Source organism: Streptomyces sp. NPDC001985 (assembly GCF_040296845.1).
Taxonomy (GTDB): domain Bacteria; phylum Actinomycetota; class Actinomycetes; order Streptomycetales; family Streptomycetaceae; genus Streptomyces.
In genome coordinates, this window is record NZ_JBEOYB010000010.1 from 1 (window position 1) to 57,671 (window position 57,671).

47 protein-coding genes and 1 pseudogene (1 of these 48 running past the window's edge) are annotated in these 57,671 nt (G+C 72.8%); 14 read left to right on the plus strand and 34 right to left on the minus strand.

The annotated features are described in order from the left end of the window. Window positions 1-460: 460 nt before the first annotated feature. The 10 genes and pseudogenes from ABT122_RS06410 to rimP all read right to left on the minus strand — a co-directional run bounded on the left by ABT122_RS06410 (window position 461) and on the right by rimP (window position 10,817). Complete coding sequence (locus ABT122_RS06410) at window positions 461-1,405, minus strand: bifunctional riboflavin kinase/FAD synthetase (protein ID WP_351546256.1); 945 nt, start codon at window positions 1,403-1,405, stop codon at window positions 461-463. 36 nt (window positions 1,406-1,441) lie between these two features. Next, window positions 1,442-2,182 carry a hypothetical protein gene (locus ABT122_RS06415; RefSeq protein ID WP_351546551.1) on the minus strand — a complete coding sequence of 247 codons (741 nt, stop codon included), beginning with the start codon at window positions 2,180-2,182 and terminating at the stop codon, window positions 1,442-1,444. A gap of 711 nt (window positions 2,183-2,893) precedes the next feature. Beyond that, window positions 2,894-3,290 (minus strand): annotated as a pseudogene (locus tag ABT122_RS06420) (serine protease); the annotation flags it as partial. A 464-nt stretch (window positions 3,291-3,754) separates the two neighbouring features. Beyond that, the gene (gene truB / locus ABT122_RS06425) at window positions 3,755-4,654 is read right to left on the minus strand and encodes a tRNA pseudouridine(55) synthase TruB (RefSeq protein ID WP_351546259.1); all 900 of its coding nucleotides are present in this window, start codon (window positions 4,652-4,654) and stop codon (window positions 3,755-3,757) included. After that, a complete protein-coding gene (gene rbfA / locus ABT122_RS06430) occupies window positions 4,651-5,094 on the minus strand; it encodes a 30S ribosome-binding factor RbfA (RefSeq protein WP_351546262.1) in 444 nt (147 codons plus the stop codon). Before rbfA ends, truB begins: the two co-directional genes overlap by 4 nt. Window positions 5,095-5,128: 34 nt before the next feature. Further along, entirely contained in the window at window positions 5,129-5,422 is a 294-nt protein-coding gene (locus tag ABT122_RS06435; protein WP_351546265.1) for a DUF503 domain-containing protein, read from the minus strand. Window positions 5,423-5,576: 154 nt separating this feature from the next. Beyond that, entirely contained in the window at window positions 5,577-8,696 is a 3,120-nt protein-coding gene (gene infB / locus ABT122_RS06440; RefSeq protein WP_351546268.1) for a translation initiation factor IF-2, read from the minus strand. A gap of 148 nt (window positions 8,697-8,844) precedes the next feature. Next, a complete protein-coding gene (locus ABT122_RS06445) occupies window positions 8,845-9,132 on the minus strand; it encodes a YlxR family protein (protein ID WP_351546270.1) in 288 nt (95 codons plus the stop codon). Between the two features lie 177 nt (window positions 9,133-9,309). Continuing rightward, entirely contained in the window at window positions 9,310-10,317 is a 1,008-nt protein-coding gene (nusA, locus tag ABT122_RS06450) for a transcription termination factor NusA (RefSeq protein WP_351546272.1), read from the minus strand. Between the two features lie 2 nt (window positions 10,318-10,319). Beyond that, window positions 10,320-10,817, minus strand: coding sequence for a ribosome maturation factor RimP (gene rimP, locus ABT122_RS06455; protein WP_351546275.1), 498 nt, complete (start codon window positions 10,815-10,817; stop codon window positions 10,320-10,322). Between the two features lie 188 nt (window positions 10,818-11,005). Between rimP and ABT122_RS06460 the strand changes: the two genes are divergently transcribed. Genes ABT122_RS06460 through ABT122_RS06470 form a run of 3 tightly spaced genes read left to right on the plus strand, consistent with a single transcriptional unit; the run spans window position 11,006 to window position 12,817 of the window. Continuing rightward, window positions 11,006-11,470: a hypothetical protein gene (locus ABT122_RS06460; RefSeq protein WP_351546278.1), complete on the plus strand. Its 465-nt coding sequence runs from the start codon at window positions 11,006-11,008 to the stop codon at window positions 11,468-11,470. Continuing rightward, entirely contained in the window at window positions 11,467-11,913 is a 447-nt protein-coding gene (locus tag ABT122_RS06465; RefSeq protein ID WP_351546280.1) for a ferritin-like domain-containing protein, read from the plus strand. Before ABT122_RS06460 ends, ABT122_RS06465 begins: the two co-directional genes overlap by 4 nt. Before the next feature lie 34 nt (window positions 11,914-11,947). Beyond that, on the plus strand, window positions 11,948-12,817 hold the full coding sequence (locus ABT122_RS06470; RefSeq protein WP_351546282.1) for an aminoglycoside phosphotransferase family protein: 870 nt from the start codon (window positions 11,948-11,950) through the stop codon (window positions 12,815-12,817). Window positions 12,818-13,470: 653 nt separating this feature from the next. On the opposite strand, the gene ABT122_RS06475 is transcribed toward ABT122_RS06470, so the two are convergent. From ABT122_RS06475 to ABT122_RS06520, 10 genes are all read right to left on the minus strand, one after another. Beyond that, complete coding sequence (locus ABT122_RS06475) at window positions 13,471-15,168, minus strand: proline--tRNA ligase (RefSeq protein WP_351546284.1); 1,698 nt, start codon at window positions 15,166-15,168, stop codon at window positions 13,471-13,473. Between the two features lie 68 nt (window positions 15,169-15,236). Then, the gene (locus tag ABT122_RS06480) at window positions 15,237-15,785 is read right to left on the minus strand and encodes a GNAT family N-acetyltransferase (RefSeq protein WP_351546287.1); all 549 of its coding nucleotides are present in this window, start codon (window positions 15,783-15,785) and stop codon (window positions 15,237-15,239) included. 20 nt (window positions 15,786-15,805) lie between these two features. Then, complete coding sequence (locus ABT122_RS06485) at window positions 15,806-16,651, minus strand: GNAT family N-acetyltransferase (protein ID WP_351546290.1); 846 nt, start codon at window positions 16,649-16,651, stop codon at window positions 15,806-15,808. A gap of 120 nt (window positions 16,652-16,771) precedes the next feature. Next, entirely contained in the window at window positions 16,772-17,926 is a 1,155-nt protein-coding gene (gene ispG, locus ABT122_RS06490; protein ID WP_351546293.1) for a flavodoxin-dependent (E)-4-hydroxy-3-methylbut-2-enyl-diphosphate synthase, read from the minus strand. Window positions 17,927-18,104: 178 nt separating this feature from the next. Continuing rightward, entirely contained in the window at window positions 18,105-19,406 is a 1,302-nt protein-coding gene (locus ABT122_RS06495) for a M50 family metallopeptidase (protein WP_351546295.1), read from the minus strand. After that, window positions 19,403-20,653, minus strand: coding sequence for a 1-deoxy-D-xylulose-5-phosphate reductoisomerase (gene dxr / locus ABT122_RS06500; RefSeq protein WP_351546296.1), 1,251 nt, complete (start codon window positions 20,651-20,653; stop codon window positions 19,403-19,405). The genes ABT122_RS06495 and dxr overlap by 4 nt, the downstream gene beginning before the upstream one ends. 280 nt (window positions 20,654-20,933) lie before the next feature. Beyond that, window positions 20,934-22,880 (minus strand): acyl-CoA dehydrogenase family protein, encoded by a 1,947-nt coding sequence (locus ABT122_RS06505; RefSeq protein WP_351546299.1) that lies wholly within the window; start codon window positions 22,878-22,880, stop codon window positions 20,934-20,936. A 320-nt stretch (window positions 22,881-23,200) separates the two neighbouring features. Continuing rightward, a complete protein-coding gene (locus tag ABT122_RS06510; RefSeq protein WP_351546301.1) occupies window positions 23,201-24,646 on the minus strand; it encodes an aldehyde dehydrogenase family protein in 1,446 nt (481 codons plus the stop codon). A 318-nt stretch (window positions 24,647-24,964) separates the two neighbouring features. Next, entirely contained in the window at window positions 24,965-26,536 is a 1,572-nt protein-coding gene (locus tag ABT122_RS06515) for a PucR family transcriptional regulator (protein ID WP_351546304.1), read from the minus strand. 181 nt (window positions 26,537-26,717) lie between these two features. After that, the gene (locus tag ABT122_RS06520) at window positions 26,718-28,922 is read right to left on the minus strand and encodes an ATP-binding protein (protein WP_351546306.1); all 2,205 of its coding nucleotides are present in this window, start codon (window positions 28,920-28,922) and stop codon (window positions 26,718-26,720) included. Between the two features lie 435 nt (window positions 28,923-29,357). Between ABT122_RS06520 and gabT the strand changes: the two genes are divergently transcribed. Beyond that, on the plus strand, window positions 29,358-30,692 hold the full coding sequence (gene gabT / locus ABT122_RS06525) for a 4-aminobutyrate--2-oxoglutarate transaminase (protein WP_351546309.1): 1,335 nt from the start codon (window positions 29,358-29,360) through the stop codon (window positions 30,690-30,692). A 196-nt stretch (window positions 30,693-30,888) separates the two neighbouring features. After that, the gene (locus ABT122_RS06530; protein ID WP_351546312.1) at window positions 30,889-31,752 is read left to right on the plus strand and encodes a phosphatase PAP2 family protein; all 864 of its coding nucleotides are present in this window, start codon (window positions 30,889-30,891) and stop codon (window positions 31,750-31,752) included. Here ABT122_RS06530 and ABT122_RS06535 read toward each other — a convergent pair. From ABT122_RS06535 to ABT122_RS06570, 8 genes are all read right to left on the minus strand, one after another. Continuing rightward, entirely contained in the window at window positions 31,737-33,488 is a 1,752-nt protein-coding gene (locus ABT122_RS06535) for a chitinase (RefSeq protein WP_351546532.1), read from the minus strand. The genes ABT122_RS06530 and ABT122_RS06535 overlap by 16 nt on opposite strands. 295 nt (window positions 33,489-33,783) lie before the next feature. Then, window positions 33,784-34,245, minus strand: a complete 462-nt coding sequence (locus ABT122_RS06540) for a hypothetical protein (RefSeq protein ID WP_351546314.1) — start codon at window positions 34,243-34,245, stop codon at window positions 33,784-33,786. Between the two features lie 204 nt (window positions 34,246-34,449). Then, on the minus strand, window positions 34,450-35,862 hold the full coding sequence (locus tag ABT122_RS06545) for an NAD(P)/FAD-dependent oxidoreductase (protein ID WP_351546317.1): 1,413 nt from the start codon (window positions 35,860-35,862) through the stop codon (window positions 34,450-34,452). A gap of 63 nt (window positions 35,863-35,925) precedes the next feature. Further along, window positions 35,926-36,723, minus strand: coding sequence for an ABC transporter permease (locus tag ABT122_RS06550; RefSeq protein WP_502976108.1), 798 nt, complete (start codon window positions 36,721-36,723; stop codon window positions 35,926-35,928). A gap of 8 nt (window positions 36,724-36,731) precedes the next feature. Further along, complete coding sequence (locus ABT122_RS06555) at window positions 36,732-37,676, minus strand: ABC transporter permease (RefSeq protein WP_351546323.1); 945 nt, start codon at window positions 37,674-37,676, stop codon at window positions 36,732-36,734. Continuing rightward, on the minus strand, window positions 37,673-38,848 hold the full coding sequence (locus ABT122_RS06560; protein WP_351546326.1) for an ABC transporter ATP-binding protein: 1,176 nt from the start codon (window positions 38,846-38,848) through the stop codon (window positions 37,673-37,675). The genes ABT122_RS06555 and ABT122_RS06560 overlap by 4 nt, the downstream gene beginning before the upstream one ends. 41 nt (window positions 38,849-38,889) lie before the next feature. Then, on the minus strand, window positions 38,890-40,137 hold the full coding sequence (locus ABT122_RS06565) for an ABC transporter substrate-binding protein (protein WP_351546329.1): 1,248 nt from the start codon (window positions 40,135-40,137) through the stop codon (window positions 38,890-38,892). A gap of 130 nt (window positions 40,138-40,267) precedes the next feature. Then, window positions 40,268-41,773, minus strand: coding sequence for a gamma-aminobutyraldehyde dehydrogenase (locus ABT122_RS06570; protein WP_351546332.1), 1,506 nt, complete (start codon window positions 41,771-41,773; stop codon window positions 40,268-40,270). Window positions 41,774-42,087: 314 nt separating this feature from the next. Between ABT122_RS06570 and ybiA the strand changes: the two genes are divergently transcribed. Continuing rightward, window positions 42,088-42,660 (plus strand): riboflavin biosynthesis intermediates N-glycosidase, encoded by a 573-nt coding sequence (ybiA, locus tag ABT122_RS06575; protein WP_351546335.1) that lies wholly within the window; start codon window positions 42,088-42,090, stop codon window positions 42,658-42,660. A gap of 139 nt (window positions 42,661-42,799) precedes the next feature. On the opposite strand, the gene ABT122_RS06580 is transcribed toward ybiA, so the two are convergent. After that, window positions 42,800-43,519: a DUF4190 domain-containing protein gene (locus ABT122_RS06580; protein ID WP_351546338.1), complete on the minus strand. Its 720-nt coding sequence runs from the start codon at window positions 43,517-43,519 to the stop codon at window positions 42,800-42,802. 109 nt (window positions 43,520-43,628) lie between these two features. Here ABT122_RS06580 and ABT122_RS06585 point away from each other — a divergent pair, with 109 nt between their 5' ends. The 3 genes from ABT122_RS06585 (at window position 43,629) to ABT122_RS06595 (ending at window position 46,376) form a co-directional block, all read left to right on the plus strand. After that, on the plus strand, window positions 43,629-44,657 hold the full coding sequence (locus ABT122_RS06585) for an adenosine deaminase (RefSeq protein ID WP_351546341.1): 1,029 nt from the start codon (window positions 43,629-43,631) through the stop codon (window positions 44,655-44,657). 176 nt (window positions 44,658-44,833) lie between these two features. Then, window positions 44,834-45,538, plus strand: a complete 705-nt coding sequence (locus ABT122_RS06590) for a glycerophosphodiester phosphodiesterase (protein ID WP_351546344.1) — start codon at window positions 44,834-44,836, stop codon at window positions 45,536-45,538. 52 nt (window positions 45,539-45,590) lie between these two features. Next, complete coding sequence (locus tag ABT122_RS06595) at window positions 45,591-46,376, plus strand: SAM-dependent methyltransferase (RefSeq protein WP_351546347.1); 786 nt, start codon at window positions 45,591-45,593, stop codon at window positions 46,374-46,376. A 296-nt stretch (window positions 46,377-46,672) separates the two neighbouring features. Here ABT122_RS06595 and ABT122_RS06600 read toward each other — a convergent pair whose 3' ends face one another. Continuing rightward, on the minus strand, window positions 46,673-48,112 hold the full coding sequence (locus ABT122_RS06600; protein WP_351546535.1) for a gamma-aminobutyraldehyde dehydrogenase: 1,440 nt from the start codon (window positions 48,110-48,112) through the stop codon (window positions 46,673-46,675). A 218-nt stretch (window positions 48,113-48,330) separates the two neighbouring features. Here ABT122_RS06600 and ABT122_RS06605 point away from each other — a divergent pair, with 218 nt between their 5' ends. From ABT122_RS06605 to ABT122_RS06625, 5 genes are all read left to right on the plus strand, one after another. Continuing rightward, entirely contained in the window at window positions 48,331-48,822 is a 492-nt protein-coding gene (locus ABT122_RS06605) for an Lrp/AsnC family transcriptional regulator (protein WP_351546349.1), read from the plus strand. After that, complete coding sequence (locus tag ABT122_RS06610; RefSeq protein WP_351546352.1) at window positions 48,807-50,186, plus strand: aspartate aminotransferase family protein; 1,380 nt, start codon at window positions 48,807-48,809, stop codon at window positions 50,184-50,186. Before ABT122_RS06605 ends, ABT122_RS06610 begins: the two co-directional genes overlap by 16 nt. 228 nt (window positions 50,187-50,414) lie before the next feature. Then, window positions 50,415-51,143, plus strand: coding sequence for an ABC transporter ATP-binding protein (locus ABT122_RS06615; protein WP_351546355.1), 729 nt, complete (start codon window positions 50,415-50,417; stop codon window positions 51,141-51,143). Beyond that, window positions 51,125-52,354, plus strand: a complete 1,230-nt coding sequence (locus ABT122_RS06620; RefSeq protein ID WP_351546358.1) for a hypothetical protein — start codon at window positions 51,125-51,127, stop codon at window positions 52,352-52,354. Before ABT122_RS06615 ends, ABT122_RS06620 begins: the two co-directional genes overlap by 19 nt. Before the next feature lie 186 nt (window positions 52,355-52,540). Beyond that, the gene (locus ABT122_RS06625; RefSeq protein WP_351546361.1) at window positions 52,541-53,002 is read left to right on the plus strand and encodes a nuclear transport factor 2 family protein; all 462 of its coding nucleotides are present in this window, start codon (window positions 52,541-52,543) and stop codon (window positions 53,000-53,002) included. 31 nt (window positions 53,003-53,033) lie between these two features. On the opposite strand, the gene ABT122_RS06630 is transcribed toward ABT122_RS06625, so the two are convergent. The 4 genes from ABT122_RS06630 to rlmN form a co-directional block, all read right to left on the minus strand. Then, window positions 53,034-54,056, minus strand: a complete 1,023-nt coding sequence (locus ABT122_RS06630) for an ABC transporter ATP-binding protein (protein ID WP_351546364.1) — start codon at window positions 54,054-54,056, stop codon at window positions 53,034-53,036. Further along, a complete protein-coding gene (locus ABT122_RS06635; RefSeq protein ID WP_451069328.1) occupies window positions 54,056-55,783 on the minus strand; it encodes an ABC transporter permease in 1,728 nt (575 codons plus the stop codon). The genes ABT122_RS06630 and ABT122_RS06635 overlap by 1 nt, the downstream gene beginning before the upstream one ends. Continuing rightward, window positions 55,759-56,862: a thiamine ABC transporter substrate-binding protein gene (locus ABT122_RS06640; RefSeq protein ID WP_351546370.1), complete on the minus strand. Its 1,104-nt coding sequence runs from the start codon at window positions 56,860-56,862 to the stop codon at window positions 55,759-55,761. Before ABT122_RS06640 ends, ABT122_RS06635 begins: the two co-directional genes overlap by 25 nt. Window positions 56,863-57,178: 316 nt before the next feature. Beyond that, window positions 57,179-57,671 carry the end of a dual-specificity RNA methyltransferase RlmN gene (rlmN, locus tag ABT122_RS06645; RefSeq protein ID WP_351546373.1) on the minus strand. 614 nt of this gene lie beyond the right edge of the window, so 493 of the gene's 1,107 nt are visible here — the last part of the coding sequence; the start codon falls outside the window, past its right edge — the gene reads right to left on this strand; its stop codon occupies window positions 57,179-57,181.

Genomic DNA, 57,671 nt, shown 5'->3' on the forward strand with positions numbered 1-57,671 from the left:
CCCCAGCCCCTCCAGCGACTGAGCCACACCACCCAGCCCCTCCGGCGATTGAGGAGCGGGGGTTCGGGGGCTGGCCCCCGACCCGGGCCCGCAGGGTGCGGGGTCCTGTGGACCAGGGTCCGTCCTCAAACGCCGGACGGGCTGAAATTGCTCGGGCCACTCGTGGCACAGGGTCCGTCCTCAAACGCCGGACAGGCTGAGGACGCCCGGGGTGGCCGCAGAGACTGCTCGGGGCGCCCGGGGTGCGGGGTCCGTCCTCAAACGCCGGACGGGCTGAGGATGCCCCGGGCACCCGATGAGACTGCCCGGGGCACCCGGGGCACGGGGGCGGGCTCGGACGGTGGAGAGGCGGAGATGGCCCGGGCGGCCGAAGGGATCGCTCGGGTCGGCCGTCGTGCGGGGGCACGTGGGGCCGGTTCAGGCGGCCTCGGAGGGGAGGCCGTGCCGGACGGACGAGGGGTCAGGGCTCCCTCGTCAAGGTGCGGCACTGGGCCACATCCCCGGCCATCGCCACCAGCAGCGCATCCACCGAGTCGAACTTCCGCTGCCCCCGCACATACGCCAGAAACTCCACCGCCACGTGCAGCCCGTACAACTCCAGCCCCACCCGGTCGATGGCATACGCCTCCACCGTCCGCGCCACCCCGTCGAACTGCGGATTCGTCCCCACCGAGATCGCCGCCGGCATCCGCTCCCCGGCGGCCGTCAGCCACCCCGCGTACACCCCGTCCGCCGGGATCGCGGTGTGCGGCAGCGTCTCCACGTTCGCCGTCGGGAAGCCGAGTTCACGGCCGCGCTGAGCACCCCGTACCACCACGCCCTCGACTCGGTGCGGGCGGCCCAGGATCTCCGAGGCTCCCTCGACGTCGCCGTCGGCGACCAGCCGCCGGGTCAGCGTGGAGGAGAACGGCAGCCCGCCGCCCGCCTCGCCCGTCACGAACAGGTCGATGACCTCGACGTCGTAGTCGTAGGTCGCGCCCAGCTCGGCGAGGAGCTCCACGTTCCCGGCGGCCCGGTGGCCGAAGCGGAAGTTCGGGCCCTCCACCACCAGTCGGGCGTGGAGCTTGTCCACCAGGACCTTGACGATGAAGTCCGCCGGGGAGAGCTTCGAGAACTCCGGGGTGAACGGCAGGACCAGCACCGCGTCGACACCCAGCTCCGCCATCAGCTCCGCGCGCCGGTGGTGCGGCGCCAGCAGCGGCGGGTGGCTGCCGGGGCGCACGACCTCGCTGGGGTGCGGGTCGAAGGTGACGACGACCGACGGCACGGACAGCTCCCGGGCCCGCTCCACCGTCCGTCCGATGATCAGCTGGTGTCCGCGGTGCACCCCGTCGTAGGAGCCGATGGTGACGACGCTGCGCCCCCAGTCCTGGGGGATGTCCTCCAAGCCACGCCAGCGCTGCACTGTGACCGCTCCTCGCCCGAACCCTGTGTACTGGAATTACGCAGGTCTAAGACTGCCATGCCCGGGGCCGTCGGCTCGCACCGGTATCGGACCGGCCCGCGCCACGACGGCCCGGCGCAGGGCCGGACCGGTCAGTCCGGACCACTCCTGAGGGGCTCTGGCCAGCCATTGGGCGAGGAGTTCCGCGAACGCCGGTGCCTCCCCGGCCAGCCGGACAATCCGTCGCTGCCACCGCGCGGACCCCTCGGATGTGCGGGTGAGCAGCAGCGCGGTGCGGAGGACGAGTTCGCGGGTACGGGGCTCGGGGCGGGCCTCGCAGGTGTGGGCGGCGGCCTCCAGGTGGGCGCCGAGGGTGCCGTACTCGTCCTCGGGGCAGACGTCGAGGAGCACCCCGAGGAGTTCGTCCCGCAGCGGGTGGGAGGGCGGTGGCCCCGGCCCCACGAGCACCGGCGCGAGCGCCGGGCGCCCGCACGCGCCGTCAGGGGCCCGCAGTACGCCGGTGACCAGCGGGAGCAGGACGGCCCGGGCGGCCGGTCCCCGGTCCAGCCCCCGGTCCACGCAGGCGGCGGTGTGGGCGGCTCCGCCGGGGCGGCGGCCGGCGCGGGCGGCGTACGCGGCGACGAGGGCGGCAGCGCCCCGGGCGGGTGCGGGCGCGGTGGCCCCGGCGAGGGCCAGGAGCACCTCCCCCGCCCGGTCGTCCGCCGCCAGCCGGTCCCGGAAGGCTTCGAGCACCGGTCCGGGATGGGTGGCGAGGGCATCGGTGGACGCGCTCGCCACGAGCCCGGGCGCGGCGCGGGCGTGTGGCGCCAGGGCCGGGGCGGCGTCCCGGTAGCGGGGGCGCCGGGCGGGTCGTCCGCCGGGATCAGCCGGCGGAGCAGGTCGAGCCGGGCGGTCCCGGGAAGGCGCAGCCGCAGCCAGAAGGACGGGGCGAACTCTCCCGGGCCGCCGGTTGGAGCCGGGGTGGCGCCGGGGCCGTGGGGGTGGCGGGTGTGAGCGCGGGCAACGCGGTCGGCGAGGAGACGGAGCATGGGGAGGTACTCGGCGGGCTCGGGCACCCTGAGCAGGGTCTCGGAGAGCAGCCGCCCGGCCCACCAGGAGGTCTCCCCGGTGGCCTCCGGCCGCCCCACCGCGTCGATGAGGCTCTTGAGCGCCCGGGTCAGCGCGGCCGGTCCGTGGACCCGGTCCTGGAGCAGCAGCGCCTGGACGACGGGCCCGGTGCGGTGCCGTGGACGGGCAGCGGAGGCGGCGGCTCGGCCCGGGCGGAGCCCGGGGACGGCGGCACGTACCCCTCCACGGACACCCTCGCGGCCCTGGCGGGCAGCCCGTGGCGCCCCGGCCCCGGTTCCGCTCCGCCGGCTCCCGTGGCTCCCGGCGCCCGGGGGCGCGTCCCGCGGGCCGCGCCCGGCCCAAGGGCGGCGAGCGCTCCCGCCGGGAGCCCGGCGGGGGCGGAGCCGGGCGCACGGGCTCCGGGGCGGACGGCGGGCCCGTGAGCGTGCGGAGCGCCGCGCCGAGGGCGAGGTGAGCTCCCTGGAGCCAGTCGGCCACCTCCTCGTGGGCGAAGCGGTACCCGCCGCCCGCCGGGACGAGCAGGCCCTCCGTGAGGGTCACGGCGGCCCAGCCGGTGCGCCGGGGGAAGAGTTCCTCGAAGGACTCGCGGTCGAGTGCGCCATGGCCGTGGTCCGGACAGCGCCGGGCGGCCTCGTGGACCCGCCCGGCGACGCGGGCCGCCGGCCGGCGGACGGCCCGGCCCCCGCAGCGGGGGCCGGGAGACGGCCGCGACCCGCACCGCGATCCGGAGGCAGAGCAGATCCAGATGGGCGCCGAAGATCTCCGCCCGGGTGGGCCGCCCCGGCGGATCGCCGCCCAGCGCCCGGCACACCCGGGCACTGTCAGGGCCGTGCCGGGGGCGATGCGCCGCCCGGACGCTCACGGGGACGGGCCGGAGCCCCAGGTCCCGGGTGCGCACCAGGGCGAGCCCGGCGCCGGGTAGCGGGGTGATGGCGGCTGCATCGGCGAGCCAGGTCCGCCCGCCCGGGGCGTGCAGCACCAGCCGGGCCAGTCCGTCGACGCTCTCGTGGCCGGTGATGAGGGTGCCGTGCTGGTCGACGGCGAATCCGGTGCCGCGCGGCCGTCCGGCCAGATCGCAGATCCGCACCAGATCGCAGCCGGGTCTGAGCCTCGCCAGGTCCCCGCGTCCCATGGTTCCGACGGTAGGACGCGGCCGGCCGGCGGGTGAAGAACGCCCGGCGAACGCGCCCCCGGGGTGACCCCCGGTCGACTCCGAGCGCCGCCCGGGCGCGGGCGGCCGGGTGGGCCGTCCGCTCCCGGGCGGGACGCGGTGGGGCGAGGTCAGCCGAAGACGGCGAGGCTCTTGGCCTTGCCCTTCTGCTCCTCCACCAGTGCCAGGAAGCGGTCCCCGGGGCCGAAGACGGCGACCGGTGCCCGCTCGTGGGGCGGTATGTCCAGCCGTACGCCGTTGAGCAGCAGCTTGGCGCGCCGCTCGTCCACGTCCCAGCGGGGGAACGCGGCGGCAGCGGCCTCGGCGATGGGCATCACGGTCAGCTCCTCCTGGAGCTGGTCCAGCGTCCGCGCGGCGTCGATGCCGTAGGGGCCGACGCGGGTGCGGCGCAGGGCCGTGAGATGGCCGCCGACGCCGAGTCCGGCACCGAGGTCCCGGGCGAGGGCGCGGATGTACGTACCGGAGGAGCAGACCACCGAGACGACCAGGTCCAGGACCGGTGTGCCGTCCTCGGCCGCGGCCTCCCGCACGTCGTAGACGCGGAAGGAGGAGACGGTGACCGGACGGGCCGGGATCTCGAACTCCTCGCCGCCGCGCACGCGTGCGTACGACCGCTTGCCGTCGATCTTGATGGCGCTGACCTTGGACGGCACCTGCATGATCGGGCCGCTCAGCGCGGCCACCCCGGCGTCGATGCCCTCACGGGTGACACCGGAGGCGTCGGCGGACGAGATGATCTCGCCCTCGGCGTCATCGGTGACGGTGTTCTGCCCGAGCCGGATGGTGCCCAGGTACTCCTTCTCGGTGAGCGCGAGATGCCCGAGGAGCTTGGTGGCCCTCTCGACGCCCAGCACCAGGACTCCGGTGGCCATGGGGTCGAGCGTCCCCGCGTGTCCGACGCGGCGGGTTCTGGCGATCCCGCGCATCTTGGCGACGACGTCGTGCGAAGTGAAGCCCGACGGCTTGTCCACGATGACAAGTCCGTCGGGCGTGGTGGTCCGCTGTGTCATTCGGCGGCTTCGTCCTCGTCCTCCGGCTTGCGGTACGGGTCCGCCTCGCCGGCGTAGGTGGCGCCGGACGACGCCTCCCGCACCTTGGCGTCCGAGGACCGTGCCTTGTCCAGCAGGTTCTCGATCGTCTTGGCGTTCTCGGGGAGGGCGTCGGCGACAAAGGTCAGCGTCGGCGTGAACTTGGTGCCCGCGGCGGCACCGACCGCCGAGCGCAGTACGCCCTTGGCGCTCTGGAATCCCGCCGCGGCACTGGCACGGTCCTCGTCGTCGCCGTAGACCGTGTAGAAGACCGTGGCCTCCCGCAGATCGCCGGTGACCCGGGTGTCCGTGATGGTCACATGAGTGCCGAGCCGCGGGTCCTTGATGCCGCGCTGTAGCTTCTCGGCGACCACTTCCCTGATGAGGTCCGCCAGTTTCTTCGCCCGCGCGTTGTCGGCCACTGGTCCTTCTCCTTCTTACCTGCTTGCCTTGCCATCAGTCTTCGTCGCTGTGGAGCCTGCGTCGAACCGACAGCAGCTCCACCTCGGGCCGGCCGGCGACCAGGCGCTCACACCGGTCCAGCACATCTGTGAGGTGCCCGGTGTCACCCGAGACCACCGCGAGGCCGATCTCGGCCCTGCGGTGGAGATTCTGTCCGCCGGTCTCCGCCGCGCTCACCGCGAATTTCCGCTGGAGCTCGGCGACGATCGGACGGACCACGGAACGCTTCTCCTTCAGCGACCGTACGTCACCGAGAAGCAGATCGAAGGAGAGTGACCCCACATACATGGATGTATCCGGATGTCCCGCCGGTTCGGGTTCAGGGGTCCCCGCCGGTGTTCGCCGGGGACCCCTGAACCGTACACGGAGCGGCCGGGGCCGATCGACGGGTTAAATCCCCCGCCGACCGGCCCCGGCCGACCGTGCCGCGTCAGCCGTGCGATCAGCCGCGCGGCTTCTCGCGCATCTCGTACGTCGCGATGACGTCGTCGATCTTGATGTCGTTGAAGTTTCCGAGGTTGATACCGCCCTCGTAGCCTTCGCGGATCTCGGTGACATCGTCCTTGAAGCGGCGCAGACCCTCGATGTTGAGGCTCTCCGCGATGACCTTGCCATCGCGGATGAGACGGGCCTTGGTGTTCCGCTTGACCTCGCCGGAGCGGATGAGCACACCGGCGATGTTGCCCAGCTTGGACGAGCGGAAGACCTCGCGGATCTCCGCCGTGCCCAGCTCGACCTCTTCGTACTCCGGCTTGAGCATGCCCTTGAGGGCCGCCTCGATCTCCTCGATGGCCTGGTAGATCACCGAGTAGTACCGGACGTCGACACCCTCGCGCTCCGCCATCTGCGCGGCACGGCCGGCCGCGCGGACGTTGAAGCCGATGACGATGGCGTCGGAGCCCATGGCCAGGTCGATGTCCGACTCGGTGACCGCACCCACACCGCGGTGGAGGACGCGGATGTCGACCTCGTCGCCGACGTCGAGCTGGAGCAGCGAGGACTCGAGAGCCTCCACCGAACCGGACGCGTCGCCCTTGATGATGAGGTTGAGCTCCTGGACCAGTCCGGCCTTGAGCGCCTCGTCCAGGTTCTCCAGGGAGAACCGGACACCCTTGCGGGCGAAGTTGGCGTTGCGCTCACGGGCGGCCCGCTTCTCGGCGATCTGACGGGCCGTACGGTCCTCGTCGACCACCAGGAAGTTGTCGCCGGCGCCCGGGACATTGGTGAGACCGAGGACGAGGACCGGGGTCGAGGGACCCGCCTCGTCGACGTTCTCGCCCTTGTCGTCGAGCATGGCGCGGACTCGGCCGTAGGCGTCACCGGCGACCATCGTGTCGCCGACGCGGAGGGTACCGCGCTGGACGAGGACGGTGGCGACGGCGCCGCGACCGCGGTCGAGGTGGGCCTCGATCGCGATGCCCTGCGCGTCCTGCTCCGGGTTGGCCCGCAGGTCGAGCGAGGCGTCCGCGGTGAGGACCACGGCCTCCAGCAGGGAGTCGATGTGCAGACCCTGCTTGGCGGAGATGTCGACGAACATGGTGTCGCCGCCGTACTCCTCGGCGACCAGACCGAACTCGGTGAGCTGACCGCGCACCTTGACCGGGTCCGCGCCCTCGACGTCGATCTTGTTGACCGCGACCACGATCGGCACACCGGCCGCCTTGGCGTGGTTCAGCGCCTCGATCGTCTGCGGCATCACACCGTCGTTCGCCGCGACCACGAGGATCGCGATGTCGGTGGACTTCGCACCACGGGCACGCATGGCGGTGAACGCCTCGTGACCGGGGGTGTCGATGAAGGTGATCTTGCGGTGCTCGCCGTTGACCTCGGTGCCGACCTGGTACGCGCCGATGTGCTGCGTGATACCGCCGGCCTCGCCCGCGACGACGTTCGTCTTGCGGATCGCGTCCAGCAGCCGGGTCTTTCCGTGGTCGACGTGACCCATGACGGTGACGACCGGCGGACGGGACACGAGGAACTCCTCGCCGCCCTCGTCCTCGCCGAACTCGATGTCGAAGGACTCGAGCAGCTCGCGGTCCTCCTCCTCCGGGCTGACGATCTCGAGGATGAAGTTCATCTCGTCCGCGAGCAGCTTCAGCGTCTCGTCGGAGACGGACTGCGTGGCGGTGACCATCTCGCCGAGGTTCATCATCACGCCGACGAGCGACGCCGGGTTGGCGTTGATCTTCTCGGCGAAGTCGGTCAGCGAGGCACCGCGCGACAGGCGGACGGTCTGTCCGTTGCCGCGAGGCAGCATGACGCCGCCCACCGACGGGGCCTGCATGGCCTCGTACTCCTGGCGCCTCTGGCGCTTCGACTTGCGGCCACGGCGGGCGGGCCCGCCGGGACGGCCGAACGCGCCCTGTGTGCCACCACGGCCACCGGGACCACCGGGCCGGCCGGCGAAGCCGGGACGACCGCCGCCGAAGCCGCCGCCGCCACCGGGGCCACCGCCACCGGGACGACCGGCGAAACCGCCGCCGCCACCGGGACGGCCGCCGCCGCCACCGCCACCGGGACGACCGGCGAAACCGCCGCCGCCACCGGGACGGCCGGCACCGGCACCGCCGGGACGGCCCGCGCCCGCACCGGGACCGCGACCGCCGCCGCCACCGGGGCCGGGACGGGGGCCGGCAGCGGGACGCTGCGGCATCATGCCCGGGTTCGGGCGGTTGCCCGCGGGGCCGCCACCGGGACGGGGCGCCTGCGGACGGGGCATCGCGCCGGGAGTCGGACGGGCACCGCCCTGACCACCCTGCGGACGGGGCGCGCCACCGGGGCCGCCCTGCGGACGCGGGGCGCCGGGAGCACCGCCGCCGCCGGGACGCGGGGCGCCACCGGGACGGGGCGCCTGCGGACGCGCCATTCCGGTGGAGCCACCGGAGGTGAAGGGATTGTTGCCCGGACGGGGACCGGCCGGACGGTTGCCGCCGGGGCGGGGGCCGCCCTGGCCGGGCGCGGAACGCGCGGGGCGGTCGCCACCGCGGCCGCCGTCGCGCTGACCGCCGTCGCGCTGGCCGCCGTCACGCTGACCACCGGGGGCCGGACGCGCGGGGCGCGGGCCGGGGGTGGCGGCGGGACGGGCGGCCTGCGGCGCCTGCGGGGCCGCGGGCTGGGCCGGAGCCGGGGCGGAGAACTCCGCCTGGGGCACCGGGGCCGCGGGGCGGGCGGGGGCGGGCTTGGGACCCGGGCGGGGGCCCGGAGCCGGGGTGCTGCTCGCGGGGGCCTCCGCGGCGGCCGGCCTGGGGGCCGGAGCCGGGGCCGGTGCGCCGGGCTTGGGAGCACCCGGACGAGGCGCGGCCGGAGAGGGCGCGCCGGGGGTGGGGCCGCCCGGACGGGGGGCGGCGGGGGACGGCGCTGCCTTGCGGGGCGCGCCGGGCTTGGCGGGGGACTTGCCCGCGCCCGAGCCCTGCAGTGCGTCTGTCAGCTTGCGTACAACCGGCGCCTCGATCGTCGAGGAAGCCGAACGGACGAATTCACCGAGCTCTTGGAGCTTGGCCATGACGACCTTGCTCTCCACGCCGAACTCCTTGGCGAGTTCGTATACCCGGACCTTAGCCACTTCGCTCCTTTGAGGTCCGGGTTACCGCCGGACCGTCGCTACTTCATGGGCGTACTCATCGCGTACTCATCGAGTGCTCATCGCAATCTCGACCTACTTCCAACTCGCGAGGTACCTGACCGCACGGGGCTCCGTGCCGCACTTCTTCTTACAGAACCTGCTGCTTGGTCTGCTCCATCCGCCGCCGCAGAGCGGAGGTGTCAAGCGGTCCCCTGCCCCGGAAGGCCCTGGGGAATGCCCGGCGTCGTACAGCAAGATCGAGACAGACCAGCACGGGGTGTACATACGCACCCCGGCCGGGCAGCGTACCGCGATCGTCGGGGACGCAGTCGTCTCCAACGGCCACAATGCGCAGCAGATCGGTCTTGGCCGCTCGCTCCCGGCACCCCACACATGTGCGTTCAGGGCGTGGGCGGGCGGGCGTCCGGCCAGACACGATTAAGTCTACCTCCCCGTAGCGACCTCATCCCCGTGGGGCAAGAATCGAACGATCGTTGTCTCGTTCTCGGTGCCATGCCGCTGCTGTGGCAACGGCATCCTCGCCGGATTACTTCCCGGCCGCGCCGGAATTTCTCCGACCATGGCCGAAATCCGGCCATGGTCGGTGTGGTCGTCAGTCCCGGTCGGGAGCGGAGCCCTCGCTCTGCTCGGTGTCCGGGCGGATGTCGATGCGCCAGCCGGTGAGACGGGCGGCGAGGCGGGCGTTCTGGCCCTCCTTGCCGATCGCCAGCGAGAGCTGGTAGTCCGGCACGGTCACCCGGGCGGAGCGCGCCGCGAGGTCCACGACCTCGACCTTGCTCACCCGTGCCGGGGAGAGCGCGTTGGCGACCATGTCGGCCGGGTCGTCCGACCAGTCCACGATGTCGATCTTCTCGCCGTGCAGCTCGGCCATGACATTGCGGACCCGGCCGCCCATGGGACCGATGCACGCGCCCTTGGCGTTGAGCCCGGAGCGGGTGGAGCGGACCGCGATCTTGGTGCGGTGGCCGGCCTCGCGGGCGATGGCCGAGATCTCGACACTGCCGTCCGCGATCTCCGGGACCTCCAGCGCGAAGAGCTTCTTCACCAGATTGGGGTGGGTGCGCGAGAGCGTCACGGACGGACCGCGCACACCCCGGGCGACCCGCACCACATAGGTGCGCAGCCGCAGGCCGTGGGTGTACTCCTCGCCCGGGACCTGCTCCTGCACCGGCAGGATGGCCTCCAGCTTGTCGTCCAGCCTGACCAGGACGTTCTTGGGGTCCTTGCCCTGCTGGACCATGCCGGAGACCACATCGCCCTCGCGGCGGGCGTACTCGCCGAAGGTGACGTCGTTCTCGGCGTCGCGCAGGCGCTGCTGGATGACCTGGCGGGCGGTGGTGGCGGCGATCCGGCCGAAGTCCGACGGGGTGTCGTCGAACTCCTTGGGCTCCTGGCCCTCCTCCAGATCGGCGGCGTCCTCCTTGGCCCAGACGGTCACATGGCCGGTGTCGCGGCTCAGCACGACCCGCGCGTGGCGGCGGCTGCCGTCGGTGCGGTGGTACGCGATGAGGAGGGCCGACTCGATCGCCTCGACCAGCAGGTCGAAGGGGATCTCCTTCTCTTGTGCCAAGCCCTTCAGGAGCTTTACGTCGATGTCCACGGCTACGCCTCCTCTTCCTTCTTGTCCTTGCGGTTGAACTCGATCTCCACACGCGCCCGCTCGATCTCCGCGAAGGCGATGCGGCGGGCGGTGGGCTTGCGCCCCTTGACGCCGGGCACTTCCAGATCGAGCCCTTCACCGTCCGCGGTGAGGATGCGCGCGACCACTTCGCCGCCGTCCCCGAGGTGGAACCTCACCAGCCGTCCGACGGCACGCGCGTAGTGGCGGTGCTCGGTCAGGGGGCGCTCGGCGCCGGGGGAGCCGACTTCGAGGACGTACTCCTCCTCGCCCATGGCGTCGGTCTCGTCCAGCTTCTCGGAGATGGCCCGGCTCAGCTCGGCGCAGGCGTCCAGGGTGGCGCCCTCGTCGGAGTCCACGGTGATCCTGAGCTGACGGCGGCGTCCGGCGCGGGAGATCTCGATCTCATCCAGGTCCAGGTCCGCGGCGCTGACGAGCGGTTCCAGCAACGCGCGCAGCCTCTCGCTCTGGGTGGTGCTCATCCGGGTGACTCCTCGGCCGCGTGTGCTGTTGTGGGATCGTCGCGTGTCGAATCAAAGGGTATCCGGTCCCGGAGGGTGTTGCCGTCCACCTCCGGGGCCCCAGGGGTACGCTCGCCTGCGGCGATGATCACCGAGGGTCGAGGGAGACGTGCGTGGGGCACCCGGGGACGACACGCAGACGTGTGCTCATGGTGACGGGTGTGGTCGCGGCGGGCGCCCTCACGGGCTGCACGGAGGGCTCCCGGGGCGCGGGGTCCGCGGCGGAGGCCGAGCGGGTACGGGCCGCGGCGGCGGCGCGCCGGCGGGCGGCGGCGGCGAGCGGGGCGCTGCGCGACCGCTACGACGCCACGATCGCGCGCCACCCCGGGCTGGCCGCGCGGCTGACCGCGCTGCGGGCGTCGGTCGCCGAGCACATCACGGCGCTCGGCGGGGCGGGGACGGCCGGGGCGCAGGGGGCGGCGGGGCCCTCGGCGCGGGTGCCGGCCGAGGAGCCGCTCGCGCTCGCGGCGCTGGCGGACGCGGAGCGCCGCACCGCCGATGTGCACTCCTCGGCCCTGGAGACCGCCGATCCGGAGTTCGCCCGGCTGCTGGCGTCACTGGCGGCGGCGGGGGCCGCGCACGCCTATCTGCTGACGGAGGACGGTCCACGGTGAGCGGGACGGACGGGAAGAGGAAGGCGCGGGTCACCGCCGTGCAGGCGGCGCTGGCCGCGGAGCACGCGGCGGTGTACGGGTACGGGGTGGTCGGCGCCCGGGTCGGCGAGGAGCGCGCGGGCGAGGCGAGCGCCGCGCACGCGGCGCACCGGGCCCGGCGGGACGGGCTCGCGCGCGCCGTACGGGATCTGGGCGGTGAGCCCGTGCCGGCGGCTGCCGCCTACACGCTGCCGTTCCCGGTGCCCGACGGGCCCGCGGCGGTGCGGCTCGCCGCGTATCTGGAGGACCGGGTGGCGGGTGTCTACTCCGATCTGGTGCGCGCCGGGGAGGGCGGGCTGCGGCGGGAGGCCGCGGTGGCGCTGCGGGAAGCGGCGGTCCGGGCGGTCCGGTGGCGGGGCAGCGGCGTAGCCTTTCCGGGGCTCGCCGAGCGGGCGCGGCCGTGACAACTGCGGACAAGGGATAGGGAGCCACGCGCGCATGGGTTTTGAAGCGCCCCGGCGTCTGGTGCGGGCGCTCGGCGAGAGCGACCCGTGGCTCGGGCGGCTGCCCGGAATCGCCGAGGAGACGGTGGCCCGGCTCGGCCTGGAGGTGGAGCGGGTCCTGGCGCCGGGCGGCCGAAGCGGTCTGATCCTTCTGGTGCGGCGGGCCGACGGCACCCCGGCGGCGCTGAAGCTCGCCCCTCCGCAGGCCCTTCCGGCGCTGGAGCGGGCCGCCCTGGAGCACTGGGGCGGGTGGGGTTCGGTCGAGCCGCTGGCCATGGGGGACACGGGGGACGCGCTGCTGCTGGAGCGGCTGCACCCGGAGGTGTCGCTGCGGTCGCTGCCGGAGGCGAAGGCGCTGCTGGAGGCGGCGGGGATCGTGCGGCGGCTGTGGACTCCGCCGCCGGCGGGGCACGGGTTCGAGACGGTGGCGGAGCGGACGGACCGGCAGGCGCGGGGGCTGCGGGGGCTGGACGATCCGCTGGTGGCGGCGGCGCTGGAGCGGCGCGACGAGCTGGTGGCCGACGCGCCGGAGAGCCTTCTGCTGCACGGTGCCTTCCGCCAGGGGAAGGTGCTGGCGGCCGACCGCACCCCCTGGCTCGCGGTGGGCCCCGAGCCGGTGGTCGGCGAACGCGCCTACGACCTGGCCCGTCTGGTCCGCGACCGCGCGGAGGATCTGATCGCGGCCTCGTCCGGCCCGTCGGCGGCGCGCCGCAGGGTGCGGAGGCTGGCGGATTCGCTGGAGGTGGATGCGGAGAGGGTGCGGGGGTGGGGGTTGTTCAGGGCGGTGGAGTCGGGGATGCGGGGGGTGGCCGCGGGGAGGCTCCGCGAGGCGGAGCTGACCCTGGAATTCGCCTCCTGGCTCTGACCCGGGCCGGGGGCCCGGGCCCCGTCCTCAAACGCCGGACGGGCTGGGATTGCTCGGGCCACCCGTGACGAGAGGTCCGTCCTCAAACGCCGGACGGGCTGGGAATGCTCGGGCCACCCGTCACCCGAGGTCCGTCCTCAAACGCCGGACAGGCTGGGATTTCTCAGCCCCGCCGGCGATTGAGGCGCGGGGGCTAGGGGCCGGCCCCCGACCGTGGCCCGCACCGTGCGGGGTCCTGTGGCACAGGGTCCGTCCTCAAACGCCGGACGGGCTGGGATTGCTCGGGCCACCCGTGACGAGAGGTCCGTCCTCAAACGCCGGACGGGCTGGGAATGCTCGGGCCACCCGTGACGAGAGGTCCGTCCTCAAACGCCGGACGGGCTGGGATTTCTCAGCCCCGCCGGCGATTGAGGCGCGGGGGCTCGGGGCCGGCCCCCGACACGGGCCCGCGCCGTGCGGGTGCCGGTCGCGCGGGGAGCCCCCGGGGAGGGGCTGGGGAGTTTCTTTCGGATCGGGCCGGATCGGTGAGCGGGGTCCGGTGCCGTGGATCGCGAGGCGGGGAGCGAGCCCACGCGGAGCACCGGCGACCGACGACAACGCGGCGAGGCGCGGTGCCGGGGCTCGCGAGCCCGGCACGATCCGAAAGAGACGACCTAGGGGCGGAGGCGCGTGATTGCCTCGGCCACCGGGAGTTCCTCGCGCTCGCCCGTGCGGCGGTCCTTCAGCTCGACGACCCCCTCCGCCGAGCGGCGCCCCGCCACCAGGATCTTGGGCACGCCGATCAGCTCCGCGTCGGTGAACTTCACCCCCGGCGACACCCCCGCCCGCTCATCCACCAGCACCCGCAGCCCCGCCGCCGCCAACTGCTCCGCCACATCGAGCGCCAGCTCGGTCTGCGCGGCCTTCCCGGCGGCCACCACGTGCACATCCGCCGGAGCGATCTCCGCCGGCCAGCACAGCCCCTGCCCGTCCGCCGTCTGCTCCGCCAGCGCGGCGACCGCGCGCGAGACACCGACGCCGTACGAGCCCATCGTGACCCGGACCGGCTTCCCCTGCTGCCCCAGCACATCGAGCTGGAAGGCGTCCGCGTACTTGCGGCCGAGCTGGAAGATATGGCCGATTTCAATCGCCCGGTCGAGCTTCAGCCCCGTGCCGCACTTCGGGCAGGGGTCGCCGTCCTGGACGACCACGACGTCGAGGTACTCGTCGACGGTGAAGTCCCGCCCCACGACGACGTTCTTCGCGTGGACGCCGTCCTTGTTGGCCCCGGTGATCCACGCGGTGCCCTCGGCCACCCTCGGGTCGGCGAGGCAGCGGACCTTCTCCAGGCCCTGCGGACCCACATACCCGCGCACCAGGTCGGGGCGGCCGGTGAAGTCGTCGGCGGTCACCAGCTCGACCTGCGCGGGCGCGAGGTGCTCGGAGAGCTTGCCGAGGTCCACCTCGCGGTCTCCGGGCACGCCGACCGCGACGATCTCGCCGTCCACCTTGACCAGGAGGTTCTTCAGGGTCGCGGAGGCGGGGACGCCCAGGTGCGCGGCGAGGGTCTCGATGGTCGGGGTGTCCGGGGTGTCCAGCTCCTCCACCGGCGGGTGCTCGACGGCGGCGGGGGGCCGCGCGGCGTAGGTCACGGCCTCGGTGTTGGCCGCGTAGTCGCAGGAGGGGCAGTACACGAACGTGTCCTCGCCCGCCGCGGCCGGGGCCAGGAACTCCTCCGACGCCGAGCCGCCCATCGCGCCCGAGACCGCCGACACGATCCGGTGCTCCAGGCCGAGCCGCTGGAAGATGTTGATGTACGCCTGGCGGTGCCGGGCGTACGACTCGGCGAGCCCTTCGTCCGTGGTGTCGAAGGAGTACGAGTCCTTCATCAGGAACTCGCGGCTGCGCAGGATGCCCGAGCGCGGGCGGGCCTCGTCGCGGTACTTCGTCTGGATCTGGTAGAGCGTGACCGGCAGGTCCTTGTAGGAGGTGCACTGGTCCTTCACCAGAAGGGTGAAGATCTCCTCGTGGGTGGGGCCGAGGAGGTAGTCCGCGCCCTTGCGGTCCTTGAGCCGGAACAGCTCCGCGCCGTACTCGGCCCAGCGCCCGCTCTCCTCGTACGGCTCCCTCGGCAGGAGCGCGGGCAGCAGGACCTCCTGCCCGCCGATCGCGTCCATCTCCTCGCGCACCACGCGGGTGACGTTCTCCAGGACCTGCTTGCCGAGCGGCAGCCAGGACCAGATCCCGGCGGCGTTGCGGCGTACGTACCCGGCCCGGACCAGCAGCTTGTGGCTGAGTGTCTCCGCGTCGGCAGGGTCGTCGCGCAGTGTCTTGACCATCAGACGGGACATGCGCTGGACCTGGGCTGCCATGGGGAACTCTCCTGCGTCAAGAAAGGGTGGTGTCGAGAGGTTAGCCGGGTGGCGGGTGAGGGCGGAAATCAGTTGTCGCGCCGCAGGGGCAGCGGGGCGCCCATCACGGCGTACGGACTCGGCGCGCTGGGGAACAGAACATGGCGGGCGAGGTCCTCGTACCCGAGGGCGCGGTAGAGGCCCCGGGCCGGGGACTCGATGTCGATCGCGGAGAGGATCGAGCGGGGCTGGTCCGCGCCGTCGGTGAGGGTGGTGATCAGTTCGCGGCCGATCCCGCGCGCCTGGAAGGCGGGGTGCACATGGAGTTCGGTGATCACGAAGGAGCCGTCCAGCCACCCCTCGCTGCCGGTGCGGCGCAGATACGGCTCCACGACGGTGGACCACCAGTGCCTGCGGTCGTTGGGCATGCCGTAGACGAAGCCGACGAGGCGCCCCGTCCCGGTGAGCGCGCCGAGGGCGCGGGCACCCGGCTGGAGGAGGTGGCGGTGGACGATGTGCCGGCGGACCTCGATCTCGTCCTCGGCGAGCCCGAAGGCGAGCGCCTGCACCGCGAGGGCTTCGTCGATCCGGGTGGTGAGGTCGATGGGTTCGACCACGACGTCGGGGAGGGCTGCCATGCGCGAAACCCTACTGGGGGTCAGAACAGGACGCTCATGAACGCCCCGGTCTCCTCGAAGCCCACGCGCCGGTAGGCCGCTCTCGCGGGGGTGTTGTAGTCGTTGACGTACAGGCTGACGACCGGGGCGACATCGGCGATGGCGTACCGCAGGACGGCGGCCATACCGGTCTCCGAGAGGCCCCTGCCCCGGAACTCGGGGTCCACCCAGACACCCTGGATCTGGCAGGCCTGGGTGGTGGCGGCGCCGATCTCGGCCTTGAAGATCACCCGGCCGTCCTCGATCCGGGCGAAGGAGCGGCCCGCGCCGACGAGTTCGGCGACCCGCGCCTGGTAGAGCAGCCCGCCGTCGCCCGCCATCGGGGAGACCCCGACCTCCTCGGTGAACATGGCGATGCACGCGGGCATGATCACGTCCATCTCGTCCTTGCGGATGCGGCGGACCAGGGGATCGGGCCGGACGGTGTCGGGCAGCCGGTCGGTGACCATCAGGGGCTGGCGGGGGCGCACGTCCCGGGCGGGGCCCCAGCTCGGTTCGAGGAGGCGCCACAGCTGGGCGGTGGGCTCGGCGGGGCCGACGATGGACGAGCAGCGGCGGCCCGCGCGGCGGGCGCGGTCGGCGAAGGCGCGGACGGCCTCGGGGCCGGCGCAGATGGGGACGAGATTGGCGCCCGAGTAGCACAGGGAGCGGAGTCTGCCGTCGGCGTACCAGCCCCACATCTCACCGCCGAGGCGCCAGGGGTCGAGCCCCGCGACCTGGACGCGTGAGGTGACGAAGGCGTTGGCGACGGGTTCGCTCTCCAGGACGGCGAGCGCCGCGCCGAGGTCGCCGGGTTCGAGGACCCGGGTGGTGGTCTGCGTCAACACTGGGGGGCCTCACCTGCCGTCTGCCGATCTCCGCACTGTACCTGCCGGGTGGGCCGGGTGCCGAGCGCAGGGAGGGCCCCGCTCGCGCGGAGCGCGGGCGGGGCCGAAAACATGCCGGGGTCAGCTGATGGAGACCTGGGGTTCGCCGGAGGCGATACCGTCCTTCTCCATCTGCTCGGCGATCTTCAGCGCCTCCTCGATCAGCGTCTCCACGATCTTCGACTCCGGGACCGTCTTGATGACCTCGCCCTTGACGAAGATCTGCCCCTTGCCGTTCCCCGACGCCACCCCGAGGTCCGCCTCACGCGCCTCACCCGGCCCGTTCACCACACACCCCATCACCGCCACCCGCAGCGGCACCTCCATACCCTCCAGCCCCGCCGACACCTCGTCCGCCAGCTTGTACACATCCACCTGCGCCCGCCCGCACGACGGACACGACACGATCTCCAGCCGCCGCTGCCGCAGATTCAGCGACTCCAGAATCTGGATACCCACCTTGACCTCCTCCGCCGGAGGAGCCGACAGCGACACCCGGATCGTGTCCCCGATCCCCTCGCTCAGCAGCGCGCCGAACGCCACCGCCGACTTGATCGTCCCCTGGAACGCCGGACCCGCCTCCGTCACCCCCAGATGCAGCGGATAATCACACGCCGCCGCCAGCTTCCGGTACGCGTTCACCATCACGACCGGATCATTGTGCTTCACCGAGATCTTGATGTCCCCGAACCCGTGCTCCTCGAACAGCGACGCCTCCCACAGCGCCGACTCCACCAGCGCGTCCGGCGTCGCCTTCCCGTACTTCGCCAGCAGACGCGCGTCCAGCGACCCCGCGTTCACCCCGATCCGGATCGGCGTCCCGCTCTGCGACGCCGCCCGCGCGATCTCCCGCACCTTGTCGTCGAACTGCTTGATGTTCCCCGGATTCACCCGCACCGCCGCACACCCCGCGTCGATCGCCGCGAACACGTACTTCGGCTGGAAGTGAATATCCGCGATCACCGGGATCTGCGACTTCCGCGCGATCGTCGCCAGCGCGTCCGCGTCGTCCTGCGTCGGACACGCCACCCGCACGATCTGACAGCCCGACGCCGTCAACTCCGCGATCTGCTGCAACGTCGCACCGATGTCCGACGTCCGCGTCGTCGTCATCGACTGCACGGATACGGGAGCGTCGCCACCGACGGCGACCGAGCCGACCTGGATCTGCCGGCTGACGCGCCGGTCGGCGAGCTTGGTCGGAACGGAAGGCATACCGAGAGAAATCGCGGTCATCTGCTGTGCAACCCCAAGGTGTGGATCGAGGTCCCGAAATCGGCGGGCTCCAGCAGTCGAGATTACGGCACCTCGGTCGCGCCGAGCACATCGCGCGCGGGGAGAGGCGCACGGACCCGCCGGAATGGTGAGCGGCCGGGCACTGAGTGCACCCGGCCGCTCATCTGTTCGGTTCCGGTCAGCTGATCTTGACGGGGTTGACGATGTCGGCGACCAGCACCAGCAGGGTGAAGCAGATGAAGATCCCGGCGACCACATAGGCGACCGGCATCAGCTTGGCCACGTCGAAGGGGCCGGGATCGGGCCGCCGGAAGAGCCGGGCGACCTTGCGGCGGAGCGACTCCCAGAGCGCTCCCGCGATATGCCCGCCGTCCAGCGGGAGCAGCGGGAGCATATTGAAGAGGAAGAGGGAGAGATTGAAGCCGGCGAGCAGCAGCATGAAGGTGGCGACGATGTTCTGGGTGGGCACATCGAGATTCATCACCTCGCCGCTGATGCGGGCGGCGCCGAGGACCCCGACCGGTGAGTCGTCCTTGCGCTCGCCGTCGCCGAAGGCCGCGTCCCAGAGGTCGGGGACCTTGGCGGGGAGGGCGATGATCGACTCCACACCGTTCTCGATCATGCCGCCCATGCGGTCGACCGAGTCGGGGAAGGAGAGCGGGATGATCTCCGTCTTGGCGACGAAGCCGAGGTAGCCGGCGTCGACATAGTCCTCGGGGACGACCTCGCCGTCGGCGTCCTTCCTGACCACCTCGTTCTCGATCAGCTCGGCGTGCAGGACCCGCTGCGCGCCGTCCCGCTCGACGGTGATGGTGGCGGGGCCGATGGTGTCGCGGATGCGCTCCGAGAGCTGGGGCCAGGCGGTCACCTTCTCGCCGTTGAAGGCGACGATCTCGTCTCCGGCCTTCAGCCCGGCGAGCTGGGCGGGCGAGACCGGGTCGCCCGGGGCGCACTTGTCGCGCTTCTCGCTCTGCTCGATCACGCATTTGGGGACGCCGGCGACCTCGGTGGTCTGGGTGGCGAATCCGAAGCTCATCGCGACACCGATGAAGATCACCACGGCGAGGATCAGATTCATGAAAGGCCCGGCGAACATCACGATGACGCGCTTCCACGGCTTGCGCGTGTAGAAGAGCCGCTTCTCGTCGCCCGGCTGAAGTTCCTCGTACGCGGCGGTGCGCGCGTCCTCGATCATTCCGCGCCAGGGGGAGGTGGAGCGGGCCTCCAGCCGTCCGTCCGCGCCGGGCGGGAACATTCCGATCATGCGAATGTAGCCGCCCATGGGGATGGCCTTGATCCCGTACTCCGTCTCGCCGCGGTGGCGGGACCAGAGGGTGGGGCCGAAGCCGACCATGTACTGCGGGACCCGGATACCGAAGAGCTTGGCCGTGGAGAGATGGCCGAGTTCGTGAAAGGCGATCGAGAACAACAGGCCCACGGCGAACAGCGCTATGCCGAGGACCGTCAACAGCAACGTCATGCGCGAGCCTCCGCTGTGGCTTTCCCTGCCAGTTCCCGGGCCCTGGTCCGGGCCCAGCTCTCCGCTTCCAGAACGTCGCCGACCGTCAGCGTGGTTCCCCCGGACGGCGCTCCGTGTTCGGCGACGACTTCGGTGACCGTATCCATGATTCCGTTGAACGGCAGCCGTCCGGCGAGGAACGCGTCCACGCACTCCTCATTGGCGGCATTGAACACCGCCGGGGCCGTCCCGCCCAGCTCCCCCACACGGCGGGCGAGTCCCACGGACGGAAACGCCTCGGTGTCCAGCGGGAAGAACTCCCAGGACGAGGCGCGGGTCCAGTCGAAGGCGGGCGCGGCGTCGGGCACCCGTTCGGGCCAGCCGATGCCGACGGCGATGGAACCGGTCATATCGGGCGGGGTGGCCTGGGCGATGGTCGAGCCGTCGATGAACTCCACCATGGAGTGAACATACGACTGCGGGTGGACGACGACCTCGATCCGGTCGAAGGGCACGTCGTAGAGGAGATGCGCCTCGATGACCTCCAGGCCCTTGTTGACCAGGGTGGCGCTGTTGACCGTGATCACCGGGCCCATGGCCCAGGTGGGGTGGTCGAGGGCCTCCTTGGGGGTGACGTCCGCGAGCTGCGCCCGGGTGCGGCCCCGGAAGGGCCCGCCGGACGCGGTGACGACGAGCTTGCGGACATCGGCCCGGGTGCCGGAGGCCAGCGACTGGAAGATCGCGGTGTGCTCGGAGTCCACGGGGATGATCTGGCCGGGCCGGGCGATGGCCTTCACCAGCGGCCCGCCGACGATGAGCGACTCCTTGTTGGCGAGGGCCAGGGTGCGGCCCGCCGTGAGGGCGGCGAGGGTCGGGGCGAGTCCGATGGAGCCGGTGATGCCGTTGAGCACGGTGTGGCACGCGGAGGCGGCCAGCTCGGCGGCGGCTCCGGGTCCGGCGAGGATCTCGGGCAGGGGCTCGCCGCCGTAGTTCGCCTCCAGCGCCTCGCGCAGCGCGGGCACGGCCTCCTCGCGGGCCACGGCGACCGTCGCGACCCGCAGCCGCCTGGCCTGCTCGGCCAGGAGACCCACCCGGCCGCCGGCCGCCGACAGGGCGGTGACGCGGAACCGGTCGGGGTTGCGGAGAACGAGGTCGATCGCCTGGGTTCCGATGGACCCGGTGGAGCCGAGGACGACGATGTCCCGGCGCCCTTCGGTCGGGTCGAAGGCGATATGCGGGTCGGCGAGGGGGGATGGGCTGTCGCTCATCCCCCCATTGTGGCCGTAAACCCGGCGCGGAAGGACAGCGGTGCCCGGGTCGGCTGACATCGGGACACCGGACGCCGCCGGTATCCGGGATTCCGGATTCGGCCGGCGCGGTACCGGCCGGGCGGGGCGGTCCGGGCGGGGCGGTCCGGGCGCGCCCGTGACCCGGGCCCCGCGCCCGTGACCCGGGCCCCGCGCCCGTGACCCGGGCCCCGCGCCTGTGACCCGCCCGTGCGCGGGACCCGCCCACGCACGGGGTCCGGCTCACGGACGGCGCGCCGCCTCAGCGGATCGGGCGGTGGACGTTCTCCCGGCCGGAGGGGCCGGGAGTGGCGTCCCCGATCCAGGGGCCCTCGCCGCTGGGGTCGACGATCCCCTCCTCCAGCCAGGCGTACCGCCCGGAGAGCACCCCGTCCACCACCCTGCCGTCGATGTCGTCGGTGTTGTTCCACAGCCGGCCGAACAGCTCCTCGACCCTGATCCGGGCCTGCCGGCAGAAGACGTCCGCCAGTTGATAGGCCTCACGGCCGTGCCCCTCGCCGGTGCGCAGCAGCTCCGCGCGGACACAGGCGGCGCTCATCGCGAACAGCTCCGCGCCGATGTCCACGATCCGCCCGAGGAACCCCTGCTTGGTCTCCATCCGCCCCTGCCAGCGGGACATGGCGTAGAAGGTGGACCGGGCGAGCTTGCGGGCCGAGCGCTCGACATAGCGCAGATGCCCGGCGAGATCCGGGTGGCCGGCCGGATGGAACTCGCCGTACGAGCCCGGCAGTCCGCCCGGGCCCGCGACCAGCCTCGGGAGCCAGCGGGCGTAGAACGCGGTGGCCTGCGCCCCCGCCCGCGCCTTGTCGCCGAGGGACTTCTCCGGGTCGATGAGGTCACCGGCGACCTTGAGGTGGGCGTCGACGGCCTCGCGGGCGATCAGCAGATGCATGATCTCGGTGGAGCCCTCGAAGATCCGGTTGATGCGCAGATCGCGCAGCATCTGCTCGGCCGGTACGGCGCGCTCGCCGCGCGCGGCCAGCGAGTCGGCGGTCTCGAAGCCGCGTCCGCCGCGGATCTGCACCAGCTCGTCCGCCATCAGCCAGGCCATCTCGGAGCCGTAGAGCTTGGCGAGCGCCGCCTCGATCCGGATGTCGTTGCGGTCCTCGTCGGCCATCTGGGAGGAGAGGTCGAGCACGGCCTCCAGGGCGAAGGTGGTCGCCGCGATGAAGGAGATCTTCGCTCCGACGGCCTCGTGCCGGGCGACCGGTTTGCCCCACTGCTCCCGTTCCGCCGACCACTCACGGGCGATCTTCAGACACCATTTGCCCGCGCCGACACACATGGCGGGGAGGGAGAGCCGCCCGGTGTTGAGGGTGGTCAGGGCGATCTTGAGCCCCGCGCCCTCCGCTCCGATCCGGTTGGCGGCCGGGACCCGGACCCCGTGGAAGCGGGTGACGCCGTTCTCCAGTCCGCGCAGGCCCATGAAGGTGTTGCGGTGCTCGACGGTGATGCCCTCGCTCCCGGCCTCGACCACGAAGGCGGTGATGCCGCCCCGGTGGCCCTCCGACGCCGGGACCCGGGCCATGACCACCAGGAGGTCGGCGACGACACCGTTGGTCGTCCACAGCTTGACGCCGTCCAGGACGTAGTCGTCGCCGTCGGGCACGGCCGTGGTGGCCAGGCGCGCGGGGTCCGAGCCGACATCGGGCTCGGTGAGGAGGAAGGCCGAGATGTCGGTACGGGCCAGCCGGGGCAGAAAGGTGTCCTTCTGCTCCTCGGTGCCGAAGGTCTTGAGCGGCTGCGGTACGCCGATGGACTGGTGGGCGGAGAGCAGGGCGCCGATCGCGGGGCTGGCGGTGCCGGCCAGGGCGAGCGCCCTGTTGTAGTACACCTGGGTGAGGCCCAGGCCGCCGTACTTGATGTCGATCTTCATCCCGAGCGCGCCGATCTCCCTGAGACCGTTGATCACCTCGTCGGGGATGCGGTCCTCGCGCTCGATGCGGGCGCCGTCGACGCGGGTCTCGCAGAATTCGCGGAGCCTGGCGAGGAACTCCTCGCCGCGCTGGGTGTCCTCGGCCGCGGGCAGCGGGTGCGGATGGATCAGATCGAGCCGGAAGCGGCCCAGGAAGAGTTCCTTGGCGAAGCTGGGCCTGCGCCAGTCCTGCTCGCGCGCGGCCTCGGCGACCTGCCGTGCCTCCTGCTCGGTGACCTTGGGGGGACGGTCCTTCTCCAGTGGTGCGGTCATGAGGTCCACCTCGCCGCGAGTCGGGAATCGGGAGTGGGGAGCCGGTCTCCTACCGACTGGTGCTACCCGTCCGTAGTACCCGATTCCGCGGGCTCCCACCAGTCTGCCGGGGGCAGTCGGGCGAGCGCCCGCCGCACCCGGAGCGGACCGGGCCCGGAACGGACCGCGGCCGGAGCCCCCGCACAGTGGGCTCCGGCCGCGGTCCGCACGCCGTTCCGGGTCCGGTGTGGTCCGGCCCGGCTCGGTCCGGTCCGGCTCGGTCCGGCCCGGCTCGTTCCCGTCCGTTCCCGTCCGTACGGCCCGACAGCCGCGCGGCCGTCCTACAGCGCGAGTCCGGTGAGGACCAGCACGCGCTCATAGGTGTAGTCGTCCATCGCGTAGGCGACGCCCTCCCGGCCGACGCCGGACTGCTTGGCCCCGCCGTACGGCATCTGGTCGGCCCGGTAGGACGGCACATCGCCGATGATCACGCCGCCGACCTCCAGCGCCCGGTGGGCCCGGAAGGCGGTCCGCAGGTCGTGGGTGAAGACACCCGCCTGGAGGCCGTACTTGGAGTCGTTGACGGCGGCGAACGCCTCGGCCTCGCCGTCCACCCGGGTGACCGTGAGGACCGGGCCGAAGATCTCCTCGCAGGCGACATCGGTGCCGGCCGGGACCTCGGTGAGGACGGTGGGCGCGTAGCTGGAGCCGGTACGGACGCCTCCGGTGAGCAGCTTCGCGCCGGCGGTGACCGCCTCGTCCACCCAGGACTCGACGCGCCGCGCCGCGTCCTCGCTGACCAGCGGGCCGACATCGGTGGCGTCGTCGGAGGGGTCGCCGGTGACCTGGGCCTCCACGGCGGCGACGATCCTCGGCAGCAGCCGGTCGTACACGGAGGTGTCGGCGATCACCCGCTGGACGGAGATGCAGGACTGGCCGCCCTGATAGTTGGAGAAGGTGGCGATCCGGCTCGCCGCCCAGTCCAGGTCCTGCTCGGACGCCCAGTCGGACAGGACGACGGCGGCGCCGTTGCCGCCCAGCTCCAGGGTGCAGTGCTTGCGGGGGACCGAGTCCATGATCGCGTAACCGACCGGGCCGGAGCCGGTGAAGGAGATCACCGGGAGGCGCTCGTCCTGGACCAGGGCGGGCATCCGGTCGTTGGGGACCGTCAGCACGGACCAGGAGCCGGCCGGCAGATCGGTCTCGGCGAGCAGCTCGCCCAGGACCAGCGAGGAGAGCGGGGTGGCCGGGGCGGGCTTGAGGATGATGGGCGCGCCGACGGCGATGGCCGGGGCCACCTTGTGGGCGCTGAGGTTGAGCGGGAAGTTGAACGGCGCGATGCCGAGGACCACGCCCTTGGGGATGCGCCGGGTCAGGGCGAGCCGCCCGGTGCCGCCGGCGTCGGTGTCCAGGCGCTGGGCCTCGCCCCCGTTGAAGCGGCGGGCCTCCTCGGCGGCGAAGCGGAAGACCGAGACGGCGCGGCCGACCTCGCCGCGCGCCCACTTGACGGGCTTGCCGTTCTCGGCGGAGATCAGCCGGGCGATCTCCTCGGTGCGCTCCAGGAGGCGCCGGGAGACATGGTCGAGGGCCGCGGCGCGGACATGGGCCGGGGTGGCGGCGAACTCCTCGCGCACGGCGTGCGCGGCGGCGACGGCCTCCTCGACCTGGTCCTCGGTCGGGATGGAGACCGTGCCGACGAGACGTCCGTCCCACGAGTTGGTGACATCGAAGGAGGTCTCGCCGGTGGCCTGGCGGCCGGCGAGCCAGAAGGCGTGGGTGGAGGTCATGTCCCGGCCCTTCCGAGATAGGGGGTGCGTCCGACCACGGTAGGACCGCCGGGGCACTTCGAGGCTTGTCCGGGGTGGAGTGGTGGGGGTCGCTTCTCCGACGCATTGGCGCGTCCGTCGGGGGACGGCGGGGGCGGTCGGGGCGCGGGGCGGTCCAGGCGCGGGCGGCCGGGGCGCGGGCGCGAGGTGGACGCGGGCGGTCGGGGCGCGGGGCGGTCCAGGCGCGGGCGGCCGGGGCACGGGCGCGAGGTGGACGCGGGCGGTCGGGGCGCGGGGCGGTCCGGGGCGGGCCACCCCGGCCACCCCCGACCGAACCGTTCAGAGGGACGGGTCGGCCTCCGTGGTCGACTTCAGGGCGAGCCACAGCTCCATCCGGACATCCGGATCGTCCAGCGACCGGCCGAGGATCTCCTCGACCCGCCGCATGCGGTAGCGCAGGGTGTGGCGGTGGACCCCGAGGTCCGCGGCGGCGGCGTCCCACTGCCCGTGCCGGGAGAGCCAGGCCCGCAGCGAGGCCACCAGATCGCCGCGGCCCTTCGCGTCGTGCTCGTGGAGCGCGCGCAGCATGCCGTCCGCGAAGGCCCGGACGGCGTCGTCGGCGAGAAGGGGAAGGAGGGAGCCCGCGGCCAGCTCCTCCTGCTCGACCAGGGCACGGCCGCGCCGGCGGGCGACCGAGAGGGCCTGCTCGGACTGTTTGTACGCGGCGGCCACCGCGACCGGTCCGGCGGGTGCGGAGAGCCCGATGACGAGTCCGGCCTCCTCGGCCTCCCCCGCCCCGTACGCGGCGGTGCAGGCGGCCAGCACGGCGCCCGCGTCGGCGGCGAGCACCACCAGGCGCTCCCCGTTGTCCGGGACGAGGAGCACGGCCTCCCCGGCACGGGCGGCGGCCGACTCCAGCAGCTCCGCGAGAGCCGCGACGGAGGACCCGGCCTGCTGTGCGGCCGCCTCGCCCGCCGGTTCCGCGATCAGCAGCCGGAAGGGGTTGTCCAGCAGGGTGCCGTAGAGGTCCCCGGCGGCGGCGCGGGCGTGGTCCGGGCGGCCCGAGAGCAGCATCCGCAGCACCGCGGCGCCGAGCCGCGCCTCCGCCTCCTGGAGGGAGCGCGAGCGGGCGGTGGAGAGGGTGAGCAGGGCGACGGCGGAGTGCACCGCGTACCGCTCGGCGGTGCCCAGGGCCGCGCCCGTGCCCACGGCGAGCGCGCCGCGCACCCGGCGTCCGCTGCCCAGGGACTGGAGCTCCACCCGGTCCTCCCCGGTGCCGGCGACCACGGCGCTCGCGGGGGCCGGGCGCTCCCGCAGCCGCTCCACGTCGGCGGTGAGCCGGGCGGCCCGGCGCCCGGCCCACTCCGGGGACGCGGCGACGACCGCGCCCGAGGCGTCGTACAGCGCCGCCCAGCCGTCGACGGTGGCGGCCAGCCGGCCGACGACCCCGGCCGGGCCGTCGGCGAGCGCCGCCCGGGTCAGCTCGCGCTGTGCCTCGAATCCGGCCGTCACCGACCGGTAGGTCTCCGCGGCGAGCGCCGCCGACACGGCTTTGCTGATGGCGAGGAAAGGGGTCCGGCGCGGCACGGCGAGCAGGGGGAAGTCCGCCTCGCGGGCGGCGTCGAGAAGAGCCGGCGGAATGTCCTCGTAGTACACACCGATCCCGAAGCCGAGCCCGACGACACCCGCGCCGGCCAGTCTGCGCACATAGCGGCGCATGGCCTCGGGGTCCTCGGCGTCCAGCGTCGACGCGGTGACGAGGAGGAGTTCGCCGCCCTCCATGTACGGGACCGGGTCGGCCAGCTCGCTGACGTGCGCCCAGCGCACAGGGGTCTCCAGCCGCCCTTCCCCGGCGCGCACGGTGAGCTTGAGCGCCGAGTGCTGGACGAGGGAGGCGAGCGTGAGCGGCATGGGACCCTTCAGAGAGCGTCGGGACCGCGCGCGGGCGAGATCCGGGACCGCGCCGTCCCGTATGAACGGCGTGCCCCGATTCTGCCAGCTCGTAGCAGGCAGTCCGGGGCATACCCGGCGCAATCCCGTCGGCGGGCCCTGATGCCGGGCCCCCGGGTCCCAGCCCCCGGGCCCCGGGTCCTCAGGTCCTCAGGTCCACGAGCAGGGGCGGCGCGTGCTCGCCCCGTACGGAGGTCAGCGAGAGCACCGCGTGCCCGGCGGGCACCAGGTGGGCGAGGTCGGAGGCGGACCAGCGGGCACGCTCGACGTCCCGGACGGTGACCGCCTCGGCGGTGACGGCCTTCCCGGTGGCCAGGCGGCGCATCAGGTGCATGGCCTTGGTGAGCGGCTCGTCGGAGATGATCTGCCGGTTGGTGACATCGCGGGTCTGCACCCACTCGGTGCCCCAGGTCTCGGCGAACCGGTTGCCGTCCCAGGGCGCGAGCCCGGCGAAGGCCATCCGGCACCCGACGGCGCCGAGCAGCGGCCCGCGCAGCGGCTCGGGCACGTCCTCCAGGGTGCGCAGAGCGAGAAGGACTCCCGCGTTGACGGAGCGCAGCCGCTGCACGGCGCGCACGGCGTCGGCGGTGACGGTGGAGGTGGCGTCGTCCAGGACGAGCGCGGCGAACAGGGAGCGGTCGCGGCGGCCGAGGGCGGCCTCGGTGAACTGGGCGAGGATCAGCCGGGCGAGAATCCGGGACGCCTCGGCGTGGCCGCGCTCGGGCAGGTCGATCCGGACCCTGAGCGGGTGCTCGATGGCGCGCAGGGAGAAGGGGCGGCCGGCGCCGTCGGCGCGGAAGAAGCGGGCGAAGGCGGGCCGGTCGAGGAAGGCGATCCGCTCGGCGAGGAGGACGCCGATGTCGTCGGAGCGGGCGGACTGGCGCTCCCTGGCGTCCAGCTCGCGCAGTTGCGCGGCGTCCTCGGGGGCGCCCCGGGCCAGGAGCGCGGCCCGCAGCGCGGCGAGGGCGGCGGGCGCGCCGCCGAGGAGTTCACGCAGCTCCGGTACGCCGGGGAAGTGGCCGTGCACACCGCGGTACGGCCCGATCAGCTGGGCCAGCGCGGTGGCGGCGCGCCGGCTGTCGGCGAGATCGCCGACGAGTGCCTCGGCGACGATCCGGGCCGCCTCGTCGGGGTCGTCGGCGCCGCCGTACAGGTCCAGGTCGTGGGTGGAGTCGGCCCGCCCGACGGAAATCACCAGGTCGAACGCCTCATCCGGCGCGATCCCGGCCCCCTGCGCCCCCACCGCGACCACGGCGGCCCGGTTGGCCAGCGCCAGCAGGCACAACGACTCGACCACCGGCCGCACGAGCCGCACACTCTTCCCCGACCCGGACGGCCCGACGGCGAGCAGCGAGGTCCCGAGCAGGGAGGGGTCGAGGGCGACGCCGGTGGTGCGGCGGGCGTAAGGGTTGCGCGGGTCGTCGGCGGCGGTGCCGATCCTGACCTGCCCGGTCACCAGGTCGTGGCTGGCGAGCCGGACGGGCAGATCGCGCAGGCCCGACGGGTGGGCGCAGGCGGCCGGGCCGTGTCTGCGGACCGTGTCGGTGAAACCGGCGAGCAGGTCGGGCCGGGCCTGGACGGTCTGCCAGGCGCGCCGAATCCTGGCGTAGTCCACATCACCGAGCGCGCCGGTGCGGGTGGCCCCGGCCAGGGCGTGCGCGGCGTCCGCGAGCCCGGCGGCGTGCAGCTCGGGCCACTCGGCGGGGTCGGCTCCCGGGGGTGGGGGCGGCGGTGCGACCGGCCGTCCCTCGCGGCGGACGTAGCGGCGCCAGATCTCGGGCACCTGGCCGAGCCGGGCGAAGAACACCAGCATCCCGCCGCCGACAAGGGCGAAGTAGGTGTAGCTGGCCGCGGCGAAGAGGGGTGGGTTGTCGGCCTGCCACTCCTCCGGGGTCAGCACGAGGAGGGGCCAGACCCAGTAGTGGCCGAGGTAGCCGTTGTACAGAAGGGACCAGAGGAGCCAGCCGGCGAGCAGGGAGATGATCGCGCCCGCGAAGAGCCGGCCCGCGGGCACGAGATCGGGCTCCTCCTCGGGGCGGGGGCGATGGCCGAACCGCCAGATGCCGGGGGCGGCGGCCGGGCGGGGGGTGCGCAGCCAGTCGAGCACGGCGGGGCGGGTGAGGGGCGCGTGGCCCGGTACGGCGGGAATCGCGGGCCGGCCCGGCGGGCCGGCGGGCCGGGGCACGGAGGCGGAGCCGGTCGTGCGGGTGGGCGCGTGCGGGGGGAGGGCGGGGGGCGGGGGCGTCGGGCCGGGCGGGCCCGCGGGGTTCGCCGGCCATCCGGCAGGGGGCGGTGGCCCGGGACGGGACCGTGAGCCGCCTGCGTCGAATGTGTCTTCGGAATCCATCTACCACTGCCCCCTGACCAGCCAGGCCCGCTCTGTGCACCGTCAATCTAGTGCCCCGGTGGGGGTAGTTCACCGATTCACCGGTCCGGAGCCCTTCCGGTGCCCGCGCGGCGCGGCACCACGCACCTCCGGGGCGAGTATCCGGCCCCCGAACCCCCGCCTATGTCCGGCACGGACAACCCCCCACCCCCAACACTCCCGAACGGCGCATGCCCACCCCCCTCCCCCACCCCTAGCCTGCGCAGGGAGAACACACAGTCCCACCCCACCGGGCCGAAGAGCCCAGCCCGACCGACCGGCCCGATCAGCCCGACCGACCGGCCCGGCCCGATCACCCGGTCACGCCGACCCGATCACCCCGGTCACCCCGGTCACCCGATCCCCCCGCAACACTCCAGTCCGAACAGCCCAGCCCGAGCACCCCAGGAGCCCCTCATGACCGCGATCCCGCAGGAGCGCCGCGTCGTCACCGCCATTCCCGGACCGAAGTCGATCGAGCTCCAGGCCCGCCGGGCCGCGGTGGTCGCCGCCGGTGTGGGGTCCGTGCTGCCCGTGTTCACCGCTCGGGCCGGTGGCGGGATCATCGAGGACGTCGACGGCAACCGGCTCATCGACTTCGGCTCCGGCATCGCCGTGACCAGTGTCGGGGCGAGCGCCGAGGCCGTGGTGCGGCGGGCGTCCGCGCAGCTCGCGGACTTCACGCACACCTGCTTCATGGTGACGCCGTACGAAGGGTACGTCGAGGTCGCCGAGGCGCTCGCCGAGCTCACCCCCGGCGACCACGCGAAGAAGTCGGCGCTGTTCAACTCGGGCGCCGAGGCGGTCGAGAACGCCGTGAAGATCGCTCGCGCGCACACCAGGCGCCAGGCGGTCGTCGTCTTCGACCACGGCTACCACGGCCGGACCAACCTCACGATGGCGCTGACGGCGAAGAACATGCCGTACAAGCAGGGCTTCGGGCCGTTCGCGCCCGAGGTCTACCGGGTGCCGGTGGCGTACGGCTACCGCTGGCCGACCGGGGCGGAGAATGCCGGGGCCGAGGCGTCGGCGCAGGCCATCGATCAGATCAGCAAGCAGATCGGCGCGGAGAACGTCGCCGCGATCATCATCGAGCCGGTGCTCGGCGAGGGCGGCTTCATCGAGCCCGCGAAGGGCTTCCTCCCGGCCATCGCGCGGTTCGCCGAGGAGAACGGGATCGTCTTCGTCGCCGACGAGATCCAGTCCGGTTTCTGCCGGACCGGCCAGTGGTTCGCCTGTGAGGACGAGGGCGTGGTGCCGGATCTGATCACCACCGCGAAGGGCATCGCGGGCGGTCTGCCGCTCGCCGCCGTCACCGGCCGCGCCGAGATCATGGACGCGGCGCACGCCGGCGGCCTGGGCGGTACGTACGGCGGCAACCCGGTGGCGTGCGCGGGGGCGCTCGGGGCGATCGAGACCATGAGGGAGCTGGACCTCAACGCGCGCGCGAAGCGTATCGAGGAGGTCATGAAGGCGCGGCTCACCGCGATGCAGGAGAAGTTCGGCATCATCGGCGACATCCGGGGCCGGGGCGCGATGATCGCGATCGAGCTGGTGAAGGACCGGGGGACCAAGGAGCCGGACGCGGCGTCGGCCGCGGCGCTCGCCAAGGCGTGCCACGCCGCCGGGCTGCTGGTCCTGACCTGCGGCACCTACGGCAATGTGCTGCGCTTCCTGCCGCCGCTGGTGATCGGCGAGGAGCTGCTGAACGAGGGCCTGGACATCCTGGAGGAGGCGTTCGCGGCTCTCTGACCGGTGCCGGGGCCGGCGGCCGTGGAGCGCTCCGGGCGGGGCCGTACCCCCGTTCGGATGGCGTTCGGGTGATCCGGACAAGGCGGTCGCCGACCAGGCGGAACGGTCGCGACCTGTGAAGAGAGTGTGGGGGGCCGATGGCGGGATGGAGATCCGGCTGTCGGTCCCCCCTCTCCCTGCCGTACGGTTTCTGCAGATGAGAGAAACACCTCGCTCGCAGGGGACTGCGAGCGGAGCCGGACCAGGGCTTCCCCAGCGCTGTGCCGGTCGTGCCTTCGCGCACACCACCGGAGCTTCGGGCTCCGGAACTCCTCACCGATCGGATGGCCGCACGCCCCAAACCCCCCGGGGCGCGCGGCGGCCCGGTCAGGCCGGCTGCCTCGGAACCACCCCCCCTGTTCCGAGGCGGCCGGCCTTTTGGCGTCTTCTGCCGCCGGCGCTGTGCGCGCTGCTCTTCGCGCTGATCACCTGGCAGGTCGCGGCGGGCGGACCGCTGCGCTCCCTCGACGAGCGGATCGAGCACGCGATCGCCGGGCGCGGCCCCCGGCCGCTGACGGAGCTGCTCGCCGACCTCGGCGGCCTGGCGGTGGCGCTGCCGGTGCTGGCCGCGTCTCTGGCGTACACCCTGGTGCGGGACGGCGGCACCCGGAGGTACGACGCGCTGCGCGTCGTACTCGCGATGGCCGCCGTGCCCGCGCTGGTCGTCCCGCTGAAGGCGCTGATCGACCGGCCGGGCCCGCTGACCGAGGCCACCGGCTACTACCCCTCGGGGCACACGGCGACGGCGATGGTGGCCTACGGCGGCGCCGCGCTGCTGCTCGCCCCGTACCGGGGGTTCCGATGGACGGTGCCCGCCGCCGGGGTGCTGACCCTGGCGACGGGCACCGGTCTGGTGCTGCGCGGCTACCACTGGCCGCTGGATGTGCTCGGCAGCCTGTGCCTCGGCGGCGTACTGCTGTCCCTGTGCCGCCGCCGGGGCGGGAGCCGGCCCGTTGGGAGCCGGCCCGCTGGGAGCCGGCCCGCTGGGAGCCGGCCCGCTGGGGGTCAGCTCCAGGTGTAGGCGTCGAAATTGCGCGAGAACTGCCACTGGTTGTAGCGGTCCCAGTTGATCGACCAGGTCATCAGGCCGCGCAGGGCGGGCCAGGTGCCGTGGGTCTGGTAGGAGCCGCAGTTGGTCTTCTTGGTGAGGCAGTCGAGCGCCTTGTTCACCTCGGCGGGCGCGGTGTGGCCGCCCGCCGCCTGGGTGGAGGCCGGGAGTCCGATCGCGACCTGCTCGGGGCGGAGCGGCGGGAAGACCCGGGACTGGTTGCCCGCGACGGGGAAGCCGGTGAGCATCATGTCGGCCATCGCGATGTGGAAGTCCGCGGAGCCCATGGTGTGGTACTGGTTGTCCAGACCCATGATCGGGCCCGAGTTGTAGTGCTGGACGTGGAGCAGGCTGAGGTCGTCCCGCAGGGCGTGGATGACCGGGAGATACGATCCGGCGCGCGGGTCCTGGCCGCCCCAGGGGCCGGAGCCGTAGAACTGGTAGCCCAGCTGGACGAAGAAGGTCTCCGGCGCCATGGTCAGGATGAAGTCCTTGCCGTACTTCGCCTTGAGGGTCTTGACCGCGGAGATCAGATTGACGATGACCGGGGTGGTCGGCGAGCGGAAGTCGGTGTCCCCGTTGTTGAGGGAGAGGGAGTGGCCCTCGAAGTCGATGTCCAGCCCGTTGAGCCCGTACTCGTCGATGATCTTCGAGACGGAGGAGACGAAGAGGTCACGGGCGGCGGTGGTGGCGAGCTGGACCTGGCCGTTCTGGCCTCCGATCGAGATCAGCACCTTCTTGCCCGCCGCCTGTTTGGCCTTGAGGGCGGCCTTGAAGTCGGCGGTGGACTCGACGTTCGGGCACTCGGTCACCGGGCAGAGGCCGAAGCGGATATCGCCCGAGGTGACGGAGGTGGGTTCGCCGAAGGCCAGGTTGATGACGTCCCAGGAGTCGGGGACGTCGGCCATCCGGGTGTAGCCGGAGCCGTTGGCGAAGCTGGTGTGCAGATAGCCGACGAGGGCGTGCGGCGGAAGTCCGCCGCCCGGGTCGCCTCCGCTGGTGGTGGTGGCGCTCACCGCCGCCGACTTGGGCGACTCCCCGGCGCTGTTGGCCGCGGTGACCTGGAAGGTGTACGAGGTCAGGGGGGTCAGCCCGGTGACGGTGGCCGAGGTGCCGCTGACCGAGGCGACCTTGTTGGCGCCCTGGTAGACGTGGTAGCCGGTGGCCCCGGACGAGGCGTTCCAGTTCAGCGGTACGGAGGTGGAACCGGGCGATCCGGCGGCGAGGCCGGTCGGCGCGGCGGGAATCTGGACGGGGTCGCCACCGGGGCCGAAGACGGAGATGTCGTCGGCGTGGTAGGCGGAGGTGCCGTACCAGCCGTGGGTGTAGACGGTCACCGAGGTGGTGGAGGCGCCGGTACGGAAGGTGGTGGAGAGCTTCTGCCAGGAGGGCGCCGAGGGGGTCCAGGCGTAGACATCGGTGGTCCCGGTGCCGGAGGCCCCGAGGTAGGCGTAGCCGCCCTGGACCCAGCCGCTCAGGGTGTACTGGGAGTTGGGCCGGACGGTGACGGTCTGGCCGCACTTGGCGTTGTCGCCGCCGGACGGGGTGGCCTTGAGCGCCGAGGTGCCGCCGTGGACCGGGGTGGTGACGGCGGCTCCGCTCCCCGCCGAGCAGGTCCAGCCGGTGAGGCCCGCCTCGAAGCCTCCGTTGGTGGCGAGTTCGCTGTCGGCGGCCCGGGCGGTGGTCGCGGTGGCGACGAGCCCGCCGATGGCGAGGAGTCCGGCCGAGAGGGCGGCGACCCATCGGGTGCGGAGCCGGGCGCGGGCGCCGGGCCGGCGGGGGGCGCGGCCCGGTGTGCTGTCTCTGGCCCGGCCGCGGCCTCGTTCTCTGGTGCGTTCCACAACTGCCTCCGTACATGGGGGGATGGAAGTGGGAGCGCGCATAATTTGGTCCAGACCAATGGGCTTGTCAAGGGTTGCGGCAGAGCCCGCACCCGGCTCCGGGTCCTCCGGACTCCGGCGGGAGCCGCTGCGGGGGCAGCGGCTCCCGCCGGAGTCCGGTCCTTCACCCGTCCTCGCCGCGCGCCAGGATCGCCGTCGCCTCGTGCATCGCCGCCTCCAGCAGCGCCGGTTCGGTGAGGGTCCCGGAGCCGTCCGGCGCGATCAGCCAGCGGACCCCGCCGCCGGCCGGCCGGCCGGGGTACGGGACGACGATCCAGGTGCCGTCGCCCGCGCCGCGGACCCCGGTGGCGATCCAGCGCCCGGCCGTGCCCGGCGGCACGAGGAAGGCGACACGGGTGTCGCCGGAGTCCGCGAGCACCGGCCCCGGCCGGCCGGTCAGCCGGTTCAGTACATCGAGCGTGGGGTGGCCCAGCCGTGCGGGCAGGATCAGTACGTCCCAGCGCCGGCCGGCGGGCAGCAGTGCGATCCCGTACGGATTGCGCTCCCACTCCCACCGGCAGGCGTCCGGGTCCGGTGCCACCGACACCAGCCACTCCACCGCTGTTTTGGCCCCCGAGCCAGTCATCGCCCGGCCTCCGTCCTTCGTTTCCATCCGGTTTGTCCAGGGGCGCCGGATGCGCCCCCGCACAGGGAGACAGAGGTGGGCACGGGGTATGACGCGGGTTTCGCTACTCCTTGGTAGTGAACTGGGTCACGACATGATCACGGCGGCCCGGGGCCCGGAGCGGACCCCGGGGGCAGGGCCCGCTCCGGGGCCGGGCGCGGGGGCTCAGCTGTCGAAGCCCAGACCCATCCGGTCCATCGTCCGCAGCCACGCGTTGCGGTGGCCACCCCGCTCGTCCGCCCTGGCCAGCGACCACTTGGTGAGCCCGATCCCGGCCCAGGCGACCGGCTCGGGCGGGAAGGGCAGCGGCTTGGTGCGCACCATCTCCAGCGCGGTGCGCTCGGTGCGCTCCCCCGCGAGCAGATCGAGCATGACCTCCGCGCCGAACCGGGTGGCGCCGACACCCAGCCCCGTATAGCCCGCGGCGTAGGCGACCCGGCCGCCGTGCGCCGTGCCGAAGAACGCCGAGAAGCGGGAGCAGGTGTCGATGGCACCGCCCCAGGCATGGCTGAAACGCACCCCTTCCAGCTGGGGGAAGCAGCGGAAGAAGTGCTGGGCGAGCCGGAGGTAGGTCTCGGGGCGGTGGTCCAGCTCCGCGCTGAGCCGGCCCCCGTAGGGGTAGATCGCGTCATAGCCGCCCCACAGGACGCGGTTGTCGGCGGTCAGCCGGAAGTAGTGGAACCGGTTGGCGGCGTCGCCGAGCCCCTGCCGGCCGCTCCAGCCGATGGAGGCGAGCTGGGCGGCGGTCAGCGGCTCGGTCGTCAGGGCGTAGTCGTAGACCGGGACGGTGTACGGGCGCACCCGTCTGACCAGCGAGGGAAAGACATTGGTGCCCAGCGCGACCCGGCGGGCGAAGACCCGGCCCCAGGGGGTGCGGACGGCCATCCGGGCCCCGGCCGACGCCAGCTCCAGGGCCGGGGTGTTCTCATGGACGCGCACGCCGAGACGGAGCGCGGCGCGCTTGAGCCCCCAGGTCAGCCGGGCCGGGTTGAGCAGCGCGGTGCCGCGCGGGTCCCAGAGGCCGCCGAGGAAGGTCGGGGAGTCCACCTCGGCGCGCACGGCGTCCCGGTCGAGGAGCCGGAGCCCGGCGAAGCCCGCCGCCCCGGCCTGTCGGCGCAGTTCGGCCAGTTCCGTCATGTGGTGCGGCTCGGTGGCGACGTCGATGCCGCCGGTGCGCTCGAAGTCGCACTCCAGGCCGTGGGTGGTGACGGCGGCCTCGATGGCGTCGAGGTTCTCCTCGCCGAGCCGCTCCAGGGTGGCGATCTCCCCGGGCCAGCGGGCGAGGCCGTTGCCCAGGCCGTGGGTGAGCGAGGCGGCGCAGAAGCCGCCGTTGCGGCCCGAAGCGGCCCAGCCGGTCTCCCGGCCCTCGATGAGGACGACCTCGCGGTCCGGGTCCCGCTCCTTGGCGAGCAGCGCGGTCCACAGCCCGCTGTAGCCGCCGCCGATCACCAGCAGGTCGCACTCCTCGTCGGCGGTGAGCGCGGGCTCGGCTGCGGGCTTCGCGGGGTCGTCCAGCCAGAAGCACAGGGGCTGGACATCGGACAGGGACGGGGCAAAGGACATGGCGGCTCGGGCCATGGTTTCCACTCCTCGGCGTACTGGGATGTGCCGCGCGGCCGGCGGGACGGGCCCGGCGGTCCGTCACCCGGACGTGGCGGCCTTCTTCCGGCGGCCGGCGACGAACTGCCCGGCGACCACCACGAGCACCGCGATGAGGAACATCGCCGTGCCGATGACATTGATCTGGACGGGGGTGCCCCGCTGGGCCGAACCCCAGACGAACATGGGGAAGGTGACGGCGGTGCCGGAGGTGAAATTGGTGATGATGAAATCGTCGAAGGAGAGCGCGAAGGCGAGCAGCGCGCCCGCCGCGATTCCGGGGGCGGCTATCGGCAGGGTCACCCGCAGAAAGGTCTGCGCCGGCCCCGCGTAGAGATCGCGGGCGGCCTCCTCCAGACGGGGGTCCATGGAGAGCACCCGCGCCTTGACCGCCACCACCACGAAGCTGAGGCAGAACATGGTGTGCGCGATGAGAACAGTCCAGAATCCGAGTTCGGCGCCGAGATTGAGGAAGAGCGTGAGCAGCGAGGCGGCCATGACCACCTCCGGCATCGCCATCGGGAGGAAGATCAGCGCGTTGACCGCGCCGCGCGCCCGGAACCGGTAGCGGACCAGCGCGAAGGCGATCATCACCCCGAGCACCGTGGCCCCGATCGTGGCCCAGAGGGCGATCCGGAGCGAGAGCGCGAGGGAGCCGCAGAGGTCGGGGACGCCGCACGGGTCGCGCCAGGCGTCGGTGGAGAATTCCCGCCAGGAGTAGTTGAACTTTCCGGCGGGGCGGTTGAAGGAGAACACCATCACGACGATGTTCGGCAGTATCAGATAGGCGAGCGTCAGCAGTCCCGCGAGGACCACGGCATTGCGCTTGAGCCATGCCATCGGAGCCATCAGAGCAGATCCTCCGTTCCGGCCCGCCGGATGTAGACGGTGACCATGATGAGCACAACGGCCATGAGAAGGAATGACAGCGCGGCGGCGGTGGGATAGTCGAGCACCCGCAGGAACTGCGACTGGATGACATTGCCGACCATCTTGGTGTCCGTGGAGCCGAGGAGTTCGGCGTTGACGTAGTCACCGCTCGCCGGGATGAAGGTCAGCAGGGTGCCGGAGACCACGCCCGGCATCGACAGCGGGAAGGTCACCTTGCGGAAGGTGGTGGCGGGCCCGGCGTAGAGATCGCCCGCCGCCTCGTGGAGCCGGGGGTCGATCCGCTCCAGCGAGGTGTAGAGCGGCAGCACCATGAAGGGGAGGAAGTTGTACGTCAGACCGGTGACCACGGCCAGCGGGGTGGCGAGCACCCGGGTTCCGTCGGTCAGACCGAGCCAGTTGGTGACGTCCAGGAAGCCGACGGCGCCGAGGACCTCCACCACCGGGCCGCTGTCCGCGAGGATCGTCTTCCAGGCGAGGGTGCGGATCAGGAAGCTGGTGAAGAACGGCGCGATGACCAGCACGAGCAGCAGATGGCGCCAGCGGCCCGCCCTGAAGGCGATCAGATACGCCAGCGGGTAGCCGAGCAGCAGACACAGGGCCGTCGCGGTGCCCGCGTACAGCACCGAGCGGACGAAGTGCGGCCAGTAGTCGGCCAGCGCGTCCGCGTACGTCCGGAAGTGCCAGGTGACGGTGAAGCCCTCTTCCAGGGACCCGGTCTGCACGGAGGTCGAGGCCTGGTAGACCAGCGGGAGCGCGAAGAAGACCAGCAGCCAGAGGATGCCGGGCAGCAGCAGCCAGTAGGGCACGAGCCGGCGGCGGGCGGACGGCCGGTGGACCGCGGGGGCCGGGGGCGGCGGGCCGGGCGGGGCTCCGGGGGCGGGAGCGGGCGCGGTGGTGGTCATGCCGGGTCCCCCACCGTCTCCGCGTCCGCGCCGATCGTCTCCACACCCGCGTCGATGGGCTGCCCGGCGTCGAGCCCGAAGCCGTGCTCGGGGTTCCAGTGGAGGACGACCTCGGCGCCGGGCACCAGCCGGGGGTCCCGCTCGATGTTCTGGACGTACACCTCCAGGTCCGGGCAGACCGGGCTGTCGATGACATACTGCGTGGAGACTCCGATGAAGCCGGCGGCGGCGATGGTTCCGGTGAGACGGTTCCTCCCCGCCGGCACCGAGTCCGCGTCGGCGGCGGGGACCAGGGATATCTTCTCCGGGCGGATTCCGGCCAGCAGCCTGCCGCCGGTGACCGGGGCGGTGGCGCAGCGGCCGGCCGGGAGCCGGAGCCGGGCACCGGCCGCGCTCACCACGACCTCGCCGCCGGAGACCGAAACGACCCCTGCCGCGATGAGGTTGGAGGTGCCCAGGAAGTTGGCGACAAAGGTGGTCCGGGGGTTCTCGTACAGCTCGGCGGGCGCGCCGAGCTGCTCGACCCGGCCGCCGTTCATCACCGCGACCGTGTCGGCCATCGTCATGGCCTCCTCCTGGTCGTGGGTGACATGGACGAAGGTGATGCCGACCTCGGTCTGGATGCGCTTGAGCTCCAGTTGCATCTGCCGGCGCAGTTTGAGGTCGAGCGCGCCGAGGGGTTCGTCGAGCAGCAGCACCCGGGGGTGGTTGATGAGCGCCCGGGCGACGGCGACGCGCTGCTGCTGGCCGCCGGAGAGCTGGTGGGGACGGCGGGCCGCCAGCTCCCCGAGCTGCACCAGGTCGAGCATCTCGCCGACCTGCTTGCGCACCGACCGGATGCCGCGGCGGCGCAGCCCGAAGGCGACATTCTCGTGGATGCTCAGGTGCGGGAAGAGCGCGTAGCTCTGGAAGACGGTGTTGACGGGCCGCCGGTGCGGCGGCAGCCGGGTGACATCGCGGTCGCCGAGGAGGATGGAGCCGGTGGTGGGGTCCTCCAGTCCGGCGATCATCCGCAGGGTGGTGGTCTTGCCGCAGCCGGAGGCGCCGAGCAGCGCGAAGAAGGTGCCCTGCGGGACGGTCAGGTCCAGCGGGTGGACGGCGGTGACGGAGCGGCCGTAGGTCTTGCTGATCCCGGAGAGGCGGACATCGCCGCCCGCTGTGGTGTCGGTCATGGGTCGCGGTCCCAGGGGTAGCGGTGGACGGGGAGAGGGGGTCAGGCGCCGATGAGGGTGGCGAACTTCTCTTCGTACGCCTTCTCCTCCGCGGTGCTCAGCGAGCGGAAGGCATGGGACTTCGCGGCCATGGCCCGGTCCGGGACGATCAGGGTGTTGCGGGCGAGGGCGGGATCGATCTTCGCCAGCTCGGCGCCGACTCCCGCGACCGGGCAGACGTAGTTGATGTACGCGGCGAGCCGGGCGGCGACCGGGAGCCGGTAGTAGTGGTCGATGAGCCGGGTGGCGTTCGCCCGGTGTCTGGCACCGGCCGGCACGAGGAGGTTGTCGCTGGAGGTGACATAGCCGGCCTCGGGTATCGCGAAGGCGATGTCCGGGTTGCCGGCCCGGAGCTGGATGACATCGCCGGCCCAGGCGATACAGGCCGCCAGATCCCCCTTGTCCAGGTCCGAGGTGTAGTCGTTGCCGGTGAACCGCCGGATCTGCTTGCGGTCCACACCCTTCTGGAGCCGCCCGATCGCCTCGTCGTAGTCGGCGTCGGTGAACTTCCCCGGGTCCTTGCCGAGGTCCAGCAGGGTCATCCCGACGGTGTCGCGCATCTCGGTGAGGAAGCCGACCCGCCCTTTGAGAGAGGGGTCGTCCAGCAGCTGGCTGACGGAGTCGACCTTCTTCCCTCCGGTCGCCCGGGTGTTGTAGGCGATGACGGTGGAGATCCCGGTCCAGGGGTACGAGTGGGCGCGGCCCGGGTCCCAGTCGGGGTTGCGGAACTGGGGGGAGAGATGGGTGTACGCGTGGGGCAGCAGCGAGGCGTCGAGCCGCTGGACCCAGCCGAGGCGGATCATCCGGGCGGCGAGCCAGTCGGTGACACAGATCAGGTCCCGGCCGGTGGGCTGGCCGGCCGCGAGCTGCGGCTGGATCTTTCCGAAGAATTCGACGTTGTCGTTGATGTCCTCGGTGTACTTGACCCTGATGCCGGTGCGCCGGGTGAAGTCGCCGAGGGTGGGGCGGCTCTTCTTGTCCTCGCCGATGTCCATGTACTCGGTCCAGTTGGAGAAGATCACCTCCTTCTCCTCGGCCGAGTGGTCGTCGGAGGACTCGGCCCCGCCCTCGCGCTTGGCGGGCGGGATGCCGCAGGCGGCGAGGGTGGTGAGTCCGGCGAGGGTGAGGGCGCCGGTGCCGGTGGCGCGCAGCAGCGAGCGGCGGGTGAGGGCCCCCCGGCCCGTGGTGAGGCTGCGCCGTACCGCCGCCAGGTGGGCCGGGGCGGGGCCGTCGGGCTCGTACGGATACATGATCGGTGGCCTTTCGGGATGCGGTGCGCCCTTGCGGGACGGGACGGGTGCGGTGCGGTCGCCGGGTGGGGCCGGGGTGGGGTGGGGTGGGGGCCCTGAGGTGGGGGCGGAGGGTGGGAGGGCAGAGGGGTCAGCGGTCGCCGAGGACGGTGCGGTGCCAGTCCTTGCGCACGGCTGCGGTGTTGTCGAACATCACATGCTTGACCTGCGTGTACTCGTCGAAGGAGTACACCGACATGTCCTTGCCGTAGCCGGAGGCGCCATACCCGCCGTGCGGCATCTCGCTGATGATCGGGATGTGGTCGTTGATCCAGACGCAGCCGGCCCGCAGCTCCCGGGTGGCGCGGTTGGCGCGGAAGACATCGCGGGTCCAGGCGGAGGCGGCGAGGCCGTAGGGGGTGTCGTTGGCGAGCGCGATGCCCTCGTCGTCCGCGTCGAAGGGGAGCACGGCGAGGACCGGGCCGAAGACCTCGGACTGGACGATCTCGCTGTCCTGGGCCGCGTCCGCGATCAGCGTCGGCGCGTAGTAGGCGCCCCCGTTGCCGGGCGCCGTGCCGCCGGTGACCACCCGCGCGTAGCCGCGCGCCCGCTCCACGAAGCCCGCCACCCGGTCGCGCTGGACATGCGAGACCAGCGGCCCCAGATCGGTCGCGGGGTCGAACGGGTCGCCGACCCTGACCGTGGCCATGACATCGGCGATCCCCGCCATCACCTCGTCGTACAGCGGGCGCTGGATGTAGACGCGGGTGGCGGCGGTGCAGTCCTGGCCGGAGTTGATCAGCGCGCCGGCGACCGCGCCCCGGACGGCGGCGGCGGGGTCGGCGTCGTCGAAGACGACGAAGGGGGCCTTGCCGCCGAGTTCGAGGTGGAGGCGTTTCGCGGTGGCGGCGGCGAGCGCCGCGACCCGGCGGCCGACGGCGGTGGAGCCGGTGAAGGAGACCATGGCGACATCGGGGTGGGTGACGAGCCGCTCGCCCGCCTCCCGTCCCGCGCCGGAGACCACGTTGACCACGCCGTCCGGGATGCCCGCGTCCGTCGCGGCCTGGGCGAACATCAGCGAGGTCAGCGGGGTGGTCTCGGCCGGTTTGAGGACGACGGTGTTGCCCGCGGCGATGGCCGGGAGGATCTTCCAGGCCGCCATCTGGAGCGGATAGTTCCAGGGCGCGATGGAGCCGATGACCCCGATCGGTTCACGACGTACGTAGGAGGTGTGGTCGCCGCTGTACTCACCGGCCGACTGCCCCTGGAGCCGGCGGGCCGCGCCCGCGAAGAAGGCGGTGTTGTCGATGGTGCCGGGGACGTCGAACCCGGCGCTGAGCCGGAGCGGCTTCCCGCACTGGAGGGACTCGGTGCGGGCGAGCTCCCCGGCCCGGCCGGCGAGGACGGAGGCGAAGCGGTGCAGGGCGTCGGAGCGCTCGCCCGGGGTGGCTCCCGCCCACCCGGGGAAGGCCGCGCGGGCGGCGGCGACGGCCGTGTCGACATCGTCCGCGCCCGCCAGGGCGTAGCCGAGGAGCCTCGCTCCGGTGGCGGGGTCGACGATGTCCTGGGTGCGCCCCGAGGTGCCGGGCCTCAGCCGCCCGCCGGTGTACTGCGCGCCGTCCGCGAAGCGGTCGAGACCGTGGTCGCCGTTGCCCATGACGCTCTCCGTTGTTCTGGTCGCTCTTGTCGGTTCTTGCCAGTTCTTTGCTGGTTCTTACCGGTTCTTGCTGGTTCTTGTCGCTTGCTCTGCTCTTGCGGTTCCCGCTCGTCCGCCGTGCCCGTGCGGCGGCCGGCCTGTCGGCCGCCGTTGTTCCGGCCGGAATTGATTGCCGATCCTGACAGAGCACCTGTTCGCCAACAAGTGATTCCGTAGTTGCCTTTTGGTTACGCGACGGAATCGGTCGACCATCTGTCGTGTCGGCGGGTCATGGACCGTACGGAGTGTCAGTGGTGGATGCGAGACTCGCGTGCATGGGGAATCACACGTCGGCACATGAGCTGATCCGCCAGGTCAGCACGGGTGAGCGGATCAGGTATCTGTACTTCTGGGGCCATGCCCCGCGGCGGGACGGGCGGATCGGCGCGAGCTGCCTCAGCCAGTGGTGGCCCTCACCGTTCGTGGTCGACGGCGTGCGGTACCCGACGGCGGAGCACTGGATGATGGCGGCCAAGGCCCGGCTGTTCGGCGACGCGGAGGCGGAGGAGCGGGTGCTCGCCGCGCGGACCCCGGCCGAGGCCAAGAAGGCCGGGCGTCTGGTGCGCGATTTCGACGAGGCGGTGTGGGAGCGCGAGCGGTTCGCGACCGTGCGCTCGGGCAGCGTCCACAAGTTCGGTCAGCACGCCGGGCTGCGGACGTTTCTGCTCGCCACCGGGGACCGGGTGCTGGTCGAGGCCAGCCCGACCGACCGGGTGTGGGGCATCGGGCTGGCCGCGGCCGATGAGCGGGCGCATGATCCGGCCCGCTGGCTGGGGCTGAATCTGCTGGGGTTCGCGCTGATGGAGGCGAGACAGGAGCTGCGGGGCCGCGCCGCCGACACGGTCTGAGCGCGGAGGCACGTACCGAACCCGGGGGCCCGTACCAAACCGGCGGCACGGACCGAACCGGCGGCACGGCGCGAGCGCGACCGCGACCGGTCCGAGCGCGATCCCCCGGCCCGGGCCCGGCGGCGCGGGGGCGCGGCTGTCACCAGGTGGTGGAGAGGCCACCGCCCGCGCCGTACCACGGGTCCTCCACGGAGGAGTCCGCGTCCATGGACAGTCCCCAGACGGTCAGCGCGAGGAACGCGGTGCCGAGCGCCAGCCCGATGGAGCCCAGGATGATGCCCGCGAGCGCCACCCCGCCGTTGTCGGCCTCGCCACGCCGATGACGCCTGCGTCCGATGATGCCGAAGATCAGCGCGAGACCGCCGAAGAGGACCCCGGGAACACCCCAGAGGCAGAAGAAGGTGACGGCGAGGATGCCGAGCACCAGGGACGCGACCCCCATCCCGTTCGACGGGGCGACCGGCGGCTGCCAGCCGCTCGGCGGATAGCCCTGGTAGCCGGGGTGGGCCGGATAGCCCCCGCCGTAGGGAGGGAGGGGAGCGGTGGTGTGTCCGAAGGGAACGGCCCCCGGCTGGGGCTGGGACCAGCCACCGGGTGCGGTGGGCGGCGGCGGTACCGCGCCGGTGCCGGCCCCGGGCATGGACGTGACGGTGGGCTGCTGGTGCACATACGGGGCGGCGGGCGCGGCCCCCGGCGTCTCCAGCGGCACATCGGGCCGGGTGGTGCCGCTCCCGCCGGGCCACGGCGTGTTCTGCGGGGTGTCACCGTGCTGAGGGGCTCCGCCCTGCTGCGGCGGCGCCCAGGGATCACGGTCGAGCGGCTCGGGCGTGCCCGGCGGCTGGGACTGCTGGTCTGACACTGCTGTTCCCCCGTTCGTGGTCCGGTCATGCTAAAGCCTGCGCTCCACGGAGTACCGCCCGCCTACGATGATCCCCTAATCGAACGACCGATCGCACCCGGAGGACCCGATGACCGACCTGCGCCCCTTCATCGAGGGACTCCCCAAGGCCGAACTGCATGTGCACCATGTCGGCTCGGCCTCCCCGCGCATCGTCGCCGAGCTGGCGGCCCACCACCCCGATTCCCGGGTCCCCACCGACCCCGAGGCGCTCGCGGACTACTTCACCTTCACCGACTTCGCGCACTTCATCGAGGTCTATCTCTCGGTGGTGAGCCTGATCCGCACCCCGGAGGACGTACGGCTGCTCACCTTCGAGGTGGCCCGCGACATGGCCCGGCAGAACGTCCGCTACGCGGAGCTGACCGTCACCCCCTTCAGCTCCACCCGCCGGGGCATCGAGGAGCGGGCCTTCATGGAGGCGATCGAGGACGCCCGGAAGGCCGCCGAGGCCGAGTTGGGCGTCGTCCTGCGCTGGTGTTTCGACATCCCGGGCGAGGCGGGGCTCGAAGCCGCCGAAGAGACCACCCGGCTGGCGCTGGACCTGCGCCCCGAGGGGCTGGTCTCCTTCGGGCTCGGCGGGCCGGAGATCGGTGTGCCCAGGCCGCAGTTCAAGCCGTACTTCGACCGGGCCATCGCGGCCGGGCTGCACTCCGTGCCGCACGCCGGGGAGACCACCGGACCGCAGACGATCTGGGACGCGCTCCAGGAGCTGGGGGCCGAGCGCATCGGCCATGGCACCACCGCCGCGCAGGACCCGGCGCTGCTGGCCCATCTCGCCGAGCGGCGCATCCCGCTGGAGGTCTGCCCCACCTCCAATCTGGCCACCCGGGCCGTGACCGACCTCGACCGGCACCCGGTCCGGGAGATGGTCGCGGCCGGTGTGCTGGTGACGATCAACAGCGACGACCCCCCGATGTTCGGCACCGATCTGAACAACGAGTACGCGGTGGCGGCCCGGCTGCTCGATCTCGACGAGCGCGGTGTGGCGGAGCTGGCCAAGAACGCGGTGCACGCGTCCTTCCTCGACCCGGCGGGCAAGGCGAGGATCGCCGGGGAGATCGACACCTACACGGCGTCCTGGCTCGCCGGCCGCTGACGGGCCCCGGCCGGAGGCCACCCGCGGCCCCGGGGCTGACCCGCCCCGGGTCCGCAGGGTCCGCCCCGGGTCCGCGCCCCGGACCCGCAGGGTCCGCCCGGGTCCGCGCCCCGGACCCGCCGCCGGTCCCGTCGTCGGCCCCGCCGCCCCGGGGCCCGCGGTGAACAATGGGAGCCATGCGTACCGTCACCGCCGTAGGCCACCGAGGCGATCCGTACCTCGTCCGTGAGAACACCCTCCCCTCCCTCCGCTCCGCCGCCGCCCGGGGCGCGGACGCGGTGGAGATCGATGTGCGGCTCACCGCCGACGGAGTCCCCGTGCTGTTGCACGACTCCACACTGAAGCGGCTCTGGGGCCACGACCGCCCGCTGGCGCGGCTCTCCCGTGCCGAGGTGGCGGGGCTGACCGCCGGCGGGGTGCCGACCCTGGAGGAGGCGCTGCGGACCCTGGAGGGGCTCGGCGGCTGCCGGGTGATGATCGACCTCCCCGGCGCCACGCCCGAGACCGTGCGGAGGGTGGTCGGCGCCGTCCACGACCACGGCGCGGCGGAGCGCGCGTACTACTGCGCGGGCCCGGCCACCATGCTCGCGGTGCGCGCCGCCGACCCCGCCGCCGAGATCGCCCTGACATGGACCTCGCTGGCCCCGCCGCGCCCCGTCCTGCTGGACGCGCTCCGTCCCCGTACGCTCAACTACCGCTTCGGTCTGGTCGGCCGGGCTCTCGTGGACCGGGTCCACGGCGACGGAATGCTCGTCTCCGCGTGGACGGCGGACACGCGGCGCACCATGCGGTCACTGGTCCGGGCGGGCGTCGACTCGATCACCACCAACCGGGTGGACACCCTGCGCTCGGTGCTCGGCGCCCCGGACCGGCGTCCTTGATCCTTCCGGCATGATGGACCGCCGGGCCCTGTACCCCGGCCGAGGAGCACTGATGAACGACAGGATTCGCACCGACGTCGCCCACAACGCCAGAGTCTGGAACCACTGGCTGCACGGGAAGGACAACTACCCGGTCGACCGCACGGTCGGCGACCACATCACCGGTCTCTATCCCAGCATCGGCGAGGTCGCCCGCGCCGATCGGGCGTTCCTGGGCCGGGTGGTGGGCCATCTGACCGCCGAGCGCGGCATACGGCAGTTCCTGGACATCGGTACGGGGCTGCCGACCGCCGAGAACACCCATGAGGTGGCCCAGCGCATCGCGCCGGAGTCCCGGATCGTCTATGTCGACAACGATCCGATCGTGCTGGCGCACGCCCGCGCGCTGCTCACCAGCTCGCCCGAGGGCTCGACCGAGTATCTGGACGCGGACGCCCACGACCCGGAGGGGATTCTGCGCGCGGTCACCCCGACGCTGGACCTCGGCCGGCCGGTGGCGGTGATCATGCTCGGGATTCTCAACTTCGTGCTGGACACCGACGAGGCCCGCTCCATCGTCCGCACCCTGATGGCCTCGGTCCCCTCCGGCAGCGCCCTGGTGCTGACGCATCCGACGCTGGAGCTGGGGGGCGAGGGCAACGCGGAGGCGATGGCGTTCTGGAACGAGAACGCGACCCCGCCGATCACCGCGCGCACCGGCGAGGAGATCGCCTCGTTCCTGGAGGGGCTGGAGGTGCTGGAGCCCGGTCTGGTCTCCTGCTCGCGCTGGCGCCCGGGCACAGCGGGGGAGGAACCGCCCCTGGTGGCGCAGTACGGCGTGGTGGGACTCAAGCCGTAACGCGGCACGGGCCCCGGCGGCGGGCGCGGCGAACCCCGGCCGCAGGCGCGGCGGGACCCGGAACCATCGGGCACGGCGGGCGCCGGCCGGCAGGCGCGGCGAACCCCGGCGGCGGGCACGGCGGGACCCGGAGCCGTCGGGCACGGCGAACCCCGGCCGTCGGCAGGGCGGGCCCCGAACCGTCCTGCGCGCGGAAGGGGCGGGGCCTCACCGCCGGGACTTCCCGGCGGTGAGCCCCCGCCCCTTCCGGCGCGGCGCCCGCGCGGCGGTGGGCCGCCCGGCGCCGTCCGTGCGCCTCAGGCGTCGAGCGCGGTCATCACGTGCTTGACACGGGTGTAGTCGTCGAAGCCGTACGCCGACAGGTCCTTGCCGTACCCCGACTTCTTGAAGCCGCCGTGGGGCATCTCCGCCACCAGCGGGATGTGGGTGTTGATCCAGACACAGCCGAAGTCGAGCGCCTTCGACATCCGCATGGCCCGGCCGTGGTCCTTCGTCCAGACCGAGGACGCGAGGGCGAACTCCACCCCGTTGGCCCACTCCAGCGCCTGCGCCTCGTCGGCGAAGGACTGAACGGTGATCACCGGCCCGAAGACCTCGTTCTGGATGATCTCGTCGTCCTGCCGGAGCCCGGAGACGACGGTCGGGGCGTAGAAGTACCCCTTCTCGCCGACCCGGTGGCCGCCCGCCTCGACCTTGGCGTGGGCCGGCAGCCGCTCGATGAAGCCGGAGACCTGGGCGAGCTGGCCGGCGTTGTTCAGCGGGCCGTAGAGCACGTCCTCGTCGTCCGGCGCGCCGGTCCTGGTCTCGGCGGCGGCCTTGGCGAGCGCGGCCACGAACTCGTCGTGGATGGACTCGTGGACGAGCACCCGGGTGGCGGCCGTACAGTCCTGGCCCGCGTTGAAGTACCCCGCGACCGCGATCTCCTCGGTGGCCTTGGCGATGTCGGTGTCCTCGAAGACCACGACCGGGGCCTTGCCGCCCAGCTCCAGGTGGACGCGCTTGACGTCCTTGGCGGCGGAGGCGGCGACCTGGACGCCCGCGCGGACCGACCCGGTGATGGAGGCCATGGCCGGGGTCGGGTGCTCGACCATCGCGCGGCCCGTCTCGCGGTCGCCGCAGATGACGTTGAAGACGCCCTGGGGCACGATCGCGCCGATGATCTCGGCGATCAGCACGGTGGAGGCGGGGGTGGTGTCCGAGGGCTTGAGCACCACGGTGTTGCCCGCGGCCAGCGCCGGGGCGAATTTCCACACGGCCATCATCATCGGGTAGTTCCACGGCGCGACCTGCGCGCAGACACCGACCGGCTCGCGGCGGATCATGGAGGTGAAGCCCTCCATGTACTCACCGGCGGAGCGCCCCTCCAGCATCCGGGCCGCGCCCGCGAAGAACCGGATCTGGTCCACCATCGGGGGGACCTCCTCGGTGCGGACCAGCTCCAGCGGCTTGCCGGTGTTCTCCGACTCGGTGGCGATCAGGTCCTCGGCGCGCTCCTCGAACGCGTCCGCGATCTTGAGAAGCACCTTCTGGCGCTCGGCGGGGGTGGTGTCCCGCCAGGCGGGGAAGGCGGCCTCGGCGGCCTCCATGGCCGCGTCGACGTCGGCGTCCCCGGAGAGCGGGGAGACGGCGTAGACCTCGCCGGTGGCCGGGTTGATGACGTCGATCGTCCGCCCGTCGGCGGCGTCCCGGAACTCCCCGTTGATGTAGTTGCGCAGACGACGCAGCTCGGTGGTCACTGTGGCCACCCTCCTGTCTGTTCTCCGTGGGTCCGATGGGTGCGGGTCCAATGGGTGAGACACATACACCCGAGAAGGCCCACCCTAGCGCCAAGAGTGACGCTTTCGACAGGCCCGACCCGTTGCACCTGCGGATTCAGCAATATTCAATGTCTTCAACAACGAATTTCATCGCTCAGGGCTTGCACGACGGACGACTCCCGGTGCATGGTGAGTTTGTGGCCAGTCGAAGCGCAGACTCCAGGACAGGGAACGGGTCGTCCCCGACGATCGACGCCGTCTCCCTCGCGATCATCGAGCAGCTCCAGGAGGACGGGCGCCGTCCCTACGCCGCGATCGGCAAGGCCGTGGGCCTCTCCGAAGCGGCGGTGCGGCAGCGCGTCCAGAAGCTGCTCGACCAGGGCGTGATGCAGATCGTCGCCGTCACCGACCCGCTCACCGTGGGTTTCCGGCGTCAGGCGATGGTGGGCATCCAGGTCGAGGGCGACCTCGACCCGGTCGCGGAGGCGCTGACCGCCATGGCCGAATGCGAGTACGTGGTGATGACCGCGGGCTCCTTCGACCTGATGGTGGAGGTCGTCTGCGAGGACGACGACCACCTCCTCGAAGTGATCAACAAACGGATTCGCGCACTCCCCGGTGTGCGGTCCACCGAGAGCTTCGTCTACCTCAAGCTCAAGAAGCAGACCTACATGTGGGGAACCCGATAGCCGTGAGCCAGGACCTCTCCAAGACCGCCTACGACCACCTGTGGATGCACTTCACCCGCATGTCGTCGTACGAGAACTCCCCCGTGCCCACCATCGTCCGCGGTGAGGGCACCTATATCTTCGACGACAAGGGCAAGCGCTACATCGACGGCCTGGCCGGCCTCTTCGTGGTCAACGCGGGCCACGGCCGGGTCGAGCTGGCGGAGACCGCCTACAAGCAGGCCCAGGAGCTGGCCTTCTTCCCGATCTGGTCCTATGCCCACCCCAAGGCCGTCGAGCTGGCCGAGCGCCTCGCGCACGAGGCCCCCGGCGACCTGAACAAGGTCTTCTTCACCACCGGCGGCGGCGAGGCGGTCGAGACCGCCTGGAAGCTCGCCAAGCAGTACTGGAAGCTGAAGGGCCACCACACCAAGTACAAGGTCATCTCGCGTGCGGTCGCCTACCACGGCACCCCGCAGGGCGCCCTGTCCATCACCGGCCTGCCCGCGCTGAAGGCCCCCTTCGAGCCGCTGGTCCCCGGCGCGCACAAGGTGCCCAACACCAACATCTACCGCGCCCCGATACACGGCGACGACCCCGAGGCCTTCGGCCGCTGGGCCGCCGACCAGATCGAGCAGGAGATCCTCTTCGAGGGCCCCGAGACCGTCGCGGCCGTCTTCCTGGAGCCGGTGCAGAACGCCGGCGGCTGCTTCCCGCCGCCGCCCGGCTACTTCCAGCGCGTCCGCGAGATCTGCGACCAGTACGACGTCCTGCTCGTGTCGGACGAGGTCATCTGCGCCTTCGGCCGCCTCGGCACGACCTTCGCCTGTGACAAGTTCGGCTACATCCCGGACATGATCACCTGCGCCAAGGGCATGACGTCGGGCTACTCCCCGATCGGCGCCTGCATCATCTCCGACCGGCTCGCCGAGCCGTTCTACAAGGGCGACAACACCTTCCTGCACGGCTACACCTTCGGCGGCCACCCCGTCTCCGCCGCCGTCGGCGTCGCCAACCTCGACATCTTCGAGCGCGAGGGCCTCAACCAGCACGTCCTGGACAACGAGGACGCCTTCCGGGCCACCCTGGAGAAGCTGTACGACCTGCCGATCGTCGGCGATGTCCGCGGCAACGGCTTCTTCTACGGCATCGAGCTGGTGAAGGACAAGGCCACCAAGGAGACCTTCACCGACGAGGAGACGGAGCGCGTGCTGTACGGCTTCCTCTCCAAGGCGCTGTACGAGAACGGTCTGTACTGCCGGGCCGACGACCGCGGCGACCCGGTCATCCAGCTCGCGCCGCCGCTGGTCGCCGACCAGACGACGTTCGACGAGATCGAGCAGGTGCTGCGGACCGTCCTCACGGAGGCCTGGACCAAGCTCTGACCCCGCCCCCGGCCGGACTCCGCTCCGCCCCGGGAGCGGGCTCCGGCCCCGCCGCACCCCCGTCGTGCCACGGCCCGGGTACGCCCATCCGAGTGGATGGCGCGTACCCGGGCCGTGTGGTTACCGGGACCCCGCATCCGGCTGCCTAGCGTGCGAGTGACCGATCAGCCCTGACGTCGTTCCCCCGTACGGGGGACGGCGAATCTGATCAGAACCGAGGTGTACGCCATGGTGGCCCCGCCGGACAACGACGCGCTCTGGGCACGCTCCCTCCACCACTCCCCCGCCGGGTCGCCCGCGCTCGCCGGAGTCTCGCTCGGTGTGCGGGAGGGCGAGATCCTCGCCGTGTGCGGGCCCCGGGGCAGCGGTAAGACCACACTCCTGCACTGCCTCTCCGGCCAGACCGTCGCCGACGACGGCGAGGTGTGGTTCCACAGCACCGCCGTGCACACGCTCTCCGCGCTCCAGCGCGAACGGCTGCGGCGGGAGCACTTCGGCTGGATCGGCCCCGAGCCCTCGCTCGTCCCGGAGCTGACCGTCTGGGAGAACGTCGCGCTGCCGCTGCTGCTGCGCGGCGCCTCCCCCCGCCGGGCCAGGGCCGCCGCGCTGGAGGGGCTGGACCGGCTGGACGTCGGCGCGTGCGCCCCGCTGCGGCCGTACGCCCTCACCCAGCCGCAGCGCCAGCGGGCCGCCACCGCGCGGGCGCTGATCGCGCTCCCGCCGGTGCTGTTCGCGGACGAGCCGACGGCCACCCTGCACCGCGCGGACCGGGCCCTGGTGCTGCGGACCCTGCTGGCCGTGGCCCGCTCGCACCGGATCACCGTCGTCCTGGCCACCTGCGACCCCGAGACCGGGGCGCTCGCCGACCGGACGATCACCCTCGCGGACGGCCGGCGGGTGGGTTCGCCGGACGCCGCCGACGCGGAAGGCCAGGCCGAGTGCTCGCTCTCCGTCTAGTCCGTGGCGGCCACCCCGTCGTCCTGCTGCGCCGGCTGCTGGTGGCGGCGGCCTCGGGAGGCGTGGGCTTTCTGCTGCTCTGCTCACTGACGTACGCCCTCGCCCACCCCGGCGACCCCGGCGCCTCGCTGCCGCGGCTCGCCTGGTGTGCCGTACCGCTGGCCGCGACGGCGCACTTCGCGGTGGTGGTGGCCCGTACGGACCCGGCCACCCGCCCCCGTACCGGACTCTCCGCCTTCGGGCTCGGGCCCGGCCGGCTCGCCGCGCTGGCCGCGGCCTCCACCGCCGTGGCCGGGGCGCTCGGCAGCGCGCTCGCGCTGCTGCTCTTCCTCCATCTGCGGGGCGATCTCACCGGGCTTCCGTTCGACGGGGCGGCGGCCGGGCCGCTCGCCTCCGGGGAGCCGCTGCCGCTGGGGGCGGCGCTGACTCTGCTGGCCCTCGCCCCGCTCACCGCGACGGCCGCCACCGCTCTGGCGCTGCGCGGACGGCCCTGCGGCCCCGAAGCGGCGACCGGGCCGGGGACCGGTCCGGGACCGGTCCCGGGCCCCGGTTCCGCCTCCGGCGCGGGCGAGGGGTTCGGGGAGGTGTCCGCGCCGGTGGGGACCCGGCCGCCCGGCGGGCTGCCCTGGGGGTGCGCGCTCACCACCGCGGGCCTGGCGGTCGGCACCTACGCGGCCCGGGGCGGCACCGCCGTGGCGCTCCCGCTGCCCAGCGGGTTCGACGCCCACCCGGCCGGGGTACTGGTGGGCTGGGCGCTCACCGCCGTGGGCCTCGCGGTCGCCGGACCCGCCCTCACCCACTTCTGCGGACGCCTCCTCCAGGCGGCGCGCCCCGGCGCCGTCCGGCTGCTGGCCGGCCGCATCCTGATGGAGGAGGCCCGCCGGATCGGCCGCCCGCTGGGCGTGGTCTGCGCCGTCGCCTCGGCCGTGATCACGGCCCGGACGCTGTACGGGACCGAGGCGCACCCCTTCGGTCCGCTGACCGGCCTCGGCGCGGGGCTGGTCGTCGCCTGTACGACCGCGACCCTGCTCACCTCGGCCGTGGAGGCGCGCCAGTCCCGCTCGGACGCGAGCCGGGAACTGCGCCGCCTCGGCGCCCCCGCGAACGCCCTGCGGCTGGCGGCGCTGCTGCGGGTGCTGGTGCTGGTGGCCGTGCTCGCGCCGCTGACCTGGGCGGTGGCGACACTGGCCGCGATGCCGCTGATCCGCTGATCCACCGGGGCGGGCGGGGCACCCGGACCCGGGGCATGACCTCCGAGGTCATCGACCGTCCCCGTACCGCACGGCAGGATCGTGCGCACCAGCCCGGCACGGGGCCGGGAGCCGGTCCGCGGCGACCGGCCCGGCCCGGCGACGACCGTCCGGACCCGACCCGGACCGGCGACCCGAGGGGACCCCATGACCATCGACACACGCACACCCGCCCGTACCGGCGCGCTTCCCCGCCCGGACACCGCGGACCGCACCCGGGCCGCCGTGCTGGAGTTCCTGGCCCGGACCCAGGAGGGCGACCCCGAGCGGATCGCCGCGCTGTTCGCCCCCGAGGTCGCCTGGACGATCGCCGAGAACCCGGCCGTCCCCTGGATTCGCCCGCGCCGCACCCGCGCCGATGTGGCCGGCCACTTCCGTGAGCTGGCCGAGGGCCGGCGGGCCGACCCGGAGGGCACCAGCGTCGACGCGATCACGGTGGACGGGGAGGACGCCCTGCTCAGCGGCCGGCTGGCGGGCACGGTCCACGCGACCGGGAAACCGTTCGCCTCCCCCTTCACCCTGGGTCTCACGGTCCGCGACGGTCTGATCGTCCGCTACCACGTCGTCGAGGACGCCCTCGCCATCGCGGCGGCCTGCACTCCCGGCTGACCGGGCCGAGGACCGGACCGGAGCGGTCCGGTCAGCCCAGCACCACGACCTCGTCGGCCGCGAAGACCACCCCGACCTCGGCCCCCTCCGCCGGGACATCACGCAGCGGAACCTCCGCCTCCAGGGGAGGGCCGGCGGCGGGCCGCAGCCGCATCGCCACATGGTGGCCCCGGAACGTGCCCGACTCGGCGATACAGCGCAGCCCCTCCCCGGGAGCGGTGACCCGGACGCCTCCGGGGCGCACCAGAACCGTGCGCTCCCCCTCCGGGGAGCCCTCCGGCACCGGGAGCCGGCCCCACACCGTCTCCGCCGAACCCCCGGCGACCGTCGCCGGCACCACATTGTCGAAGCCCAGGAAGCGGGCCACGAACTCGTCGGCGGGCCGCCGCCAGACCTCCAGCGGGGTGCCCGCCTGGGCGATGGCGCCGTCCCGCATCACCACGACCCGGTCGGCGAGCGCGAAGGCCTCGCCCTGGTCGTGGGTGACGGCGAGCACCGTGGTGCCCAGCCGGCCGAACAGCTCGCGCAGCTCGATCACCAGCCGCTCCCGCAGTCCCCGGTCGAGCTGGCCGAGCGGCTCGTCCAGCATCAGCAGCCGGGGCTCGGGGGCCAGCGCACGCGCCAGCGCCACCCGCTGCTGCTCCCCGCCGGAGAGCGCGGCGATGGAGCGGCGGCCTGCTCCGGGCAGCCCCACCAGCTCCAGCAGCTCCGTGACCCGGCGCTCCCGCTCGGCCCGCCCGGCCCCGCGCATCCGCAGCCCGAAGGCGACATTGCCGCCGACATCGTGCTGCGGGAAGAGCTGATGGTCCTGGAACATCAGCCCGAGCCCGCGCCGGTGCACCGGCACACCCGACTGGTCGGCGCCGTCCAGCAGCACCCGGCCCGCGTCCGTGCCCTGGAGTCCGGCCACCGCCCTGAGCAGGGTGGACTTCCCGCTGCCGCTCGGCCCGAGCACACAGACGACCTCGTGCTCGGCGACCCTCAGACCGACCGAGTCGAGCGCCTGCCGCGCCCCGAAGCGCACGGTCACCCCGTCAAGCTCCAGCAACGCCATCAGAACTCCCCAGCAGTGGAACCACGGACCCGGGTCCTCTCCAGTACCAGCAGCGCCACCGCGCACACCACCATCAGAATCGTGCTCAGGGCCATCGCCTGCCCGTAGTTCAGCTCCCCGGGCCGTCCCAGCAGCCGGGCCACCGCCACCGGGAGGGTGGGGTGGTCGGGGCGGGCGATGAAGACGGTCGCCCCGAACTCACCGAGCGAGACCGCGAAGGCGAACCCGGCGGCGATCAGCAGGGCCCTGCGGACCAGCGGGAAGTCGACCTCGCGCCACACCCGCAGCGGGGAGGCGCCCAGCACCGCGGCGGCCTCCCGCAGCCGCCCGTCCACCGCGCGCAGCACGGGCAGCATGGTCCGTACGACAAAGGGGACCCCGACCAGGGCCTGCGCGAGCGGCACCAGAATCCAGGAGGTCCGCAGATCGAGCGGCGGCTCGTCGAGCGTGATCAGGAATCCGAAGCCGACCGTCACCGCCGACACCCCGAGCGGCAGCATCAGCAGCGCGTCGAAGCCCCGCACCAGCCGTCCGGCCCGCCGGGTGAGGGCGGCGGCGGCGAGGCCGCCGACGGTCACGGCGATGGCGGTGGCCGCCAGGGCGTACTGGAGGGAGTTCCACAGCGCGTCGATCGGCGGTACGAGGAAGACCGCGCCGCGCTCGTCGAGGGTGCCGAGGGCCCGGTAGTAGTCCAGGCCGTAGCCCCCGGGGGTGTCGAAGGAGCGCTCGATCAGCACCACGAGCGGGGTGAGCAGCAGAGCCGCGATGGTGGTGAGCACCCCGCCGAACAGGGCCCACTGCGCCGCGCCGCGCGGACGGCGCGCGGTCCGCGCGGGGTCCACCAGCTTCAGCGCGGTCTCCCGGCGCCGGACGGTCCGGGCGTGCACGGCGAGCACGGCGCCGACCGCGGCGAACTGGACCAGGGTGAGCACGGCGGCCGTGCGCAGATCCAGGAGCTGGGCGGTCTGCCGGTAGATCTCCACCTCCAGGGTGGCGAAGGCCGGTCCGCCGAGGATCTGGACGACGCCGAAGGAGGTGAAGGTGAAGAGGAAGACCATCAGCGCGGCGGCGGCGATCGCCGGGGCCAGCGCCGGGAGTGTCACCCGCCGCCAGGCCGTGAACCTGCCCGCGCCCAGCACCCGGGCGGCCTCCTCCTGGCGCGGGTCCAGCTGGGCCCAGAGCCCGCCCACGGTCCGGACGACGACGGCGTAGTTGAAGAAGACATGGGCCAGCAGGATGGCCCAGACGCTGGTGTCGAGCCGGATGCCCCACAGCTCGTCCAGGACTCCGCCGCGCCCGAGGAGGGCGAGGAAGGCGCTGCCGACGACGACGGTCGGCAGCACGAACGGCACGGTGACGGCGGCCCGCAGCAGCCGTTTGCCGGGGAAGTCGTAGCGGGCGAGGACATACGCGCCGGGAAGGGCGATCAGCAGGGTGAGCGCGGTGGAGGCCAGGGCCTGCCAGGTGGTGAACCAGAGCACCCGCTGGAGATCGGCCCGGCCGAGCACCTCGCCGATCTGCCCGAACTGCCACACTCCGCCCAGCCGCAGACCCCGGCCGACGATGGCGGCGACGGGGTAGGCGAAGAAGACGGCGAGGAACGCGACGGGCACGGCCATCAGAGCGAGCCGCGACGCGACGCCCCTGGCCCCGCCCGCCCCGGCCGGGGTCCGCCCGGCCGGGGCCCCGGGGGCTGGTGCCGCTACTTCACGACGAGCGAGGACCACGACTGGACCCACTGCTCCCGGTTGTCGGCGATCTTCTGGGGGGCGAGGGTCTCCGGCTTGTCGACCACCGCGCCGAACTCGGTGAACAGCTCGGGCAGCTTCGCGTCCTTGATCACCGGATTGACGAACATGTTCAGCGGCATGTCCTCCTGGAAGTCGCGGGAGATCAGGAAGTCCAGCAGCGCCTTGCCGCCCGCCTCGTTCTTCGCGCCCTTGAGCAGCCCGGCGAACTCGATCTGGCGGAAGCAGGTGCCGGTGGCGACGCCGGTGGGGGCCTCGGACGGCTGGGGCTTGGAGTAGAGGACCTCGACGGGCGGGCTGGAGGCGTAGGAGACGACCAGCGGCCGGTCGGCCTTGGCCTTCCGGCCGCCGGCGGAGCCGGAGAACTCCTCGTTGTAGGCCTGGTCCCAGCCGTCGACGACCTTGACGCCGTTGTCCTTGAGCTTCTTCCAGTAGTCCTGCCAGCCGTCGTCGCCGTAGCGGGCGACCGTGCCGAGGACGAAGCCGAGGCCCGGGGAGGAGGTGGCCGCGTTCTCCACCACCAGCAGATCGCGGTACTCGGGCTTGATCAGGTCGTCGAAGCTCTCCGGGGGCGCCAGCTTCTTGTCGGTGAAGTACTTCTTGTCGTAGTTGACGCAGATGTCGCCGGTGTCGACGGGGGTCACCCGGTGCTTCTCGCGGTCGAGCCGCACCGCGCTCTCGACCCGGTCGAGGCCCTTGGCCTCGTACGGGGTGAAGAGCCCGTTGTCGAGCGCGCGCGAGAGGAGGGTGTTGTCGACGCCGAAGAACACATCGCCCTGGGGAGCGCCCTTGGTGAGGATCTCCTTGTTCAGCGCGGAGCCGGCGTCCCCGCTCTTGAGCACCTTGACCCGGTAGCCGGTCTCCTTGGTGAACTGCTTCAGCACGGCGGGCGAGGCGGCGAACGACTCATGGCTGACGAGGGTGACGGTCTTGGAGGTGGAGCCGGATTCCCCGGAGTCCCCGGAGCCGCCGGACGAGGAGCCGCCGCCGCAGGCCGCGAGCGCGGTGACGCCCAGCGCGGCGGCGAGCGCGGTGACGGTGATCTTCTTGGTTCTCACTGAGATTCCTCCTGGAGTGACCAGGAAGAGACGCGGCCCTGCCCGGATCTCTCGGAGAATCCGGGCAGGGCGCAACAGCTTGAGTAACGACCGAACTTCCTACCCGGAATGACCCGGGCGAGGTTCAGAGGGTCTGCGGTCTGATGGGTACCGCACTCTCAGCGCTGTGGCGCTCCCCTGTCGGAAATATGCAGATGTCATCCCTGCGGATGTTGGAGCCCAGAGTACAAGGTCCGCGATCCGCGGTGGCAGGGCCCTGTCAGCGGGGGCACCGGCCGCCGTGGCCGGGCTGAGCCCGGGCTCAGCGGCCGGTGCCTCAGCGCTCGGCGGCGGCGAGCTGGCCGCACGCGCCGTCGATCTCCTGGCCCCGGGTGTCCCGCACGGTCACCGGCACCCCGTGGGCGGCGATGGCCTCGACGAACGCCTTCTCGTCCTCCGGCCGGGACGCGGTCCACTTGGACCCCGGCGTCGGGTTGAGCGGGATCAGGTTCACATGGACCCGCCGGCCCTTGAGGAGACGGCCGAGGAGGTCGCCGCGCCACGCCTGGTCGTTGATGTCGCGGATCAGGGCGTACTCGATGGAGACCCGGCGGCCGGACTTCTCCGCGTACTCCCAGGCGGCGTCCAGAACCTCGCGGACCTTCCAGCGCGTGTTGACCGGGACGAGGGTGTCGCGCAGCTCGTCGTCGGGCGCGTGGAGCGAGACGGCGAGCCGGCACTTGAAGCCCTCGTCCGCGAACCGCAGCATCGCGGGCACCAGGCCGACGGTGGAGACGGTGATGCCGCGCTGGGTGATGCCGAGCCCGTCG

Coding starts and splice junctions, on each gene's coding strand:
- ABT122_RS06625 (WP_351546361.1), top strand. CDS start 52,541: ATGACCATCGACACACGCACACCCGCCCGTACCGGCGCGCTTCCCCGC.
- ABT122_RS06555 (WP_351546323.1), bottom strand. CDS start 37,676: ATGACCACCACCGCGCCCGCTCCCGCCCCCGGAGCCCCGCCCGGCCCG.
- dxr (WP_351546296.1), bottom strand. CDS start 20,653: ATGAGCGACAGCCCATCCCCCCTCGCCGACCCGCATATCGCCTTCGAC.
- ABT122_RS06550 (WP_502976108.1), bottom strand. CDS start 36,723: ATGGCATGGCTCAAGCGCAATGCCGTGGTCCTCGCGGGACTGCTGACG.
- ABT122_RS06630 (WP_351546364.1), bottom strand. CDS start 54,056: ATGGCGTTGCTGGAGCTTGACGGGGTGACCGTGCGCTTCGGGGCGCGG.
- ABT122_RS06585 (WP_351546341.1), top strand. CDS start 43,629: ATGACCGACCTGCGCCCCTTCATCGAGGGACTCCCCAAGGCCGAACTG.
- ABT122_RS06540 (WP_351546314.1), bottom strand. CDS start 34,245: ATGACTGGCTCGGGGGCCAAAACAGCGGTGGAGTGGCTGGTGTCGGTG.
- ABT122_RS06435 (WP_351546265.1), bottom strand. CDS start 5,422: ATGTATGTGGGGTCACTCTCCTTCGATCTGCTTCTCGGTGACGTACGG.
- ybiA (WP_351546335.1), top strand. CDS start 42,088: ATGGGGAATCACACGTCGGCACATGAGCTGATCCGCCAGGTCAGCACG.
- ABT122_RS06595 (WP_351546347.1), top strand. CDS start 45,591: ATGAACGACAGGATTCGCACCGACGTCGCCCACAACGCCAGAGTCTGG.
- ABT122_RS06560 (WP_351546326.1), bottom strand. CDS start 38,848: ATGACCGACACCACAGCGGGCGGCGATGTCCGCCTCTCCGGGATCAGC.
- ABT122_RS06495 (WP_351546295.1), bottom strand. CDS start 19,406: ATGACGTTGCTGTTGACGGTCCTCGGCATAGCGCTGTTCGCCGTGGGC.
- ABT122_RS06475 (WP_351546284.1), bottom strand. CDS start 15,168: ATGGCAGCCCAGGTCCAGCGCATGTCCCGTCTGATGGTCAAGACACTG.
- ABT122_RS06480 (WP_351546287.1), bottom strand. CDS start 15,785: ATGGCAGCCCTCCCCGACGTCGTGGTCGAACCCATCGACCTCACCACC.
- ABT122_RS06470 (WP_351546282.1), top strand. CDS start 11,948: ATGGGTTTTGAAGCGCCCCGGCGTCTGGTGCGGGCGCTCGGCGAGAGC.
- truB (WP_351546259.1), bottom strand. CDS start 4,654: ATGACACAGCGGACCACCACGCCCGACGGACTTGTCATCGTGGACAAG.
- ABT122_RS06615 (WP_351546355.1), top strand. CDS start 50,415: ATGGTGGCCCCGCCGGACAACGACGCGCTCTGGGCACGCTCCCTCCAC.
- ABT122_RS06520 (WP_351546306.1), bottom strand. CDS start 28,922: ATGGATTCCGAAGACACATTCGACGCAGGCGGCTCACGGTCCCGTCCC.
- ABT122_RS06530 (WP_351546312.1), top strand. CDS start 30,889: ATGAGAGAAACACCTCGCTCGCAGGGGACTGCGAGCGGAGCCGGACCA.
- gabT (WP_351546309.1), top strand. CDS start 29,358: ATGACCGCGATCCCGCAGGAGCGCCGCGTCGTCACCGCCATTCCCGGA.
- ABT122_RS06515 (WP_351546304.1), bottom strand. CDS start 26,536: ATGCCGCTCACGCTCGCCTCCCTCGTCCAGCACTCGGCGCTCAAGCTC.
- rimP (WP_351546275.1), bottom strand. CDS start 10,817: ATGAGCACCACCCAGAGCGAGAGGCTGCGCGCGTTGCTGGAACCGCTC.
- ispG (WP_351546293.1), bottom strand. CDS start 17,926: ATGACCGCGATTTCTCTCGGTATGCCTTCCGTTCCGACCAAGCTCGCC.
- ABT122_RS06545 (WP_351546317.1), bottom strand. CDS start 35,862: ATGGCCCGAGCCGCCATGTCCTTTGCCCCGTCCCTGTCCGATGTCCAG.
- ABT122_RS06570 (WP_351546332.1), bottom strand. CDS start 41,773: ATGGGCAACGGCGACCACGGTCTCGACCGCTTCGCGGACGGCGCGCAG.
- ABT122_RS06590 (WP_351546344.1), top strand. CDS start 44,834: ATGCGTACCGTCACCGCCGTAGGCCACCGAGGCGATCCGTACCTCGTC.
- ABT122_RS06510 (WP_351546301.1), bottom strand. CDS start 24,646: ATGACCTCCACCCACGCCTTCTGGCTCGCCGGCCGCCAGGCCACCGGC.
- ABT122_RS06505 (WP_351546299.1), bottom strand. CDS start 22,880: ATGACCGCACCACTGGAGAAGGACCGTCCCCCCAAGGTCACCGAGCAG.
- ABT122_RS06460 (WP_351546278.1), top strand. CDS start 11,006: ATGGTGACGGGTGTGGTCGCGGCGGGCGCCCTCACGGGCTGCACGGAG.
- ABT122_RS06565 (WP_351546329.1), bottom strand. CDS start 40,137: ATGTATCCGTACGAGCCCGACGGCCCCGCCCCGGCCCACCTGGCGGCG.